Genomic DNA, 56,898 nt, shown 5'->3' with positions numbered 1-56,898 from the left:
GTCTCCCGTGGCGAGCCCCCGACGCTGCTCGGCGAGCACACCCGTCCTTCCCGGCGAGCCCACCCGTCCTTCCCGGCGAACTGTCTCGTCGAGTGCCCCGGCGAGCGCTCCCGCGGAGTGCCCCGGCGAACGCGCTCGCGGAGTGTCCCGGCGCGCCCTCCCGCGGAGTGTCCGGCGAGCGTTCTCGCAGAGTGTCCGGCGAGCGCTCTCGTCGAGGCGCTGCGAGGGTAGGCTAACCTAACCGAGTGTTGGTCGACAGTCCCCCAGAACCCCGCGCGGAGACCGCTCCCGCGCCGCCCGGACGCCGCGCGATACGCTCCGCGGGGCTGCTCGCGGCGGTCGCCGTGCTCGTGCTCGTCTTCGTCGCGAGCATCGCGGTCGGCGCCAAATCGATGCCCATGGAGCAGGTCTGGCACGGCCTCTTCCACGACACGGGGACCTACGGCGACGTCGTGGTCGGTGAGCGGCTCTCGCGCAGCGTGCTCGGGCTCCTCGCGGGCATCGCGCTCGGTCTCTCGGGCGCCGTCCTGCAGGCGCTCACCCGCAACCCGCTCGCCGACCCCGGACTGCTCGGCATCAACCTGGGCGCGTCGGCGGCGGTCGTCACCGCGATCAGCTTCTTCGGCGTCACCTCGCTGAGCGGCTACGTGTGGTTCGCCTTCACGGGGGCGGCGCTCGTCGGCGTCCTGCTCTACGCCCTCGGCGGCGCGCGCGGCGCGACGCCCGTCCGGCTGGCGCTGGCGGGCACCGCGATCAGCGCGGCGCTCTACGGCTATCTGCAGGCCGTCATGATCATGGACGGCGCGGCGCTCAACAAGATGCGCTTCTGGACGGTCGGCTCGCTCGCCTCCGCCAACATGCACACCATCCAGCAGGTCCTGCCGTTCCTCGCGGTCGGCACGGTGCTCGCGCTCGGCCTCGCGCGGCCCCTGAACGCCCTGGCCATGGGCGACGACACCGCCCGCGCGCTCGGCGCCCGCCTGACCCGCACCCGCGCCCTGTCCATGGCGGCGGCGACCCTGCTGTGCGGGGCGGCGACCGCGGCCTGCGGGCCGATCGTGTTCGTCGGCCTGATGGTGCCGCACATCGTGCGCTCCTTCACCGGACCCGACATGCGCTGGATCCTGCCGTACGCGGCGGTCCTCTCGCCCGTGCTGCTGCTCGGCGCCGACGTCGTCGGCCGGGTCGTGGCCCGTCCCGCGGAGCTCCAGGTCGGCATCGTGACGGCGGTCATCGGCGCGCCCGTCTTCGTCCTCCTCGTGCGCCGGCGGAAGGTGGCCCAGCTGTGAGGGCGCTGCGTACCAAGGGCGGCTTCTCGGTCAGGCTCGACGTCCGCACCGCGGTGGTCGTGGTCCTGCTCGTGCTGGCCGCGCTCACCGCGGGTGTCGTCCTGATCGGCACCGGCGACTTCGCGATCCCGGCCGGCGACGTCGTCCGTACGCTGCTCGGCCAAGGCGACGCCGGGCAGGAGTTCATCGTCAACGAGCTGCGGCTGCCGCGCGTCCTCGTCGGGCTCCTGGTGGGCGCGGCGCTCGGCCTCGGCGGCGCCCTCTTCCAGTCCATCGCGCGCAACCCGCTGGGCAGCCCCGACGTGCTCGGCCTCGGGCAGGGCGCGACGGCCGGGGCGCTCTCCATGATCGTCCTGTTCAAGGGCAGCGCGGTCGAGGTCGCGGGCGGCGCGCTCGCCGGCGGTCTCGTGACCGGCCTCGCCATCTACCTGCTCGCGTGGAAGCGCGGCGTGCACGGCTACCGGCTCGTCCTCGTCGGCATCGGCGTCTCCGCCTTCCTCACGGCGGTCAACGGCTATCTGCTCACCAAGGCGGACTTCGTCGACGCCGCGCGGTCCGTGGTCTGGATGACCGGCTCCCTCGACGGCCGCGACTGGGACCAGGTGTGGCCGCTGCTGGTGCTCGTCGCGGTCCTGGTGCCGGTCGTCCTCGTGTACGGGCGTCCGCTGCGGATGCTGGAGATGGGCGACGACACCGCCCACTCGCTCGGCGTGCCGGTCGAACGCACCCGGTTCGCCCTGCTGACCGCCTCCGTGCTGCTCACCGCGGCGGCCACGGCCGCCGCGGGCCCCGTCAGCTTCGTCGCGCTCACCGCGCCCCAGCTCGCCCGCCGCCTGACCCGCTCGCCGGGGCCGAACCTCATGCCGTCGATGTTCATGGGCGCCGCCCTCCTCATCGTCGCCGACTGGGGCTCGCAGCGGGCCTTCGGCGCGGACCAGCTCCCCGTGGGCGTCGTCACCGGCGTACTCGGCGGCGTCTATCTGCTGTGGCTCCTGCTCACCCAGCGCAGGGCGGGACGCGTATGAGGCGGCGCGAGGCCGCCGGGCCACCCGTCATGACGCCACCCGTCATGACGCCACCCGTCATGACCAAGAACGACCCTTCGGACCAGGAGCGTGCTGCTGTGAACCGGCTCATCGCCGACGACGTCACCCTCGGCTACGACCAGCGCGTCATCGCGGAGAAGCTGTCCGTCGAGATCCCCGACAACTCCTTCACCGTGATCGTGGGCCCCAACGCCTGCGGGAAGTCCACGCTGCTGCGCGCCCTGTCCCGGATGCTCAAGCCGTCCGCGGGCCGCGTCCTGCTCGACGGCGGCGTCATCCAGTCGATGCCGGCGAAGAAGGTCGCCAAGACGCTCGGCCTGCTGCCGCAGTCGTCGATCGCGCCCGACGGCATCACCGTCGGCGACCTCGTGGCGCGCGGCCGCTACCCCCACCAGGGGCTCCTGCGGCAGTGGTCGGCGGAGGACGAGCGGATCGTGGACGAGTCCATGGAGTCGACGGGCGTACGCGAACTCGCCGACCGCTACGTCGACGAACTCTCCGGTGGCCAGCGCCAGCGCGTGTGGATCGCCATGGCCCTCGCCCAGCAGACCCCGCTGCTGCTCCTCGACGAGCCGACGACGTTCCTCGACATCCAGCACCAGCTCGACGTCCTCGACCTGTGCGCACGGCTCCACGAGGAGCAGGGCCGCACCCTCGTCGCCGTCCTGCACGACCTGAACCACGCGGCGCGCTACGCCACGCACCTCATCGCCCTGCGCGACGGCGCGGTCGTCGCCGAGGGCGCGCCCGCGGACGTCGTCACGGCGGAGCTGGTGGAGCGGACGTTCGGCATCCGGTGCCAGGTCATCGACGACCCCGAGACGGGGACGCCGCTGGTGGTGCCCGCCGCCCGGGCGGGACGCCGGGCCGTGGCTACAGCAGCGACCTGAGCCTGAGCAGGTCCCGGAAGCCCGCCTCCAGCCTGACCCGGCCCGCGGCCCACGCCTTGGCGAACCTCAGCTCGCCGCCGACCATCGCCACCAGGTCGTCGCCGGTCATCGCCAGGCGGATCTCCGCCTTCTCGCGGGGCGGCCCCTGGTGGCTGTCGAGCACCATGATCCGGCCGTTTTCGAGGCGCCCGGTGAAGGTGGCGTCGAGGTCGGTGATGTGGCAGCTCAGCGAGCGGTTCAGGGCAGCCGCGGCCCGCACGTCGCCGTCGGCGGACGCGAGGTTGCCGGAGAGTTCGTCGAGTGCGGTACGGCACTCCGCCATGGTCGCCATCGTGATCGACGGTACCGCAGGGCTTCGCGGTAGCGTCGTGCCATGAGCGACACACAGGCGGGCCAGGAGGCGGCGGCGGAGGCCGCGCCGTCACAGGTTCCGGACGAGCCGTCGTACGACCCCGCGGGTCCGGCCCCCCTCGGGGTCGGGCGCGCGCCCACCGGCGACGCGGACGTGGACGCCCACCTCGCCCGGCTCGGCGACGCCGACCACCTCGCCACGGACGGCCACATCGAGGTGTACGAGGATGTACACCAGGGCCTGCGCTCCGCGCTCACCGCGCTCGACGCGCGCCCCGGCCCTCCGGCGCCCACCGGGGCGCCCACCCCCTCGTACGACAGGAGCTGAACCGAACGTGGCAGGAGTGGCACGACGCCGCCTCGACGCCGAGCTGGTCCGCAGGAAGCTGGCGCGCTCGCGCGAGCACGCGAGCCAGCTGATCGCCGCGGGCCGGGTCTCGGTCGGCAAGGCCGTCGCGACCAAGGCCGCGACCCAGGTCGAGACGGCCGCCGCGATCGTGGTCTCGCAGGACGACAGCGACCCGGACTACGTATCGCGCGGCGGGCACAAGCTCGCGGGCGCCCTCGCCGCCTTCGTGCCCGGGGGGCTGGTGGTCGAGGGGCGGCGCGCGCTCGACGCCGGCGCGTCCACCGGCGGCTTCACGGACGTGCTGCTGCGGGCCGGCGCGGCGCACGTCGTCGCCGTCGACGTGGGGTACGGCCAGCTCGCCTGGTCGCTGCAGAGCGACGGCCGGGTCACCGTGAAGGACCGGACGAACGTACGCGAGCTGACGCTCGAAGCCATCGACGGCGTCCCCGTCGACCTGGTCGTCGGCGACCTCTCCTTCATCCCCCTCGGCCTGGTGCTGCCCGCCCTCAAGCGGTGCGCGGCCCCCGACGCGGACCTCGTCCTCATGGTCAAGCCGCAGTTCGAGGTCGGCAAGGAGCGCCTCGGCAGCGGCGGCGTCGTGCGCAGCGCCGAGCTGCGGGCCGAGGCCGTGCGCGGCGTGGCGCGGCAGGCGTGGGAGCTGGGCCTCGGCGTGCGTGGCGTGACCGCGAGCCCGCTGCCGGGGCCCTCCGGCAATGTCGAGTACTTTCTGTGGCTGTGCGCGGGGGCCGATGAACTCGACCCGGCGGACGTTGACCGTGCCGTGGCGGAGGGGCCCCGTTGACCCAGACCCGAGTGACCCAGACCCGAGCTCGTACCGTTTTCCTGCTCGCCCATACCGGACGGCCCGCGGCCATCCGCAGCGCCGAACTGGTCGTCCAGGGGCTGCTGCGCCACGGCATCGGCGTACGGGTGCTCAAGGCGGAGGCGGCGGATCTGCCGCTGCCCTCCGAGGTCGAGTCGGTCCAGGAGGCGACGGCCGACTGCATCGACGACTGCGAGCTGATCGTCGTCCTCGGCGGCGACGGGACGCTGCTGCGGGGCGCGGACTTCGCGCGCGCCTCGGGGGTGCCCATGCTCGGCGTCAACCTCGGGCGCGTGGGCTTCCTCGCGGAGGCCGAGCGCGACGACCTCGACAAGGTCGTCGACCGTGTGGTCAGCAGGAACTACGAGGTCGAGGAGCGCATGACGATCGACGTCGTCGTGCACAGCAACGGCGACGTCGTGCACCGCGACTGGGCGATGAACGAGGCGGCCGTGCAGAAGGTGTCGCCCGAGCGGATGCTCGAAGTGGTCCTGGAGATCGACGGGCGGCCCGTCACCGGCTTCGGCTGCGACGGCATCGTCTGCGCCACGCCGACGGGATCGACGGCGTACGCGTTCTCGGCGGGCGGGCCCGTGGTGTGGCCGGAGGTCGAGGCGCTGCTCATGGTGCCGATCAGCGCCCACGCCCTGTTCGCCAAGCCGCTGGTGACCTCGCCGGACTCGGTGCTCGCCGTGGAGGTCCAGCCGCACACCCCGCACGGCGTGCTCTGGTGCGACGGGCGGCGGACCGTGGAACTGCCCTCGGGGGCGCGGGTGGAGGTGCGCCGCGGGGCGGTGCCGGTGCGGCTCGCGCGGCTGCACCACGCCTCGTTCACCGACCGGCTCGTCGCGAAGTTCGCCCTGCCGGTGCAGGGGTGGCGCGGGGCGCCGCAGTAGCCGTACTACGTGGCGGCGAGCACCCGGACGGCGCGGCGGCGCAGCACCGCGCGCACCGGCAGGCCGGTGGCGAGCAGGGTGAGCAGCAGGGTGCCCGCCGCGATGCCCGTCGGCACGGCCCAGGGGAGGTACGGGACGGCGGTGCCGAACGCCGTGCGGAGGATCGGCGCCAGGGTGCCGAGCGCGATGACACCGCCGAGCAGCAGCGCGGTGCCCGCCACGACGACGGCCTCCCAGGCGGCCATGGCGCCGACCTGGCCGCGCTTGCCGCCGACGACGCGCAGGAGGGCGACGTCGCGGCGGCGCTCGAAGGAGATCATGGCGAGGGTGTTCGCCGCGGCGATGGCGGCGAAGCCCGCGTACAGGCCGGTGCCCACGTAGTCGAGCCAGACCTCGCCCGCGGTGCCCGACGAACCGGTGTGGTGCCGTGCCGTCGTCCGTATGCCGATCTTGGTGAGGCCGAAGCCGACGACGAGGACGAGCGGGACGACCGCGGCGGAGAAGCGGCGGGGCTGGGAGCGGACGTTGCGCATCGCCAGGCGCGCGCTCGGGCCGAACCGGCCGACCAGCGCCGAGACCAGCACGGCCGCGGGGCCGATGAGGCGCGGGCCGAGGAGCCCGGCGCCGGCGCAGAAGAGGATGAGGACGAGGAAGGCGCCCTGGCCCGCCTCGTCGGCGGGCTGCCGGGACAGGAGCACCGAGACGGCGCACGCCCCCGCCACAGCGAGCACGCCGAGGGGTGCCCGCAGCGGGCCGAGCCCGCGCCGCCCCGTGGCCGCCTCGGCGAGGGCGCGGGCGGGCCGCAGCAGCGAGAAGCGCACCGCGGCGAGCAGGGCGGCGAGCGTCGTCGTCAATACGGCCACGCCGACGCACACCGGCAGGGCGAGCCAGCCGAACCGGAAGACGGCCTCGGCGGGCAGCAGTCCGTGGGAGACCATGCCCGCGTGCCACCACCGGGCGACGAGGCCGCCGAGGGCGAAGCCGGCGAGGGCGGCGGGGACCGACGCCGCGAGGGCCTGGACGGCCACCGCGCGGCGGACCTGGCGGGGCCTCGCGCCGATGGCGCGCACGAGGGCGATCTCGCGGTGCTGCTGGGCGACGGCGGTGCCCATGGTCGACGCGACGACGAATATCGACATGTAGATGGAGCCGATCAGCAGGACGACGGCCATGTCGCCGACGCCGTTCTCCGCGATCCGCCGGCGGGCGGCGGGGGAGAGCCCGTCGACGCCGCCGCCGCTCGTCGAGCCGAGCATCATCGTCGACGCGCTCACCACCGTCGCCGCGAAGAGCGCGGCCACCGCGGTGCCCACGAACGCCGGGCGGTGCGCGCGCAGCGCCGCCTGTGCCAGTCCAGTCGCCATGTCGATCATGGTCGTGGCCGGGCGGGTACGAGGGCCATGGGGCGGGCAGGTGGATCGTCCTGGGGGTAGCCCCACCCCTTCGCGCCCTCGTGCGGAGGGCGGGCGCCGCGGCCACTCCGGCGGGTGACAGCGGCCCCGGCGGCCCCGCCGCCACCTGCGCCTTCGCCGGAGGAGCGCGGGGGCCGTCGCACACCGGGCCCGTGACCTCGTAAGGTCGTGTCCGTGTTGGAGGAGATGCGGATACGGTCGCTCGGAGTCATCGACGACGCTGTCGTCGAGCTCTCGCCAGGATTCACCGCCGTGACGGGTGAGACCGGCGCGGGCAAGACGATGGTGGTCACGAGCCTTGGCCTGTTGCTCGGCGGGCGCGCGGACGCCGCCCTGGTGCGGATCGGCGCGAAGTCGGCGGTCGTCGAAGGGCGCATCGCCGTGCCCGCGGGCTCCCCCGCGGTCGTGCGGGCCGAGGAGGCAGGGGCCGAACTGGACGACGGGGCGCTGCTCGTCAGCAGAACCGTCTCGGCGGAGGGACGCTCCAGAGCCCACCTCGGCGGGCGCTCGGTGCCGGTCGGACTCCTCTCCGAACTCGCCGACGACCTCGTCGCCGTGCACGGCCAGACCGACCAGCAGGGCCTGCTGAAGCCGGCCAGGCAGCGCGGCGCCCTCGACCGGTACGCGGGCGACGCCGTCGCCGTGCCGCTGGCCAAGTACACCTCCGCCTACCGCAGGCTGCGGGCCGTCACCGCCGAGGTCGACGAGATCACCACGCGCGCGCGGGAGCGCGCCCAGGAGGCGGACCTGCTCCGCTTCGGCCTGGAGGAGATCGCCGCCGTCGAGCCGAGGGCGGGCGAGGACACCGAACTCGCCGCGGAGGCCGAGCGGCTCGGGCACGCCGAGGCGCTCGCGTCCGCCGCCACGTCCGCGCACGCCGCGCTCGCGGGCAACCCCGAGGACCCCGAGGGCGTCGACGCCTCGACGCTGGTCGCCGGCGCCTCGCGGGCCCTGGAGGCCGTACGGTCGCACGATCCCGCCCTGTCCGCCCTCGCCGACCGGCTGGGCGAGATCGGCATCCTGCTCGGCGACGTGGCGGGCGAACTGGCCGGGTACGCCGACGACCTGGACGCCGACCCGCTGCGGCTCGCCGCGGTCGAGGAGCGGCGGGCCGCGCTGACCCAGCTCACCCGGAAGTACGGCGCCGACATCGACGCCGTCCTCGCCTGGGCCGAGGAGGGCGCGGCGCGCCTCACCGAACTGGAGGGCGACGACGACCGCCTCGGCGAGCTGGTCGCCGAGCGGGACGCCCTGCGCGGCGAGCTGGCCGGACTCGCGCAGGCGCTGACCGACGCCCGGCAGGAGGCGGCGTCGCGGTTCGCGGCGGCCGTCACCGAGGAGCTGGCCTCGCTCGCCATGCCCCACGCGCGCGTGTCGATCGCCATCAGCTCCACGGAGGTCCCCGAGGGGGCGGACGGAGTGGTGGTCGACGGCCGCACGGTCGCGTACGGCCCCGCGGGCGTCGACGAGGTGGAACTCCTCCTCGCCCCGCACCCGGGCGCACCGGCGAGGCCCATCGCCAAGGGTGCATCGGGCGGTGAGCTGTCGCGCGTGATGCTCGCCGTCGAGGTGGTCTTCGCCGGGACCGACCCCGTGCCGACCTACCTCTTCGACGAGGTCGACGCCGGTGTCGGCGGCAAGGCCGCCGTCGAGATCGGGCGGCGCCTGGCGCGGCTCGCCAGGTCGGCGCAGGTCGTGGTCGTCACGCATCTGCCGCAGGTCGCGGCGTTCGCCGACCGGCAGCTGCTGGTCGAGAAGACCAACGACGGCATGGTCACCCGCTCCGGGGTGCAGGTCCTGGAGGGCGAGGCACGGGTCCGCGAACTGTCGCGGATGCTGGCGGGCCAGGAGGACAGCGAGACGGCGCGGGCGCATGCGGAGGAACTGCTGGCTGCCGCCAGGGGGGACGGCTAGCCCCCCGGGCGCGGCAGCCGCGTCCGCGCGGTGCTCGGGTGCGGGCCGGTCTGCGCTGAGCGCGGTCCCGCGCGCCTGGGGGAGCCTCGCGCGCCGTGGCTTCCGGGGGCGCTGTCAGTGGTGGCTCGTAGGGTGAGCCCCATGGTCGATTCGATGCGTCGCCGGGGTGCCGCCCTGCTCGTCGCCGCTGCCCTCACGCGCGTGGAGGCCGCCGCGCTGCGGGACCGCGCGCCCGGTGGGGCCGCCCGGTGGGAGCGGAGCAACTACGCGGGGCGGCGCGTGGAGCTGTACGCGGGCCCGGCCGCCGCCCTCGGGGCCGCGGGCGGCATGACCCTGCTGCCCGCGCGGCAGCGGGCCGCCGCGGGGATTGCCGTGCTCGCGGCCGGGGCCTGCGGGGTCTACGACGACCTGGCGGGCGCGAAGGACACGCGGCGCGGGTTCCGCGCTCACCTCGGGGCGCTGCGCGGCGGGGAGGTGACCAGCGGGGCCGTCAAGCTCGTCGGCGTCTCGGCGGCCGGGCTGGCCGCGGGGGCGCTGCTCAAGGAGCGGCCCGTGGACAAGGTCCTCGCCGGAGTCGTGATCGCCGGCAGCGCGCACCTGGTGAACCTCGTCGACGTACGCCCGGCGCGGGCCGCGGCGACCGTGCTGGCCATGGGGTCCGTGGGGCTGTTCCGCTCGGGGCCGGGCGGGATCGTCGCCGCCGCCTCCATGGGCGCCGCCGCGGCGGTGCTGCCGGACGACCTCGGCGAGCGGGCCATGATCGGGGACGCGGGCGCGCACGCCCTGGGCGCCGCCATCGGCACGGCCGTCGCCGCAGGCAACGGCCGCGCGGGCCTCGTCGCCCACGCGGTGGCGCTGGTGGCCGCGGCGGCCCGGGGGGACAGGATCAGCCGGGCGGTGGCAGGGGATTGAAAGGTGATTCCGGGGGCACCTGATAGCGCGGTCGCCGGCCGCGGAGAGGGGGTCCGATGGGAACGTACGAGCCCCGTCGATGTCACCCATGTGGGTGATACGCGGCTGTGAGTTGCCCGGCCGCACGCGGAAGTGACCTTTCAGCAGTGCCGGAACGCCCGTGCGGACTGGCATCCTTGGCGCACCATCTCGAACCCGTCCCCTGCCCGACGTCAGCCAGGAGCCTTCGCCACGTGAGCCACGTGAGCAGCCACTCGCCGCACGGACAGACGCCGCTGCACACCGTGCAAGTCCTCGGCGGTGGCAGCGTGGGCAGCGGTGTGCACGTCAGATCGCTGGCCGCCGGCCTGGTCGCCAGGGGCGTGCGGGTCAGCGTGTGCGCCCCCGAAGAGGCCGACCGCGCCTACGGCTTCGCGGACGCCGGAGCCCGGCACGTCCCCGTGCCCCGCAGCGGCGACCCGGTCTCGGTGGCCGCCCTGCGCACCGCCTGCGCCGACGCCGACCTCGTGCACGCGCACGGGCTGCACGCGGCCCTGCGCGCCGCCCTCGCCCTCACCGGGCGCGCTGTCCCGCTCGTCGTCACGTGGCACGACCACGCGCACGCGGAGGGCGCCCGCGCACGGCTGGTCGGGCTCCTGGAGCGGCGGGTCGCGCGGGCCGCCACCGTGGTGCTCGGCACCTCCTCCGGCCTCGTCGACCGGGCGCGCCGCAGCGGCGCGCGGGACGCCAGGCTCGCCGCGGTCGCCCTGCCGGGACTCCGCCGCGCCGGCGCCCCCGCGGCGGAGGACGAACCCGACCGCCTGCTGCACAAGTCCCGTGCCGAACTCGGCGCCGTGGACCGCCCGTTGGTCATGGCCGTCGGCGCACTCGAACCGGGCAGGGGCCACACCCTCCTCCTGGACGCCGCCCGCGCCTGGCGGCACCTGGACCCGCTGCCGCTCCTCGTCGTGGCGGGGGAGGGGCCCGAGCGCCCGGCCCTGCTCCGCCGCATCGAGGCCGAGCGGCTGCCGGTCCGCCTGATCGGGCGGCGCGACGACGTCCCCGACCTCCTCGCGGCGGCCGACATCGCGGTACTGCCCGGCGGCCGTGAGACCCGCCCCGTCCTCGCGCAGGAGGCGCTGCACGCGCGCGTGCCGCTCGTCGCCGCCGCGACGAGCGGCCTCGTCGAACTGGTCGGCGACGCCGCCGAACTCGTGCCGCCCGGCGATGCCGAGGCGCTCGGCACCGCCGTGGCGCGGCTCCTCGCCGACCCGGCCCGCCGCGCCCGGCTCAGGGACAAGGGCGCGGCCCAGGCGGCGGCCTGGCCGACCGAGGACGAGACGGTCACGCAAGTGCTGAGCGTCTACGACGAGTTGACCCGGCCGCTGCCGTTCACCTGACGTCCGCCGTGCCCGCCGCTACGCCACATGCCTGCGGGCCCGGAGCGCGAGGCTCAGCGCGAGCACCGTCTGCGGGTCGTCGAGGTCGGTGCCGAGCAGCTCGCTGATGCGGGCGAGGCGGTTGTAGAGCGTCTGCCGGTTCAGATGCAGCTCGCGGGCGGTCTCCGCCTTGCGGCCCGCGTGCGCCAGATAGGTCTGGAGCGTGGGCAGGAGCGGCGGCTTCGCACGCCGGTCGTGGGCGCGCAGCGGGCCGATCGCGCGATCCACGAACGCCGCGAGGTCGGGATGGTCGCGCAGCCGCCAGAGCAGCAGGTCGATGTCGAGCCGCCGCGCGTCGTACCAGGGGCGGTCGACGAGGCCCCGCGCGGCCGTCGCCGTCTCCGCCGCGTGCCGCAGCCCCGCCGACGCCGCCGCCCAGCCGCCGGCCACGCCGACGACCACGACGGGCGGCTGCGCGCCGGGCCGCCGCATCCCGGCGCGCTCCACGCCCGCCCGCAGCGCGGCGGCGACCCGGTCGGCCACCGCCGGCCGTTCGGACTCCGTACGCAGCCCGATGAGCAGCGGCACACGGCCCTCGACGGGACGCACGCCGAGCAGCACCGGCACGCCCACCGACGCCAGCTCCTCCGCGACGGCCCGCGCGAGGACCGCCCAGCCGCCGCCGGCCGGCAGCCCGTCCGCGAGCCGCATCACCACCGGCAGGAGCGGGCTCCCCGCCGCCACCGGCCGGAAGCCGAGCACGCGCGCCTGGGCGGGGGCGTCATCGGCGTCGATCCGCCCCTCCGCGAGGTCGGTGAGGAAGTCGCCGCGGCCCCGCGCGGCGAGCTCCTCCTCCTGGCGGGCCTGCATCAGCACCACCGCGAGGCTGCCCGCCGCCCGCTCCGCCGCGATGCGGTGCACCGGCAGCGGAGCGGACTCCACGGCGAGCAGCACGAGCCTGGCCCGCACGGAACCGGCGCCGGGACCGCCGCCCGGCACGTCGACGAGGATCGCGGAGGCCGGCGGCCCCTCACCGTCACCGGCGCGGCCCCGCAGCCCCTCCCACACCTGGAGCGGGTCCGCGCACTCGGTGCCCGCGCCCGCGGCGTACAGGAGCTGCCCGTCCGCGGTCTCCAGGAACACCGGGTTGCCGCTGAACTCGGCGAGGATGGCGAGGACCTGCGGCACCCCGCCCCCGCCGAGCAGCGCCTCCGTGCACCGCCTGTGCACCTCGTCGGCCCGCTGGAGCAGCGCGTAGTGGCCGTTGACGATCTCGGTGTGCACCTCTTCGGTGACCGTCACGAACGGCACCTCGCGGTGGAGCTGCACCAGCGGGAGCCCGGCCGACCGCGCCGTCTCCACGATCGCCGCGGGGAGCCGGGCGAAGCGCGGCCCCAGCTCGACGACCAGGGCGGCGATGCCGCGCTCGGCCAGCTTGCGCACGAAGGCCCGCTGGTCGGCGGGGCGGGCGCCGAGGCCGAGCCCCGTGGTGAGCAGCAGCTCGCCGCCCTTGAGCAGCGAGGCGATGTTGGGCACCTCGCCCGCGTGCACCCAGCGCACCGTCCGCTGCAGCCGCTCGGCGCCCGCGACGACCTCGGGGAGCCCGCCGCGCAGTCCCGGGAGTTCCAGCGCGCGCTGCACGGTGATGCCGCCCCGGGGGCCCTGACTTTCCATGGCGCGGACGCTACCGGGGCGCGGGGGGAGACGGCATCCCGGTCCCCCCGCGCCGGCCGGCCTCAGCCGCCGTACGCCCCCGAGGCCGTCAGCCTGAGGGCCGTGTCGATCAGCGGGACGTGGCTGAAGGCCTGCGGGAAGTTGCCGACCTGCCGCTGGTTGGCGGAGTCCCACTCCTCGGCGAGGAGCCCCAGGTCGTTGCGGAGCGCCAGGAGCTTCTCGAAGAGCTTGCGGGCCTCGTCGACGCGGCCGATCATCGCGAGGTCGTCGGCCATCCAGAACGAGCAGGCGAGGAACGCGCCCTCGTCGCCCTCCAGGCCGTCCAGGTTCTCCTCGTCGTCGGCCGTGGGGTAGCGCAGGATGAACCCGTCCGGGGTGGACAGCTCCCGCTGGATCGCCTCGATGGTGCCGATGACGCGCTTGTCGTCGGGCGGCAGGAAGCCCATCTGCGGGATGAGGAGCAGCGAGGCGTCCAGCTCCTTGGAGCCGTAGGACTGCGTGAAGGTGTTCCGCTCGGCGTCGTAGCCCTTCTCGCACACGTCCCGGTGGATGTCGTCGCGCAGCTCGCGCCACTTCTCCAGCGGGCCGTCCGCGTCGCCGGACTCCAGGAGCTTGATGGTGCGGTCGACGGCGACCCAGGCCATCACCTTGGAGTGCACGAAGTGGCGGCGCGGTCCCCGCACCTCCCAGATGCCCTCGTCCGGCTCGTCCCAGTGGTCCTCCAGGTAGCGGATCAGCTTGAGCTGGAGCAGCGAGGCGTAGTCGTTGCGGGCCAGGCCCGTCATGTGGGCCAGGTGCAGGGCCTCGGTGACCTCGCCGTACACGTCCAGCTGGAGCTGGTGCGCCGCGCCGTTGCCCGCCCGGACGGGGGTGGAGCCCTCGTACCCCGGCAGCCAGTCCAGCTCGGTCTCGCCCAGCTCGCGCTCGCCCGCGATGCCGTACATGATCTGCAGGTTCTCCGGGTCGCCCGCCACCGCGCGGAGCAGCCACTCACGCCAGGCGCGGGCCTCCTCGCGGTAGCCCGTGCGCAGCAGCGACGACAGCGTGATCGCGGCGTCGCGCAGCCACGTGAAGCGGTAGTCCCAGTTGCGGGAGCCGCCGATGTCCTCGGGCAGTGAGGTGGTGGGCGCGGCGACGATGCCGCCCGTCGGCGCGTAGGTGAGCGCCTTCAGGGTGATCAGCGAGCGGACCACGGCCTCCCGGTAGGGCCCGTGGTACGTACAGTGCTCGACCCACTCGCGCCAGAACTCCTCCGTCGCCTCCAGGGCGTTCTCGGGCTCCGGCAGCGCGGGCTGGTCCTTGTGCGAGGGCTGCCACGAGATGGTGAACGCGATGCGCTCACCCGGCGAGACGGTGAAGTCGGAGTAGGTGGTCAGGTCCTTGCCGAAGGTCTCGGCCTCGGTGTCGAGCCAGACCGAGTCGGGGCCCGCGACGGCCACCGTGCGGTTGTCGACCTTGTGCACCCAGGGCACCACGCGGCCGTAGCTGAAACGCATCCGCAGGGCCGAGCGCATCGGCACCCGGCCGCTGACGCCCTCGACGATCCGCACGAGCTGCGGGGAGTCGGTGTCGCGCGGCGGCATGAAATCGATCACGCGGACCGTGCCGCGTGGTGTGTCCCACTCCGACTCAAGGACGAGGGAGTCGCCGCGGTAGCGGCGGCGCGCGGCCGTGGGCGGCTGCGCCTGTGGGTCATAGGCCGGCCCGAGGCGCCAGAAGCCGTGCTCCTCGGTGCCCAAAAGGCCGGCGAAAATGGCGTGAGAGTCGAAGCGGGGCAGGCACAGCCAGTCGACTGTCCCGTCCCGGCAGACCAGGGCTGCGGTCTGCATGTCTCCGATGAGTGCGTAGTCCTCGATGCGCCCGGCCACGTGCATCTCCAGTCGAACGGCCACGTTCGCCCCGCGGGGCGCTTACTTACAGGTCAGCGGTCAAGTGATCGTTGACGAGCGCTTGTTCCGGGTGCAAGGCGTGAGTGGTGCCGTGTGCCGGATGGGGGCTCGGCAGCGAGTGTCCGAGCAGGATACGACGCCCTTTGATGATCTGCGCGCCCCTCCCGGCAACGAGCTGCGGCCGAACGGGTGAGCGGCAGGTGAGAGGCCCTGTACCTGCGTGTTCTCCAGGCGTGCCTCTCTTGTGACGATGCTGTGCCCGGCCGATGGCCGAGCGCGCCCGGAAGCGTCCCCCTCAGGTCGCTGATACCCTGGTAGCCCGTGAGCCGGTGGTCATAGAACCCCCGAACCGCAGCGACGGCGCCTCCCCCGAAACCCTGGTGAGGGCCGGTACGCACCTCCAGACCGCGACCACGGGAGCCCCCTCTTGGCCATGCAGCCCAAATCCAGGACGACCAAGCACATCTTCGTCACCGGGGGTGTCGCCTCTTCCCTCGGCAAGGGTCTGACTGCCTCCAGCCTGGGTGCGCTCCTCAAGGCACGTGGCCTGCGTGTCACGATGCAGAAGCTCGACCCGTACCTGAACGTCGACCCCGGCACGATGAACCCCTTCCAGCACGGTGAGGTCTTCGTCACGAACGACGGCGCGGAGACCGACCTGGACATCGGCCACTACGAGCGCTTCCTCGACGTCGACCTCGACGGCTCGGCGAACGTCACCACCGGCCAGGTCTACTCCCAGGTGATCGCCAAGGAGCGGCGCGGCGAGTACCTCGGCGACACCGTGCAGGTCATCCCGCACATCACCAACGAGATCAAGCACCGCATCCGCCGCATGGCGACGGACGACGTCGACGTCGTCATCACCGAGGTCGGCGGCACGGTCGGCGACATCGAGTCCCTGCCGTTCCTGGAGACCGTCCGCCAGGTCCGCCACGAGGTCGGCCGCGACAACGTCTTCGTCGTGCACATCTCGCTGCTGCCCTACATCGGCCCCTCCGGCGAGCTCAAGACCAAGCCGACCCAGCACTCGGTGGCCGCCCTGCGCAACATCGGCATCCAGCCCGACGCCATCGTGCTGCGCGCCGACCGCGACGTGCCGACCGCGATCAAGCGCAAGATCTCGCTGATGTGCGACGTCGACGAGGCCGCCGTGGTCGCCGCCATCGACGCCAAGTCGATCTACGACATCCCGAAGGTGCTGCACACCGAGGGCCTGGACGCCTACGTCGTGCGCAAGCTCGACCTGCCCTTCCGCGACGTCGACTGGACCCAGTGGGACGACCTGCTCGACCGCGTGCACAACCCGCGGCACGAGGTCACGGTCGCGCTGGTCGGCAAGTACATCGACCTGCCCGACGCCTACCTGTCGGTGACCGAGGCCATGCGCGCCGGCGGCTTCGCGAACAAGGCCCGCGTCAAGGTCAAGTGGGTCACCTCCGACGACTGCAAGACCCCGGCGGGCGCCGAGAAGCAGCTCGGCGACGTCGACGCGATCCTGATCCCCGGCGGCTTCGGCGAGCGCGGTGTCGACGGCAAGGTCGGCGCGATCCAGTACGCCCGCGAGAACAAGGTGCCGCTGCTCGGCATCTGCCTCGGCCTGCAGTGCATCGTCGTCGAGGCGGCCCGCAACCTCGCCGACATCCCGGACGCGAACTCCACGGAGTTCGACGCGGCCACCGCCCACCCGGTGATCTCCACCATGGCGGAGCAGCTCGACATCGTCGCCGGCGAGGGCGACATGGGCGGAACGATGCGCCTGGGCATGTACCCGGCCAAGCTCGCCGAGGGCTCCATCGTGCGCGAGGTGTACGAGGGCAAGGAGTACGTCGAGGAGCGCCACCGCCACCGCTACGAGGTGAACAACTCCTACCGCGCCGACCTGGAGAAGAAGGCGGGCATCCTGTTCTCCGGCACCTCCCCGGACGGCAAGCTCGTCGAGTACGTCGAGTACCCCCGCGAGGTCCACCCCTACCTCGTCGCCACCCAGGCGCACCCGGAGCTGCGCTCGCGCCCGACGCGTCCGCACCCGCTGTTCGCCGGGCTCGTGAAGGCCGCCGTCGAGCGCAGGACGGGCGCCAAGCCCGCCAAGTGACGACAGGCGTTACGGTTGCCGGGGTACGTGCCTCCTGGGGCGCGTGCCCCGGTTTCTGTTTGCGCGTGTGGGAGGACAGGGCGACATGACGATCAAGGACACCGCCGAGGAGTGGCAGGTCAAGGCGAGCCGTACGCCGTTCGTCGGGAACAAGACCTCCGTGCGCACCGACGACGTGGTCATGCCCGACGGGACCGTCGTCCACCGCGACTACCAGGTCCACCCCGGCTCGGTCGCCGTCCTCGCGCTCGACGGGGAGGGCCGTGTCCTGGTCATCCGCCAGTACCGCCACCCGGTGCGCCACAAGCTCTGGGAGATCCCCGCGGGCCTCCTCGACGTCCCCGGCGAGAACCCCCTGCACGCCGCGCAGCGCGAGCTGTACGAGGAGGCGCACGTCAAGGCGGGGGACTGGCGCGTCCTCACCGACGTCTACACCACCCCCGGCGGCTGCGACGAGGCCGTGCGGATCTTCCTCGCCCGTGACCTCGCCGAGGCCGAGGGCGAGCGCTTCGAGGTCTCCGAGGAGGAGTCCGACATGGAGCTGGACCGCCTCCCGCTGGAGGACCTCGTACGCGGGGTGCTCGCCGGGGAGCTGCACAACAACTGCCTCGTCGTCGGTGTCCTCTCGCTGCACGCGGCCCTGAACGGCGCCGGACTCGACGCCCTCCGCCCGGCCGAGGCTCCTTGGCCGGCCCGGCCCTTCGAGTCCTGAGGACCGGTTTGTACGGTTTCCCGTACCGGTATGACGATCTACTGATCCGATCGGGGGACTTGTGCGCGGCGCGCGGCCGGGAGGGCCGCAGGGCCTGAACTAGGCTCTGAAAGCGTCCCGCTCGGAGTCCCGGGCGGGCTCGTGCGCAGGCGGACGGGAGCGTGGCCCGTGACGGATCAGGCGGTCGACACCGACGGTGCGGCGGCGGGCGGCGCCGTGCCGGAGCCCGCCGGTGCCGTGCGGGAGCCCGCCGCGGCCGCCTTCGTCGGCCGGCGCCGGGAGCTGAGGGAGCTCAGGGCCGACATCGACCGCGCCGGACTCGACACCCTCTCGGGCCGCAAGGCACCCCGCGCACGCGTCCTGCTGGTGGCGGGCCGCCCCGGCTCGGGCCGCACCTCGCTCGCCGAGGCACTGGTGCGCGAGACCGCCGACGAGTACCCCGACGGAGTGCTCCGCGCCCGCCTCACCGATCCCGACGGCACCCGCGTCCCCGCCGAACGCACCGCCCGTACGCTCCTCGACACCCTCGGCGTCCCCGCACCGCCCGGGGCGCACGAGGACGAGCTGGCCGAGATCCTCAGGGACGCGCTCGCCGAACGCAGGGCGCTGCTCCTCCTCGACGACGCGGCCGACGCCGAGCAGGTCGAACCGCTGCTCCCCGACACGCCCGACTGCCTGGTCGTCGCCGTCTCCAAGGGCCCGCTCACCGGCATCCCCGACGTACGGCCCTGCACCCTCGGCGGCCTCGACAAGGAGGCCGCGGTGAAGCTGCTCGCGCGCGCCGCGGGCCCCGTGCGCATCACCGTGGACCCGCGCTCCGCGGAAGCCCTGGTCGAGCACTGCCAGGGCCACCCCGCGGCCCTCGTCCTGGCCGGCGGCTGGCTCGCGGTGCGGCCCAAGGCCGCCGTCGCCGATCTGGCCAAACGGCTGCACGACCTGCCCGGTGACGAGCCCGTCCTGGCCCGCGTCTTCCGGCACACCTACGCCACGCTGGCCGGCACGCCAGCCCGGATGCTGCGCCTGCTCTCCCTGGCCCCGGCCGCGCACATCGACCCGCACACCGCCTCCGCGCTGGCCGGCTGCTCGGTCCCCGCGGCCCACGACACCCTGGACGACTTCGTTGCCCTCGGCCTCGTACGGCCCGTGGAGTCACCCCTTCCGCAGTACGAGGTGCCGGGCTGCCTCGTGCCCCTGCTGCGGCGGCTCACCGAGACCGAGGACCGCCCCGCCGAGCTCCAGCTCGCCCGCGCCCGCATGCTGGAGCGGACCGTGCGGCTGCTTCAGTCCTGCCGCGCGGTGACCGAACCCGACAGCCCGGCAGCCCGGAAACTGCTGGCCGGGCTGCCGGGCGCCCTGCGCTTCCCCGACCCCGCGGCCGCCGCCGAGTGGCTGCGCATCCGGCAGCCCGCGCTGCTCGCCGCCGCCCGCCTCGCGGTGGCCGACGGGGAGCTGGACACCCTCGCGCGGCGCCTGATGGCGGCCCTGACCCGGGCCCTCGTCGCCCACCGCGGCCAGCAGGCCGCGGCCCCCGAGCTGTACTCCGTCCACCAGCTCGTCCTCGGCGTGGCCGAGCGGCGCAGGCTGCCGCGCGAGGAGGCCGCGGCGCTCCTCAACCTCGCCGACCTCGACGCGCGGACCGGTCGTACGCGGGACGCGCTGGCCCGCTACCGGGCCGCGCTCGCCGCGGGACGGCTGGCCGACGACCCGTACGCCGTCGGGCGCGCGATGGAATCCGTGGCCGGCGCGTACCAGGAGCTGGAGGACTGGTCGCGGGCCTCCGACTGGTACGGCAGGGCGCTCGCCCACCGCCTGGCCCGTGACGAGCGCCTCGACGCGGCCCGCCTCCACGGCCGGCTCGCCACCGTGCACACCTACGCGGGCCGCTACGGCGAGGCGCTGCGCAACTGGAGCTCGGCGGTCACGGGCCACCGCAGGAACGGCGACGTGGCCGGGCACGCGCGGGCGCTGAGCGAGCTGGCGCGCGTGCAGGAGTACGCCGGGCGGCCCGAGGAGTCGCTGCGCACCTGCCAGGAGGCGGTGGAGCTGGCACGGCACGCCGACGACGTACGGCTGCAGGCCGCGCTCCAGCTCCGCCTCGCCGACACCCTGGACCGGCTCGGCGATCCCACGGCCGCCCGGCTGCACAGGAACGCGGCCGAGCGCATGCTGAAAGCGGGGCCGCAGGAGACCGCCGGTCTTGAAACGAACGGTGGAGCAGGGTCCTCCGCCTACGAAATCCGCAGCACATCCTCAGAAGATTGAAGTATTGGAAGGCTAGACAGCGAGAAATCCTTCATTAGACTGGCTCCGCCGCATGCATCTGTGGCGTCTCCCGTTGCGCCCTCCAGCGCACCGGTCTGTACTGCATTGCCCGAGATTTCCCCTGAGCCAAGGACCGTGATCGACGATGAAGGTCGGCATCCCCCGCGAGGTCAAGAACAACGAGTTCCGGGTGGCCATCACCCCGGCCGGCGTGCACGAGCTGGTGCGCCACGGCCACCAGGTCGTCATCGAGCGGAACGCCGGCGTCGGCTCCTCGATCACGGACGCCGAGTACGTCTCGGCCGGTGCGACGATCCTGGACACCGCGGACGAGGTCTGGGCCGCCGCGGACCTGCTCCTGAAGGTCAAGGAGCCCATCGCGGAGGAGTACCACCGCCTCCGCAAGGACCAGACCCTCTTCACCTACCTCCACCTGGCCGCGTCCAAGGAGTGCACGGACGCGCTCCTGGAGTCGGGCACGACCGCCATCGCGTACGAGACCGTCGAGACCGCGGGCCGCGCGCTGCCGCTGCTCGCCCCGATGTCCGAGGTCGCGGGCCGCCTCGCCCCGCAGGTCGGCGCCTACCACCTGATGGCCGCCAACGGCGGCCGCGGCGTCCTGCCGGGCGGTGTCCCCGGTGTGGCCGCGGGCAAGGCCGTCGTCATCGGCGGCGGCGTCTCCGGCTGGAACGCCGCGCAGATCGCCATCGGCATGGGCTTCCACGTGACCCTGCTCGACAAGGACATCAACAAGCTCAAGGAAGCCGACAAGATCTTCGGTACGAAGATCCAGACGGTCGTCTCCAACGCCTTCGAGCTGGAGAAGGCCTGCCTGGAGGCCGACCTCGTCATCGGCGCCGTCCTCATCCCGGGCGCCAAGGCCCCGAAGCTCGTCACCAACGAGCTGGTCTCCCGCATGAAGCCGGGAAGTGTTCTTGTCGACATCGCGATCGACCAGGGCGGCTGCTTCGAGGACTCGCACGCCACCACGCACGCGGAGCCGACCTTCCCGGTCCACGGCTCGGTCTTCTACTGCGTCGCCAACATGCCCGGCGCGGTCCCCAACACCTCCACCTACGCGCTGACCAACGCGACGATGCCGTACATCGTCGAGCTGGCGAACCGCGGCTGGGCCGAGGCCCTGCGCCGCGACCCGGCGCTCGCCCTGGGTCTCAACACCCATGACGGCAAGGTCGTTTACAAGGAGGTCGCCGAGGCCCACGGCTACGAGCACGTGGAGCTGGAGACGCTCCTCGGCTGACCCCCGCGGCCGACTGCGGTCGGCCACCGGCGACTTCGGTGCCGCCGTCAACGAAAGTCGTCAATCTCACGCCCGCGGCCGGACCTTGAGAGGGGTCCGGCCGTATGCGTATCAGTGCGGACACGCTCAACTCGCCTTGAACGTAAGCCTTTGGCCGTTTCGCCCACCCCGGAAACGTGCCACCGGCATGCCGGACGCCCTTGACATCGCCGTGTCCCTTTGCCGACACATCGGGCCCGGTCCGGCGGATTGTGTTGCTGTGGACCGGTGACACGCCATAGAGTCGCCAACCGTCGGCATGGTGCCACGCTGACCTATCGAGAAGTTCCCTGGTCACCAAGGAGGTAAGACGACTTGTGAATGAGTCGACATTTGCTCCCGGGGGTGGTCAACCAGGAACGTCTGAGCGGGGCCAAGGACCCGTGGGACTCGAGGCTGTCGGCTCCGTCGCTGTCCGAACCTTCGAAGCCCGGCAGAGCCCCCAGCCGACACAGCCAGCACCCCAGAGCATGGATGGCCATCACGTGAACGCCATGGCCGGCGACCGGAGTGGCGATAACACCCACACCCACCTCGCCGACTACGAGGAACTGCCCAAGGGGCACTTCTACGACCCCGACGCCGAGTACGAGCCCGATCCGGAGTACGCGGCCACGCTCGCGCCCGACGCGGCCCGCCAGCGCCGCGAGCGCGTCGGCCCCACGGGACGCCCGCTGCCGTACTTCCCGATCCCCGGCCCGCTGACCGACCACGGGCCCGCCAAGATCATCGCGATGTGCAACCAGAAGGGCGGCGTCGGCAAGACGACGTCGACCATCAACCTGGGCGCCGCCCTCGCGGAGTACGGCCGCCGCGTCCTGCTCGTCGACTTCGACCCCCAGGGCGCCCTCTCGGTCGGCCTCGGTGTGAACCCGATGGAGCTCGACCTCACGGTCTACAACCTCCTCATGGAGCGCGGCATGTCCGCGGACGAGGTGCTCCTGAAGACGGCGGTCCCCAACATGGACCTGCTGCCGAGCAACATCGACCTCTCCGCCGCCGAGGTGCAGCTGGTGAGCGAGGTCGCGCGCGAGTCCACGCTCCAGCGGGCGCTCAAGCCGCTGATGCAGGACTACGACTACATCGTCATCGACTGCCAGCCCTCGCTCGGCCTGCTCACGGTGAACGCGCTCACCGCTGCCCACAAGGTGATAGTGCCGCTTGAGTGCGAGTTCTTCGCCCTCCGCGGCGTCGCACTCCTGACGGAGACCATCGAGAAGGTCCAGGAGCGGCTCAACCCCGAGCTGGAGCTGGACGGCATCCTCGCGACCATGTACGACTCCCGCACCGTGCACAGCCGCGAGGTGCTCGCGCGCGTGGTCGAGGCCTTCGACGACCACGTCTACCACACGGTCATCGGGCGCACGGTCCGCTTCCCCGAGACCACGGTCGCCGGCGAGCCGATCACGACGTACGCCTCCAACTCGGTCGGCGCGGCCGCCTATCGCCAGCTCGCCAGGGAGGTGCTCGCCCGGTGTCACGCCGAGTGAGTCTGCCGGGGGCCGACGAGCTGTTCCGCACGACCGGGGGCATGGCCCTGCAGTCGTCGTCGCCGCGACGCCCGGCCAACGGTGAGGCGAGGGTGCCCGCTCCCGCGGGCGAGAGCGACGAGACCGCGGCGGCCGACGAGGCCGCGCAGGGCGAGGGCGGTGACCCCGCCGAACACGCGGCCACCGACGCCGAGTCGGGCGCGGAGTCGCGCAGCAGGGCGGCGTCCGCCGACGCCGACAAGGGCGCGGGGCGCAGGGCCGCGGGCCAGGCGCAGGAAGGCGCCGCCCCGCAGGGCGGCGGCAAGAACGGCTCCACCACCGCCCAGGCGCGGCGCCGGGCGCGGGCGGCCAGCCGGCGGCCCAGCGGGCGCGAGCGGCACGACGAGAAGATCACTGTGTACGTCTCCGCCGAGGAGCTGATGGACCTGGAGCACGCGCGGCTCGTGCTCCGCGGCGAGCACGGGCTCGCGGTGGACCGCGGACGGATCGTGCGGGAGGCCGTCGCGGTCGTCCTCGCGGATCTGGAGTCGCGGGGGGACGCGAGCATCCTCGTACGACGGCTGCGCGGGCGGTAGGGGTAGCGTTTCCGGCCTGATGGCCTTGAACAGTGAATCCGTACCGCCTGCCGCCGGTCGGCGCCGCGCCCTGGGGCGGGGCCCCGGCGCGGCTCTCGCGGAGCCCGAGCCGGAGCCGGTGGCCCCACAGGCGGTGGCCCCAGAGCCGGTGGCACCGGAGGCCCCCGAGTCCGACGGGCCCGGTGACGGGCGGTTCACCGTGCGGCTCGCGAACTTCGAGGGCCCCTTCGACCTGCTGCTCCAGCTCATCGCCAAGCACAAGATGGACGTCACCGAGGTCGCGCTCTCCAAGGTGACCGACGAGTTCATGGCGCACATCCGGGCGATGGGGCCCGAGTGGGACCTGGACCAGACCACCGAGTTCCTCGTCGTCGCCGCCACGCTGCTCGACCTCAAGGCGGCCCGCCTGCTGCCCGCCGCCGAGGTCGAGGACGAGGCCGACCTCGCGCTGCTCGAAGCGCGGGACCTGCTGTTCGCGCGGCTGCTGCAGTACCGCGCGTACAAGCAGGTCGCGGACATCTTCGCGGGGCGGCTCGAAGCGGAGGCGCGGCGCTACCCCCGCACCGTCGGCCTGGAGCCGCACCACGCCGAGCTGCTGCCCGAGGTCGTCATCAGCATCGGCGCCGAGGGGTTCGCCGGGCTCGCCGTGAAGGCCATGCAGCCGCGTGCGAAGCCCCAGGTGTACGTGGAGCACATCCACGCCCCGCTGGTGTCCGTGCGGGAGCAGGCCGGGCTCGTCGTCGCCCTGCTGCGGGAGCGCGGCGAGGCGGAGTTCTCGGAGCTGGTGGCGGACGCGGGGGACACCCTGACCGTCGTGGCCCGCTTCCTCGCCCTGCTGGAGCTGTACCGCGAGAAGGCCGTCGCCCTGGACCAGGACGACCCGCTGGGGGCGCTGCTGGTGCGGTGGACCGGCGGGGACGGCGCCGACGGGCCGACCGTGACCGACGAGTTCGACCGGGCACCCGAGCCGATGGAGGAGAAGGCGTGAGCGAGTACCCCGCGGGGGCGGCCACCGTCGCGGACCTGGAGCTGCGGCCCGCTCTTGAGGCCGTCCTGATGGTCGTCGACGAGCCGGCCACCGAGGAGCACCTCGCGAAGATCCTCCAGCGGCCCAGGCGCGCGGTCGCCGACGCGCTGCGCGCGCTCGCCGACGAGTACACCGTGCAGAGGCGCGGCTTCGAGCTGCGCCTCGTGGCGGGCGGCTGGCGGTTCTACACGCGGCCCGAGTACGCCGCCGCCGTGGAGGGCTTCGTGCTCGACGGGCAGCAGGCGCGGCTCACCCAGGCGGCCCTGGAGACCCTCGCCGTCGTCGCGTACCGGCAGCCGGTGAGCCGTTCGCGGGTCTCCGCGGTGCGCGGGGTGAACTGTGACGGCGTGATGCGCACGCTCCTCCAGAGGGGTCTGGTGGAGGAGGCGGGCGCGGAACCCGAAACAGGTGCGATCCTGTACAGGACGACGAACTACTTCCTGGAGCGGATGGGCCTGCGCGGCCTGGACGAGCTGCCGGAGCTCGCGCCCTTCCTCCCCGAGGCGGACGCGATCGAGGCCGAGACGCGGGAAGGGGTTCCGTCGTTCGACCCGGACGCACCCGATGCGCCGGGTGACGAGGACGCAGCCGACTAAGACGGAACTTTTGATGCGAAGCAGCAGCGGCAGGAACAGCAGCGGAAACAACGGCGGGAGCCGTGGTGGCAACAGCGGCGGCCGCGGCAGCAGCGGTGGCCGCGGCGGCAGCGGTGGCCGCGGCAACTACCGGGGTGCCGGTAACGGCCGCGACGACCGGCGGGACGACCGGCGGGACGACAAGCCGAAGAGGCCCAGCAAGCCGCGCCCCGAGGAGCGCCGCTACGACGTGGGCGCCGGCGGCACCCAGAGCGGCCCGAAGTCCGGTCGCGGCGCCTCCGCGCGCGGCGGCGCCAAGGGCGGCCCCAAGCAGGGGCAGCAGCGCGGCGCCCGGTCGGCCCCCTCCCGCTCCCGTGAGTACGAGACCCGGGCGGAGGAGCGCAACCGCGAGCGGTACGCGGGCAAGCCGAAGGTGAACCTTCCCAAGACCTTCCCCGGCGCCGAGCAGGAGGGCGAGCGGCTCCAGAAGATCCTGGCCCGCGCGGGCTACGGCTCGCGCCGCGCCTGCGAGGAGCTGGTCGACGAGGCCCGCGTCGAGGTCAACGGCGAGATCGTGCTTGAGCAGGGGCTGCGCGTCGACCCCGAGAAGGACGAGATCAAGGTGGACGGCCTCACGGTCGCCACGCAGTCGTACCAGTTCTTCTCGCTCAACAAGCCCGCCGGTGTCGTCTCCACCATGGAGGACACCGAGGGCCGCCAGTGCCTGGGCGACTACGTGACCAACCGCGAGACGCGGCTGTTCCACGTGGGGCGGCTCGACACCGAGACCGAGGGCGTCATCCTGCTCACCAACCACGGTGAGCTGGCCCACCGCCTGACCCACCCGAAGTACGGCGTGAAGAAGGTCTACCTCGCGCACATCGTGGGCCCGATCCCGCGCGACCTGGGCAAGCAGCTCAAGGACGGCATCCAGCTGGAGGACGGCTACGCCCGCGCGGACCACTTCCGCGTCGTGGAGCAGACCGGCAAGAACTACCTCGTCGAGGTCACCCTGCACGAGGGCCGCAAGCACATCGTGCGCCGCATGCTGGCCGAGGCGGGCTTCCCCGTCGACAAGCTGGTGCGGGTGGCCTTCGGGCCGATCACCCTGGGCGACCAGAAGTCCGGCTGGCTGCGGCGGCTCTCCAACACGGAGGTCGGCATGCTCATGAAGGAAGTCGACCTGTAGGAATCCCTTGCGTGCACCACCCCCCTCTCTTTATAGTCAACGGGACCATAAAGAGAGGGGGGTGGTCGCGCATGCGGGAACCACAGGAGTACGACAAGTACGCCCACGAACCGTTCGCCGTCACCGTGGACCTGGCGGTGTTCACCATCCGCGAAGGCGCACTGCACGTGCTGCTCGTGGAGCGGGGCCAGGAGCCGTACGCGGGTCAGTGGGCGCTGCCCGGCGGATTCGTGCTGCCGGACGAGTCCGCGGAGGGCGCCGCGCAGCGCGAGCTGGCCGAGGAGACGGGGCTCGCGGACGTCAGCGGGCTCCACCTGGAGCAGGTGCGCACCTACAGCGACCCCGGCCGCGACCCGCGGATGCGGGTCGTCTCCGTCGCGTTCGCGGCGCTCGTGCCCGACCTGCCGGAGGCGCGCGCGGGCGGCGACGCGGCCGGCGCGGCCTGGCTGCCGTACGGCCCCGCGGCGTACCGGCCGCTCGCCTTCGACCACGACCGCATCCTCTCCGACGCCTACGACCGGGTCGGCGCCAAGCTGGAGTACACCGGGCTCGCCACCGCCTTCTGCCCGCCCGAGTTCACGCTCGGCGAGCTGCGCCAGGTCTACGAGGCCGTGTGGGGCGCGGAGCTGGACCCCGCCAACTTCCGGCGCAAGGTCGTCGGCACCGCCGGGCTCGTCGAGGCGATCCCCGGCGCGGCCCGCCTCACCGGCGGCCGGGGCAAGCCCGCCGCCCTCTTCCGGGCGGGCACGGCCACCGCCCTGCACCCGCCCCTGCTCCGGCCCACCCCGGAAGGACCGTCCTCATGAAGCGCCCGGCCACCGGCTCCCTCATGGGGCTCGCCATCGGGGACGCGCTCGGCTTCCCGACCGAGTTCGACGACGTTCCCTCGATTCTCGCCGCATGCGGCCCGTGGCGTGCGATGGAACTGCCCCGGCCCGCGATCGTGACCGACGACACCCAGATGACGCTCGCCCTGGCCAGGGGCCTGCGGACCGCCATGGACGAGGGACCGCTCGGGCCGAAGGGGCTGACGCGGCCCCTGAGCGAGGAGTTCGTGGACTGGTACCGCTCGCCGGAGAACAACCGCGCGCCCGGCAACACCTGCCTGACGGCCTGCTCCCTCCTCCAGGGCGGCAGGCCGTGGGAGCAGGCGAGCCAGCCGCACTCCAAGGGCTGCGGCGCCAACATGCGGGTCGCGCCCCTCGGCCTCGTCCCCGGCCTGAGCGACGAGCAGCGCGCGGGCGCCGCCCAGCTCCAGTCCGCGCTCACCCACGGCCACCCGACCGCGCTCGCCGCCTCCGACCTCACCGCGCACGCCGTACGCCTGCTCGCCGCGGGCGCCGAACCGACCGGCCTGGTCGGCCTCCTGCGCTCCTACGCGTACGACAACCGCGAGACCTACCACGAGCGCTGGCTCGGCGAGCTGTGGCGGCGGGGCGAGGCACCGACGCCGAAGGAGTTCATCGCCCACGGCTGGGACGAGTGCCTGGCGGTCCTCGAACGCCTGGAGGCCGCGCTGAAGCGGGCCAATCCGGAGACCGACCCCTGCCTGGCCACGGGCCAGGGCTGGATCGCCGAAGAGGCGCTGGCCACCGCCCTGCTCTGCTTCCTGCAGTTCGTCGACGAGCCGGTCACCGCGCTGCGCCGCGCGGCCTGCACCTCGGGCGACTCCGACTCCCTCGCCTGCCTCGCGGGAGCCTTCGCGGGCGCCCACACCGGCGCGGACGCCTGGCCCGCCGAGTGGACGGACCGGATCGAGTACCGGGAGGAACTGGTGGCGTTCGGGGCGCTCTGGGACGCCTGAGCGGTGACCCTCAGCGCAGCGCCGACGCCCGGCGGGCGCGGACGAGGAAGTCCTCGACGCGGCGCCGGTCGGGCCCGGCGGGCAGCGGGCTGCGGGCCACCGCCTCCTCGGCCTCGGCCGCGAGGCGGTCCATCCAGGACTCGACCTCCGGCCAGCTGCGCTCGCCGCGCCTGACCGCGAGCAGTGGTTCGCGGGCGTCGCCCACGCCGGTCACCAGCTCGCCGGAGCGCAGCAGGTCGCGGCAGGACGTCAGCAGCCGCAGCAGGTGCATCGCGTGCTTCCAGCGCGGGGCGCCCTGGGTGCGGACGTCCGCCTCCAGCTTCCTGCGCTGCCCGAGCGCGTAGCGGACGAAGGTCTCGTGGGCCCGGCGGGAGAGGAACGCCCCGCGCAGCGAGAGCAGCTCGCGGCCGGTCTCCGTGACGTGCTCGACCAGCGGGGAGTGGAGACACTCCAGGACGTTCGGGTTGGCCCGCAGCGCCAGCTCGCAGAAGCGTTCGAGCTCCCAGCTGAACTGCTCCTCCGCGGGGCCGTCCAGGTGCGTCGGCGGCTTCTCGAAGCGCCAGAACAGCGGGGTCGGCGCCTGGAAGACGCCCCGCCGGTCGGTGTCACTGCCCTCCGTGGCCAGACCGAAGGCGCGCGAGCCCATCACACAGGCGTAGACGGTGTGGTCGCGTACGAGGGCCAGGTCCTGGGGGCGCATACGGTGAGCGTACGGGTCCGCGGAACGCGTCTCGGCAGGCGGGCGCCGCGCCCCCGTGCGCACGGCGCTGACTACCCTTGACGGTATGGCACGCGGGGACACGCGAGACATGCAAGACATGTGAGAGAAGGAGCGGTGACGTGGCGGTACGAGCGGTCCGGGGCGCCGTCCAGCTGGACGAGGACGAGGCCGGGCACATGGGGGAGCGGGTCGGCGCGCTGCTCACCGCCGTGCTCGAACGCAACGGACTGACCGCCGAGGACCTGATCAGCGTCTGGTTCACGGCCACGCCCGACCTGCACAGCGACTTCCCCGCCGCCGCGGCCCGCGCCATCGGCCTCGTCGACGTCCCCCTGATCTGCGCGCGGGAGCTGGAGGTCGACGGCGCCATGCCCCGTGTCGTCAGGCTCCTCGCCCACATAGAGACCGACCGCCCCCGCTCAGAGATCGCGCACGTCTACCTCGGCGCCGCGGCCGCACTCCGCAAGGACATCGCCCAGTGAGAACCGCCCTCGTCATCGGCACCGGCCTGATCGGCACCTCCGCCGCCCTGGCCCTCGCCTCCCGCGGCGTCACCGTCCACCTCGACGACCACGACCCGGCGCAGGCCCGCACCGCCGCCGCGCTCGGCGCGGGCACCGACGAGGCCCCCGATGGCCCCGTCGACCTCTGCGTCGTCTCCGTGCCGCCCGCCCACGTCGCCGCCACCCTGGCCGGCGTCATGCGGCGCGGTGCCGCGCGCGCCTACCTCGACGTCGCCAGCGTCAAGGGCGGCCCCCGGCGCGACCTGGAGGCGCTCGGCCTCGACCTCACCGCGTACATCGGCACGCACCCCATGTCGGGGCGGGAGCGCAGCGGCCCCCTCGCCGCCACCGCCGACCTCTTCGAGGGGCGGCCGTGGGTGCTCACCCCGACCCGCGACACCGACACCGAGGCGCTCAACCTCGCCCTCGAACTCGTCGCGCTCTGCCGTGCCGTGCCCGTCGTCATGGACGCCGACGCCCACGACCGCGCGGTCGCCCTCGTCTCGCACATGCCGCACCTGGTCTCCAGCATGGTCGCCGCCCGCCTGGAGAACGCCGACGAGTCGGCCGTACGCCTCTGCGGCCAGGGCATCCGCGACGTCACCCGCATCGCCGCCTCCGACCCCCGGATGTGGATCGACATCCTCTCCGCCAACCCCGGGCCCGTCGCCGACCTCCTCGCCGACGTCGCCGCCGACCTGGACGAGACCGTCACGGCCCTGCGGGCCCTGCAGTCCGCCGACGAGGCGAAGCGGACCGAGGGCGCTACGGGCGTCGAGACCATGCTGCGGCGCGGCAACGCGGGCCAGACCCGGGTCCCGGGCAAGCACGGCTCGGCCCCGGCCGCCTACGAGGTCGTCGCGGTTCTGATCAACGACCAGCCGGGACAGCTCGCCCGGATCTTCGCCGACGCGGACCGGGCGGGGGTCAACATCGAGGACGTGCGCATCGAGCACGCGACCGGCCGGCAGGCGGGCCTCGTGCAGCTCATGGTGGAGCCGAAGGCCGCCCCCGTGCTCAGTGCCGCGCTGCGCGAGCGCGGCTGGTCGATCCGGCAGTAGACGGCGGGCGGCAGGGGCTGTCGGGACCGGGCGCGCGAGCCAGTAACCTTGTGCGGGGCGTGCCCGCGCCCCGCCTCCCCGCCCCGAGTACCGCGAAAGGTGCCCGCAGCCCCGTGGAAACCGCAGAAAACGCCGCCCCGGCAGCCGTGATCGTCGCCATCGACGGCCCCTCAGGCACGGGCAAGTCGAGCACCTCCAAGGCCGTCGCCGCCCAGCTCGGGCTCAGCTACCTGGACACCGGCGCCCAGTACCGGGCGATCACCTGGTGGATGGTGAACAACGGCATCGACCTCACCGACCCCGCTGCGATCGCCGACGTCGCGGGCAAGCCCGGCATCGTCTCCGGCACCGACCCGCTGGCCCCGACCATCACGGTCGACGGCACCGACGTCTCGGGCCCCATCCGCACCACCGAGGTCACCTCCCGGGTCAGCGCGGTCAGCGCCGTCCCCGAGGTCCGCACCCGCATCACCGAGCTGCAGCGCTGGATCGCGGAGTCGGCCGAGAAGGGCATCGTCGTGGAGGGCCGTGACATCGGCACCACCGTGCTGCCCGACGCCGACCTGAAGATCTTCCTCACCGCCTCGCCCGAGGCGCGCGCCGCCCGCCGCTCCGGCGAGCTGAAGGGCGCGGACGTCAAGGCCACCCAGGAAGCCCTGATCAAGCGGGACGCGGCCGACTCCAGCCGCAAGACGTCCCCGCTGGCCAAGGCCGACGACGCGGTCGAGGTCGACACCACCGAGCTCACGCTCCAGCAGGTCATCGAGTGCGTGGTCACCCTCGTCGAGGAGAAGCGGGCCGAGAAGTGAGCGAGGCGGGCGCCTCCGAGCGGGGGGCCGAGGTCGGCCGCCGGATCGGCGTCGGCCTCATGTACGGCCTGTTCAGGCCGCGGGTGCTCGGCTCCTGGCGGGTGCCGGTGAGCGGCCCCGTGATCCTGGCCGTCAACCACGCGCACAACGTCGACGGCCCGATGGTCATGGGCGTCGCGCCCCGGCCCACGCACTTCCTCATCAAGAAGGAGGCGTTCGTCGGACCGCTCGGGCCCTTCCTCGACGCCATCGGACAGGTGAAGGTGGACCGCTCGGGCGCCGACCGCACGGCGATCACCCGCGCCCTCGGCGTCCTCGGCCAGGGCGGCGTCCTCGGCATCTTCCCCGAGGGCACCCGGGGCGAGGGCGACTTCGCCTCGCTGCGCGCCGGGCTCGCGTACTTCGCGGTGCGCTCCGGGGCCCCGATCGTCCCGGTCGCGGTTCTGGGAAGCACCGAGCGGAACGGACGGTTGATAAAGCAGCTGCCCCCGCTGCGCAGCCGGGTCGACGTCGTCTTCGGAGACCCCTTCGAGGCGGGCGACGGCCAGGGCCGCCGGACGCGCAAGGCGCTGGACGAGGCGACCGTGCGCATCCAGGAGCGGCTCTCCCGCCACCTGGAAAACGCCAGGCGCCTGACCGGGCACTGAGCGAGACTTATCAAGTAGTGCGCCGACCCGACACGCGGACCCGCGCACCGATCACCACGATGAACGACGAGGTACGGACTTCATGAGCGACCAGATCCAGCCCGAGGGCGACGGCTTCGCCGAGCACGACCACGGGGCGCTCGGCGACGCCGAGTACGCGCAGTTCATGGAGCTCGCCGCCGAGGAGGGCTTCGACGTCGAGGACGTCGAGGGCGCCATCGAGGAGGCGGGCCACGGCCCGCTGCCCGTGCTCGCCGTCATCGGCCGCCCCAATGTCGGCAAGTCGACCCTGGTGAACCGCATCATCGGCCGCCGCGAGGCCGTCGTGGAGGACCGCCCCGGCGTCACCCGCGACCGCGTCACCTACGAGGCCGAGTGGGCGGGCCGCCGCTTCAAGCTCGTCGACACCGGCGGCTGGGAGCAGGACGTGCTCGGCATCGACGCGTCCGTCGCCGTCCAGGCGGAGTACGCGATCGAGGCCGCGGACGCCGTGGTCTTCGTCGTCGACGCCACGGTCGGCGCCACCGACACCGACGAGGCGGTCGTCCGCCTCCTGCGCAAGGCCGGCAAGCCCGTCGTGCTCTGCGCCAACAAGGTCGACGGCCCCTCCGGCGAGGCCGACGCCACCGCCCTGTGGTCCCTCGGCCTCGGCGAGCCCCACCCCATCTCCGCGCTGCACGGCCGCGGTACCGGCGACATGCTGGACGCCGTCCTCGATGCGCTGCCCGAGGCGCCCGAGCAGACCTTCGGCACGGCCATCGGCGGCCCCCGCCGCATCGCGCTCATCGGCCGCCCGAACGTCGGCAAGTCCTCGCTGCTCAACAAGGTGGCGAACGAAGAGCGCGTGGTCGTCAACGAGCTGGCGGGCACCACCCGCGACCCGGTCGACGAGCTCATCGAGCTGGGCGGCGTCACCTGGAAGTTCGTCGACACGGCGGGCATCCGCAAGCGCGTCCACCTCCAGCAGGGCGCCGACTACTACGCCTCGCTGCGCACCGCCGCGGCCGTCGAGAAGGCGGAGGTCGCGGTGATCCTCATCGACGCCTCCGAGTCCATCTCCGTGCAGGACCAGCGCATCGTGACGATGGCCGTCGAGGCGGGCCGCGCGATCGTGGTGGCGTACAACAAGTGGGACACCCTCGACGAGGAGCGCCGCTACTACCTGGAGCGGGAGATCGAGACCGAGCTGGCCCAGGTCGCCTGGGCGCCCCGCGTCAACGTCTCCGCGGCCACCGGACGCCACATGGAGAAGCTCGTCCCCGCGATCGAGACGGCCCTCGCGGGCTGGGAGACGCGCGTGCCGACCGGCCGGCTGAACGCCTTCCTCGGTGAGATCGTCGCCTCCCACCCGCACCCGGTCCGCGGCGGCAAGCAGCCGCGCATCCTCTTCGGCACGCAGGCGGGCACGAAGCCGCCGCGCTTCGTCTTCTTCGCCTCGGGCTTCATCGAGGCCGGCTACCGCCGCTTCCTGGAGCGCCGGCTGCGCGAGGAGTTCGGCTTCGAGGGCACGCCGATCCACGTCTCGGTGCGGGTGCGCGAGAAGCGCGGCCGCAAGAAGTAGGACGTGACCCGTCCTCCGGCGCGTACGCGAGATGCCCGGCCCCGTTCCTCGGGGCCGGGCATCCCGCTTGCTCAGCGGTCGCGGCGCGGGGCCGCGGGCAGGGCCGCGGGGATCGGGTGGAGGCCCGTCGCGTAGTGGTCCTGCCGGCCGTAGCGGCCGATGTGGAAGTGCCCGTAGGTGTGCGGGCGCGTGTCCTGCCGTCCGTCGCGCTGTCCGCCGTACGGCCCGGTGCCGAAGGCGGTGAAGCCGAGCTCCTCCTCGCCGCTCCGGTCGCCGGGCAGTGCCCGGAAGGCCCTGCGGTACTCCGAGTAGAGCGTGTCGTAGATCGGTGTGGCGGAGTACGCGCCCGTCGTGTCCGGCGCGGTGCGCATGGACGGGATCGGGGTCTGGTACGCCGGCCTGTAGCGGGAGGGGTCGTATGTGTGCACGTCTGTGCCAACGAAACGAGCGCCCGACGGATGCGGGGGCCGCGCCCGCGGCCCCGCGGCCATTCGGGTGATCAGGTCCCGGCGAGCGGCATGGCCCCGGCGGCGAGCAGGCCGCGGGCGGCCGCACCGTCCAGGGCGTCCCTGAGCAGGTCCTCGCGCGGCTGGCGGCCGATGGAGCCCGCGGGCCCCGCGAAGAGCAGCACGGTCCGGGTCTTGTTGACCGCTGTCCGCCACTCGTCGGTGACCTGGAGCGGCTGGTGCGCCTGCCACCAGGCGACGGGGGCGCTGCCGTGGGGGCCGGGCTGGAAGACGGCGTGCAGCTGCCCCATGGCGAGCAGGACGGACCAGCCGTGCAGGACGGGCGGCACGGTGTCGAGCGAGGCCACCGGCAGGAAGCCCTGCTCGATCAGGAGCGGAAGGAAGTCGTCGCCACCGCCGGGCGCGGCGCCGGGGCGGGCGATGGGGCCGGTGGGCTCGACGACGAGCGCGGGGTGCAGCTCCCCCTCGATCAGGACCAGGCCGCTGGTCACACCGAGCACGGCCTGGCTCGGCGTGGCCTCGGTGGGCACCGTGCCGTCCTCGCGGGTGATCGAGCGCACGGCGCCCTGGAGCTGCTCCTCGGAGACCGTCACGATCTGGGAGGGCAGGCAGGAGGCGTGCGCGAAGGCGAGGACGGCGGTCTCCTCGCCGACGAACAGGACCGTGCTGGTGCGTTCCTGCCCGGAGTCGCCCGGGGTGCGGCACGAGGTGCAGTCGTAACTGCCCGGAGTGTTCTCTCCGGCGAGCAGCCGGTCGGCTTCTTCGTCGCCGATCTCGGCGCGAACGTCGTCGCTGACGTCGAGCATGCGCGGCACGGGTGACTCCTCGGGATTGTCACGTGGGGTGATGGGTGCGGGTGTGATGAGCCGGGCGGCGCCCGGCTCATAGGAAGACAACGGCGGATCAGTGGCGCAAGTCACGCAAGACGGCGAACGGAATCGAACCGTCCGCAGCACAGGGTGAGATGCGTGCCGGAATGTGTCACTCCGCGCCAACAGGCGTGCACCGCAGGGGAGTTGAATGGGTGAGGTGAGTCACAGATCATTGGATCAACGGGCGTATAAATCCCGATATCGGGCAATGAAGTGGGTGGCCGGAATTCGCTGCTACCACGAGTAACGTCGAACTGGCCTGTGGGGACGGAGATCCGGTTGCTGCCGGGGCGAGCGGGCTCCTAGATTCCACCGCCGTGTGCAGCGAGCACCGCTCGGGTACGTCCGCCGACCGCCCCGGCTCGACGGGGCCCGGTCGCCCCGGTTCGACGGGGCGCCGGCACGGCGGGCGGGACCGGACGGGCCCCGGGCGCCGGATGCGCGAGGGGGCCGTACGGCCAGGGGGAGCCCGGGTCGTCCGAGAGGGATACACATGTCCGCACCTCCCAGGCGCATACGCAGGACGGCAGTGATCGGAGGGGCCGCGCTCATCGCCCCGCTGGGACTGCTCGCCGCGACCGGCCAGGCCGACGCGGCGGACGGCGGAGTGTGGGATCGCATCGCACGGTGCGAGAGCGGCGGAAACTGGCACATCAACACGGGCAACGGCTACTACGGAGGACTCCAGTTCTCCGCGGGGACGTGGCGCGCGTACGGCGGAGGGGCCTACGCGGCCACCGCCGACAAGGCATCGAAGGCGCAGCAGATCGCTGTCGCCGCCAAGGTCCAGCGGGCCCAGGGCTGGGGCGCGTGGCCCACCTGCGCCGCCCGCGCGGGTGCGTACGGGCAGGCGCCGTCCGCGGCGGCGCCCGTGCCGAAGGCCGCGAAGCCGGCGCCGAAGGCGCTCAAGGCACCCCGGGCCGCGGCCTCCGCGCCGCGCTCCGGACACGCCGACCGCGGGGCGCGGCGCGCCGCGGGCGACTACACCGTCCGCAGCGGTGACACGCTCAGCGCCATCGCGGCCGGGCATGGAACGAGCTGGCAGCGGCTGTACGCCGTCAACCGCGCCGTCATCGGCGGGAACCCGGACGCCATCGTGCCGGGGCAGCGGCTCCGGGTCTGAGCCGGCCGCCGTTCGGGTGGGGTCGCGGGGCCCGCGGCGCGGGACGCCGGGGCAGTGGCGTTCATATGCCTAATGTGACCCGATGCATCCGACGCAATCGACGCAGTTGACGCATTCGACGCAGTTGGCGCATCCGACGTCCGTGCGGCGTCCGCCCCGGCGTCCCCGGCCGCTGGCCGTGGCCGTGGGCGCGGTCCTGGCCGTGGTGGCACTGCCGCCCGCCGCCGCGTCCGCGGCCACCGCGTCAGGGGCTCCGCCGACCCGGCCCACGGGGTACGCGAACAGCGCGTGCTCCTCCGACAAGGGGGCCTGGAGCTGTCTGGCCCAGTGCGAGAGCAACGGGCGGTGGAACGCGAACACCGGCAACGGCTACTACGGCGGTCTCCAGTTCTGGCAGCCCACCTGGGAGGCGTACGGCGGCCTGAAGTACGCGCCGCGCGCCGACCTCGCGACCCGGTCGGAGCAGATCAAGGTCGCGGAGAAGCTGCGGCTCAGCCAGGGGTGGAAGGCCTGGCCCTCCTGCTCCAGGAAGCTGCGGATCGAGCGGTTCGACCGGCCGCAGCGGCCGGAGCGGCCCGAGCGGCCGGCGCGGACCAGCCGGGGGGAGCGGCGTCAGCACGTCGTCGCCGGCGGGGAGACCCTCAGCTCCATCGCCCGGCGGTACAAGGTCGAAGGGGGCTGGAAGTCCCTCTACGCGGCCAACCGGGCGGCGGTCGGGAGCCGGCCGGACCTGGTCTCCGTCGGGGCGAGGCTCGTCATCCCGAAGGGCTGAGCCCCGCGGCCTCGCCGCTGAACACCACCGTTCCCCGGCGCAGTTCGTGCACCACCACCGCCGTCCGCCCCGCGCTCTCGCGCAGGGCGGGCGGCAGGCGCTGTTCGGCCAGGACCACGCAGGCGGGCACGCCGGCCGGCAGGCCGGCGAGCAGGGCGTAGGTGCGGGCAGCGACCGGAGGGGACATGCCCTGGGCCGGCTCGTCGATCAGGACCACGGAGGTGCTGTGCCGCGGGTGCGTGCGGGGTGCGCGCAGGGCCCGGGACACGGCCAGCATGCGTTGTTCGCCGCCGGAGAGGGTGCCCGCCGGGCGGGGCAGCAGGGGGCGTAGTTCGGGGTAGGCGTCCAGCGCCCGCTCCGTGTCCGCCTCGGTGCCCGACAGCTCCAGGTTCTCCGCGACCGTGAGCGCGGGGAACACCGCGCGGCGGTCCGGTACGAAGGCCACTCCGCGGGCCGCGCGCGCGTGGGCCGGCCGGCGGGTGATGTCCTCGCCGTCCCTGAGCACCGCGCCGGCGGTGAGCGGCAGCGTGCCGGCCAGGGCGCGCAGGGCCGTGGTGCGGCCCGAGCCGTTGGTGCCGAGGAGGACGGTCACGGCGCCCGCGGGGGCGGCCAGGGTGACTCCGTGGAGGGCCTCCAGGGGGCCGTAGCGCACGCGGGCCCCGCGCAGTTCGATGCCTCTCACCGTGCTGTCCCGTCGTGGGGCCGCCGTGGCTCCCGGGCGTTCAGGAGCGTGCCGGCGGGGCCCGATGCCACGACGCGGCCCGCCCGCATCACGTGCACCGTGTCGGCGAGGCCCGCCAGCCAGGCCAGGTCGTGCTCCACGACCAGCACGGCCATGCCGTCGGCCGCGAGCGTGCGCAGGAGGGTGGCCAGGGCGGCGACTTCCGCGGTGTCGAGGCCCGCCGCCGGTTCGTCGAGGAGGAGGGTGTGGGGGGTGCTCGCCAGGGCCCTGGCCAGTTCGGTGCGGCGGAGGACGCCGGTGGGGAGGTCTGCCGCGGGGCTCGTGCGGTGCCTGGTCAGGTCCAGGAGGCGCAGGGCCTGGTGCGTGGTCCCGTGGGTGCCGCGCGGGGAGTGGTCCGCGGCCACCTGGATGTTCTCCGTGATCGTCAGGGAGGAGAAGACCGCGGGCTGCTGGAACGTGCGGGCCGTGCCCGCCCGGGTGCGGGCGTGGGCCGGGAGCCCCGTGATGTCCCTGCCGTGCAGGGTGACGCGGCCCTCGTCGGGGCGGAGGGTGCCGGCGAGGCAGTGGAAGAGGGTGCTCTTGCCCGCGCCGTTCTCGCCCGTCAGCGCGGTGATCCGGCCCGGGGGGACCGTCAGCGTCACGTCGTCCAGGGCCGTGTGGTCGCCGTAGGCGAGCGTGATGTGGTGGGCCGTCAGGGCTCCGTCGCCCCCGGTGCGGGCGCCGTCTCCCCGTCGTGGGGGCGGGACCGCGGGGATGTCCGCGTGCTCGCCGTCCCGGTGCGGGCGCGCCGCTGCTTCGGCTCCGCCAGATGGCTTTCTGCGCTGTGCTCCGGGACGCCCCCGCGTCCCCTCCGGTCGGAGCTGCGGCCGTCGGCCGGCGGGGGGTGTCCGCCTCGCGGGGCGCAGTGCCTCGTGTGCCGCCTCGCCCCTGGGCGTCAGTCGGGGGCCGCCGTCGCGGTGGAGGCGGTCGGCGGCCTTGCGCAGGGCCTCGAACGGGCCGCCGGGGAAGCGGCCGATCAGGACCGCGAGGACGCCGATCACCGCGGCGGCCATGCCGCCCCTCGTGCCCGCGTCGAGGCCGACCAGGAGGGCCGCCGCGGCCAGGGCGCCGAGGAGGCTGTCCGAGCCGAGGACCAGCACCGCGGCGAACCAGAGGAGGCCGCGTACGGGATCGAAGGCGGCGGGGTCGAAGGCCTGCCGGCCCATCGCGAGCATCCCGCCGCCCAGCGCCGCCAGCGCCGCCCCGGTGACGAAAGCCGTCAGCTTGAGGGTGCCCACGGCCGCGCCCGCCGCCGCCGCTCCCGCCTCGTGGTCCCGCAGCGCCGCGAGCGCGCGGCCGGTCCTGCCCCGGCGCAGGGCGGTGACCAGCAGGAGTGCTCCCGCGAGGAGGGCAAGCTCCAGCGTGTAGTACGCCCTGTCGCTCACGAAGCCGGCGGGGCGGTCCAGGGTCAGGCCCGCCGTCGCGTAGGGCTGGGCGAAGACGAAGCGGCTGACGCCCACGCCGAAGGCGAAGGTCACCAGGGCCAGGGCGAGGCCGTGGCGGCTGATCGCCGGTCTGCCCGTGAGGAGGCCGAGGGGGGCCACCAGGAGGACCGCGACGGCCAGGGCGGGCAGGTGCGGGAGTTCGGGGAGGCCGGGGAAGCGGCCGGCGGTGAGGAGGGCGGTGAACAGGGCGCCCAGGCCCGCGTACGCCGCCTGGCCCAGGGAGATCTGGCCGCCTCTGCCCGTGACGACCACCAGGGAGAGGAGGATCACCGCCAGCGCGGGGACCTGCACCGATGTCGTGAGGTCCCGGCCCGCGAAGCCCAGGGGGATCAGGAAGAGGAGCGCTGCCACGGTCCACGCGCCCGGCGGGGCCGGGACGCGGGCCGACGCCGTGCGGGGCAGCGCGTCCTTCGAGCCGATGCCCGGCAGGACCAGTGCCGCCGCCAGGAGCGCGATCACGAAGAGGTTCGCCCCGGCCGTCTGGATCAGCTGCTCCCGCGGGCCCGAGGGGTGCAGACGGGTCAGCTGGCTCTGTGCGACCCCCAGGACCAGGGCGACCGCCACCGCTGTGGGCAGGCTGCGCATGCGCGCCGCCACGGCCACCGCCATCACCTCCATCACCAGCAGCGGCATGCCGTACGGGTCCAGCCGTACGGAGGGGGCGAGGAGCACGCCGGTCAGGCCCGCCGTGAAGGAGCCGAAGGCCCAGCCCGCCGCGGCCACCCTGCCCGCGTCGATGCCGAAGAGCACGGCCAGGGACCGGTCGTCGACCACCGCTCTCAGCTCGCGGCCGAAGCGGGTCCAGCGGGTCACCGCCCCCACCGCAGCCGCCAGTGCCACCGCCGCCCCCAACGGGGCCCAGGGGTCGGCGGAGAGCAGGGTGGGGGCGTCGTCGCGGGCGCCGGGGCCCCAGACGAGGGCCGCGCCGCCGGCCAGGAGCACGAAGACGCCGATCGAGGCCACCAGGGTCTGCGCCGGGTCGCCGCCCAGGACGGCCAAGGGGCGGAAGACCGCACGGTCGAGGAGCAGGCCGATGCCGGGGGCCACCAGGAGCAGCGTGACGGCGGCCGCCGGTGCGAGGGGCCAGTGCCAGTCGACCGTCAGCTGGCGCAGGACGTAGGCGCAGACCATGGCTGTCGCGCCGTGCGCGAAGTTGAGGACGCCGGTCGCGCGGTACGTGACGATCAGGCCGATGCCGGTGAGCGCCGCCGCGCCGCCGACCGAGAGCCCGGCCAGCGTGAGGTCGTAGCTCAGGGATGACACCGCGTCAGCCCTCCGGGCCGGGGGGAGCGGGCGGCGGTTCGCAGATCGGGCAGGGGGCGGTCACCGCCGCGGGGTCCGGTTCGGTCGCCTCCGGTCTGGCCGCCACCACAGGGCAGTCGGCCCGGTGGCGCAGCGTGCCGCCGGGGACCATCAGGAGGTCGTCGCTCTCGGCCGTGGGCGGCTGGTCCTCGCTGGGGGGCTGTTCCGTCGTCACCAGGAGGGTGTACAGCTCCTCCACCCGCGATGCCGCCAGCGCGCTTCTGCCGTGGGTGTACAGGACCGCTCCCGCGATGAGCAGCGCCGCGCCCGGCACCGTGCACGAGGCCAGGTAGGGGAGCTGCCGTTCGGCGAAGCGCTCGCCGGAGACGCCGTACCAGCCGAGGACGCACAGCACCGCGCCCGCGGCCAGGGTCGCGCGGGCCGCCCACAGGGCGGGGTGTCCGGGGCGCGGCGCGCCGCCCCTCCGTGCCTGCCTGGCTGTCCGCGCCGCGCGCATCTGGGCCCCCCGGAAACGCCTGGTCGGTCACGTCGGCAACGCCGGTCCCGTCGGCGCTCTGTCCATGTCGGCCGATGGATTGCACTATGCCCTCTACGAGCTGACGCTGAAAGCTCCGGACCGTCACGGCCCGGACCGACACCCGGTGGTGAGCCAGATGGTTCTCGGGAGCAGCCGCCCAGGGCGGGGAGAGTCGCGGCGGGGGCGGCGCGCGGTGCTCGCGGTGGCCGCCCTGCTGCTGGTCGTGCCGGCCGCCGCGGCCTGCGGTGACGACAGCGGGGGCGGTGACGGCGATCCGCCGCCGGAGCCGCCGGCGAAGACGTCGGCCGGGCCGACGGGGGACGGTGCCGCGGCGCCCGCCGACCCGGCGGCGGCCGAGAGCGAGGTCACGGAGAACTGGGAGAAGTTCTTCGACCCCGAGGTCCCGCTCAAGGAGAAGGAGACCGTCCTTGAGGACGGGGCCAGGATGCGGGCCGTCCTGGAGAGCTTCAGCGGGGACGAGCGCGGCGAGCAGGTCGCGGCCGAGGTCGGCGAGGTCGAGTTCACCTCGGCGGAAGAGGCCGACGTGACGTACGCGCTGACACTGAAGGGCGCCACCGCGCTGCCCGACGCCTCGGGGACGGCCGTCGACCAGGACGGCACCTGGAAGGTGTCCGTCAAGACCCTGTGCGCGCTGGTGAAGCTGAGCGGGAATGCGTCGCCGGGTCCCGGCTGTTGAGGCGCTGCTCGCCGTCCTGGTGCTGACGGCACTGAGCGTGGCCTGTGGGAGCAGGCTGCCGGAGAGCGACTTCGAGCGGCGCGGCACCGCGCCGGCGCCCTCGGGCGGGGCGCCGCTGCCGGTCGGGATCATCGCCAGTGCGACCAGCCCGGTGGGCGGTTCCGCGTTCACCGGGCCGCGCGACGGGGCGAAGGCCTACTTCGAGCGACTGAACGCGCGCGGCGGCGTCGACGGGCGCAAGGTCACGGTGCTGACCTGCGACGACGGCGGCAGCGGGGTCGGCAACAGTGACTGTGTGCGCGAGCTCGTCGAGGAGCGGAAGGTCGTGGCGCTCGTCGCCACCGCCTCCCTGGACTACGCGGGCGCCTCGCGGGTCTCCCGGGCGGGCGTGCCCGACATCGGCGGGCAGCCGATCGGGGCCGCCTACGAGACGTACCCCCATCTGTACGGGATCTACGGGAGCCTCGCGCCGCGCGACGGTGAGCCGGGGTGGGACGGCGAGCTGTACGGCGGGACCGAGGTCTACCGGTACTTCAAGCGTGAGCACGGAGCGCGGACCGCCGCGGTGGTCTCCTACAACCAGGCCGCGTCCGCCGCCTACGCGCGGCTCGTCACCCGGGGGCTGCGGGCCGAGGGGTACGAGGTCGTCACCGAACAGCTCGACTTCGCCCTGCCCAACTTCCGCGCGGCCGCCGCCGACCTGAAGGAGCGGGGCGCCGACCTGGTCTTCGACGCGATGGACACGCACGGCAACGCCGAGCTCTGCGAGGCGATGGACGAGGCGGGCGTGGAGGTGACCGCCAAGGTGACCAACGTGCAGAACTGGAACTCGGCCGTCGCCGAGGACTACAAGGACGCGCCCCGCTGCCGCAACGCCCTGTGGGCGACCGGGTCGAGCCGGAACTACGAGGACACCGGCCACCCCGCCGTACGGGATTTCCGCGCGGCCATGAAAGGCAGGGAACTCTCGCAGTGGCAATTGGAGGGGTGGGCCGCCGCCATGTGGTTCACCGACGCGGCACGCGCGTGCGCACGCGCGGACGGCGGTGACGTCACGCGCGCGTGCGTGGACCGATTCATGAACAGGGACCAGCCCTATTCAGCCCGCGGGCTGCTGATTCCGGTCACTTTCGAACGTCTTGGCGAACCGCCCGCGCATCGCAGGACGTGCGTGTCGGTGGCCCGTTGGCGGGACGGCAAGGGCTGGACCACGCGGGGCGGCGAAATGAACGACAACTGCTTCGATGTGCCCCAGCTCCCCTACCAGCCTTGATGCACCGCACGGCCGATGAGTTCCCTCTTCCGGATACCGATCGCATATCTGTTGAAAAACAGGATGGTGTTGGCACCCAACCTTTGGCCAGGAATCCCCGTCTAACCCTGCGGTAGGCGGATGAGGGGGACTGTCCGCAGGGAAACGTGGGATACGGGGACGCATGCACATCTCTTTCCTGATTCACAACGCGTACGGGATCGGAGGGACGATCCGGACGACGTACAACCTGGCGAACACGCTGGCCCAGCAGCACGACGTCGAAGTCGTCTCCGTCTTCCGTCACCGCGACGAGCCGGTGTTCGCGCCTGACCAGCGCGTCCGCCTGAGCCACCTCGTGGATCTGCGCAAGGGCACCCCGGGCTACGAGGGCGACGACCCCGAACATCTGCGGCCCGCGCGGACCTTCCCCGACGCGGAGGGCCGCTACGACCAGTACAGCGCCCTCACCGACCGGCGCATCGCCGACCACCTCGCGCGCCTCGACGCGGACGTCGTCGTCGGCACCCGCCCCGGCCTCAACGTGCACATCGCCCGCCAGACCGCGCGCGGCCCCCTGCGCGTCGGGCAGGAGCACCTCACGCTCGACAGCCACTCCAAGGAGCTGCGCCGCCAGCTCCGGAGCGTCTACCCCCGCCTCGACGTCCTGACCACGACGACCCGGGCCGACGCCCGCGCCTACACCCGCAAGATGCGGCTGCCGGGCGTGCACGTCCAGGCGGTGCCCAACCCCGTGCCCGCCCCCGGCATCGAGCCGGCCGACGGCTCCCACAAGTGGGTCGTCGCGGCCGGCCGGCTCGCCCCCGTCAAGCGGTACGACCTGCTGATCAGGGCCTTCGACAGGGTGCGGCGCGAGCGCCCCGACTGGCGGCTGCGGATATACGGCGGCGGCAAGCAGAAGGACAAGCTGCGCGCGCTGATAGACGAGCTGGGCCTCTACAACCACGTCTTCCTCATGGGCCCCGCCCACCCCATCGAGCCCGAGTGGGCCAAGGGCTCCATCGCCGCCGTCACCTCCAGCCTCGAATCGTTCGGCATGACGATCGTCGAGGCGATGCGCTGCGGCCTCCCCGTGGTCGCCACCGACTGCCCGCACGGCCCCGGCGAGATCATCGACAACGGTGTCGACGGACGGCTCGTCGAGGTCGGCAACCCCGACGCCATCGCCGGCGGGCTCCTCGAACTCATCAACGACGACTCGCTCAGGCACCGCATGGCGGACGCCGCGCTCCAGGACTCCGAGCGCTTCGACCCCGTCCACATCGCCGAGCGCTACGACGCCATGTTCTCCGGGATGCTCACCCGCGGGAACTCGCTGGGGGGCCGGATGCGCGGCTCCCTGCACCGCACCCGCGGCGCCCTGCTCGGCGGCGCCTACGCGGTGCGGGACCTCGGCCGTGTCCAGACGAAGGGAACCACCGCATGACGTCCTTGGCCACCTCGCAGGCGGCGTCGTCCGCAGGGGACGGGGAGGCCGCCGACGCACCGCGCGCCGACTGCGTCGCCGACTCCGCCGGGGGCCTCACCTTCGACGTCACGGAACCGGGCGGCTACGAGCCCGACGACGTGGCCTACCTGCTGCTGCGCCGGCGCGACTCCGACGACGAGGTCCGGCTGCCCCTCACCCCGGCCGCCGACGGACGGCTGCGGGCCGCGCTGCCCAGCAGCGTCGAGCTCGCCGAGGGCCGCTGGAACGCGTACGTGCAGGTGGCGAGCGGTGCGCCACGCCGGCTCATACCGGGCGTCAACGACCTGCGCTCACTGGTCGACCGGGCGCCGAGCGGCAGCCGCGGCCATGTCGCGGTGCGCATCCCGTACGTGACGAAGCAGGGCAACCTCTCCGTGCGGAGCTGGCTGCGGGCGCCGCACGCCGAGGCCGGGGAGATCGAGATAGCGGACGGCGGCATGACCGTGCACGGCCGCCTCTACGGCACCGTCCTGAGCGCCGACGCCTGCGCCGAGGCCGTCCGGCGGGCCGAGCCCGGCCTCGTCCACCGCGCCGACGTCACCGCCGACGGACCCCGGTTCAGCTTCGCGCTGCCGCACGGCGAACTCGCCGAGAGCGGCACGGGCCCCTGGGACCTGTGGCTGCGCCCCGCCGGGGTGAGCGGGCCGCGGGTGCGCCTGGCCCGGCTCCTCGACGACGTCGCGGACAAGAAGGCGATCTTCACGTATCCGGCGCTGTGCCGCGAGACCGCGCACGGCACGCTGGAGGCGGGCCCGTACTACACCAACGACAACGACCTGGCCGTGCGCGTGCGTGCGGCGGCCACCGCCACGGAGGGCACCGGCGACTGACGACGCGGACCGCGGCTGTCCTCGATCCGGGGCACAATCGCGTCCATGTTGGAGACCTCGGCACGACTGCTGCGTCTGCTCTCCCTGCTGCAGGCCCACCGGGAGTGGTCGGGCGCGGACCTCGCCGACCGGCTCGGCGTGACCCCGCGCACCGTCCGCCGCGACGTGGACCGGCTGCGCGGACTCGGCTACCCCGTCGACGCCAGCCCCGGCACCGGCGGCGGCTACCGGCTCGGCGCGGGGGCCGAGCTGCCGCCGCTGCTCCTCGACGACGACGAGGCGGTCGCGGTCGCCGTCGGCCTGCGCACCGCCGCGGGACAGGGCGTCGAGGGCATCGGCGAGACCTCGGTCCGCGCGCTCGGCAAACTGGAGCAGGTCCTGCCGAGCAGGCTGCGCCGCCGGGTGGGCGCGCTGAACGCCTTCACCGTGCCGATGCTGCGCACCCCGCGGGCGCAGGGCGTCGACCCCGCCGTGCTCACCGAACTCGCCGCGGTCTGCCGCGACGCGGAACGGCTCCGCTTCGCGTACCGGGACCACACGGGCAGCGCCACGCGCAGGACCGTCGAACCGCACCGCCTGGTCTGCACCGAACGCCGCTGGTACCTCGTGGCCTGGGACCTGGACCGCGAGGACTGGCGCACCTTCCGCGTGGACCGCGTCGAGCCCCGGCCGCCGCACGGCCCGCGCTTCACGCCGCGCCCCCCGCCGGCCGACGACCTGGCCGCGTACGTCGCCAAGGGCGTCTCCACGGGCGCGTACGCCGAACAGGCCGTCGTCCGCCTCCTCGTGCCGGCGGCCGAGGCGGCGCAGCGGCTCACCCCGTCCGACGGCGTGATCGAGGCCGAGACGGACGGGAGCTGCCTGCTGCGCACGGGCGCGTCGAGCCTGGACGTGATGGTCTTCCACGTCCTGTTCATGGGCATCGAGTTCGAGGTGGTGGAGCCCGTCGAGCTGATCGAGCGGATCAGGACGGCTCGGGACCACCTGAGCCGGGCCCTGGACCGGGGTGTCGCGTCTGCGGGTCCTCCGGCACCCGGCCGGGGTCCTGGCGCGTGAACGCCGCGTACTCCGGGTGGTGCAGGTCGAACGCCGGGGACTCGGAGCGGACGCGCGGCAGCGTGACGAAGTTGTGCCGCGGCGGCGGGCAGGACGTCGCCCACTCCAGGGAGCGGCCGAAGCCCCAGGGGTCGTCGACGTCGACCTTCCGGCCGTACTTCGCGGTCTTCCAGACGTTGTAGAGGAACGGCAGCGTCGACAGGCCGAGCAGGAACGCCCCGATGGTCGAAAGGGTGTTGAGGACGGTGAAGCCGTCCGCCGCCAGGTAGTCGGCGTACCGGCGCGGCATGCCCTCGGCGCCCAGCCAGTGCTGGACGAGGAACGTCGTGTGGAACCCGACGAACAGCGTCCAGAACTGGATCTTGCCGAGCCGCTCGTCGAGCATCTTGCCCGTCAGCTTCGGCCACCAGAAGAAGAACCCGCCGAAGGTCGCGAAGACGACGGTGCCGAAGACGACGTAGTGGAAGTGGGCGACGACGAAGTACGAGTCGGTGACGTGGAAGTCCAGCGGCGGCGAGGCCAGGATGACGCCCGTCAGACCGCCGAAGAGGAAGCTGACCAGGAAGCCGACCGCCCAGAGCATGGGCGTCTCGAAGGACAGGGAGCCCCTGAGCATCGTGCCGGTCCAGTTGAAGAACTTCACGCCCGTCGGGACCGCGATCAGGAAGGACATGAACGAGAAGAAGGGCAGCAGCACCGCGCCCGTCGCGAACATGTGGTGCGCCCACACGACCACGGACAGGCCGGTGATGGCCATCGTCGCGCCGACCAGCGGCAGGTAGCCGAACATCGGCTTCCGGCTGAAGACCGGGATGATCTCGGTGATGATGCCGAAGAACGGCAGCGCGATGATGTAGACCTCGGGATGCCCGAAGAACCAGAAGAGGTGCTGCCACAGCAGCGCGCCCCCGTTCTCCGAGGCGAAGACGAGCGAGTGGAAGCGCCGGTCGGCCTCCAGGACGAGCAGCGCGGCGGCGAGCACGGGGAACGCGATCAGCACCAGGATCGAGGTGAAGAGGACGTTCCAGGTGAAGACGGGCATCCGGAACATCGTCATGCCGGGGGCGCGCATCCCGATGATGGTCGTCAGGAAGTTCACCGCGCCGAGGATCGTGCCGAAGCCGGAGAGCGCGAGCCCCATGATCCACAGGTCGGCGCCGATGCCGGGGGACCGCTCCAGGCTGTTGAGCGGCGCGTACGCGAACCAGCCGAAGGCCGCGGGGCCGCCGGGCACGAGCAGCGAGCCGAGCACCATCAGGCCGCCGAAGAGGAAGAGCCAGTACGAGAGCATGTTCAGCCGCGGGAACGCGACGTCGGGGGAGCCGATCTGGAGCGGCATGATCTCGTTGGCGAAGCCCGCGAACGTCGGCGTCGCGAAGAGCAGCAGCATGATCGTGCCGTGCAGGGTGAAGGCCTGGTTGAACTCCTCGTTGGTCATGAGCTGCAGGCCGGGCCTGGCCAGTTCGGCCCGCATCATCAGCGCCATGAGCCCGGCGGCCAGGAAGAAGACGAACGACGTGACCAGGTACAGGTGACCGATCTTCTTGTGGTCGGTGGTGGTCAGCCAGTCCACGGCCACCCGGCCCCGTCGCGCCTGCCGCACCGGCGGCCCGTCCGCCCGCACCGTCTCGGTCCCCATCGCCCGCCCCTTCGCCATCGCGTCCTGGGCCTGCCCGAAGCTCTGGCCATGATGCGCGCGCCGGCCGGGCTCCGACAGAGGGTGTACGAGCCGCTTCCGGACGGCCGGGGCGCGGGCCTCCCGGCCGGAATGGCGAATTCCCCCACGCCTCCCCAGCGCCCGGTCCAGGGGCGGTAATCGGAATTGGGGGAGGGGGCGCAAAGGGCGCGAACCGCTATTCGGGGCGCCGCTTTCCGGCCCTCTCCGAACCGTCTTCGCGCCCGGGTGAGGGCACTGCCGAATTACGTCGTGACGCGGGCGGAACCGCCCATACGTGTGAGGGAGTTCGACCGAAACGCACGTCGTGATCCTGTGACAGAAGTGTGACCAGAGAGGTATGCGTGACGCTTGGTGCACGCGGCCCCGGCCTTCCCCGACGCCGTCCCGGCGCCTAACGTGGCGGCCATGGCACCTATTCCGACCCCGCCCGCAGAGCCGCAGGACAGCCCGGACCGCTACGTCGGCCTCGCGTCGCAGGACGCCGAACGGGAGGCCCGCGCGTCCGGCTGGACCACCGTCAGGTCGCTGCCCCCGGGGGCGATCATCACCATGGAGTACCTCGCGGGGCGGCTCAACTTCGAGGTCGTGGAGGGCGTCGTGAGGCGCTCCTGGAAGGGCTAGGCCCCGCGCTCGGGGCCCGCGCCTTCGTGCTTCGCGCCCCGGCCATGACGAAGGCCCCGGTTCCTCGACGGAACCGGGGCCTTCGCGGTGCGGGGGATGGGCTGTGCGTACCGCCCCCGCGGGCTTCGCGGCTCAGCCGCCGGCCATCGGGCGGGCCGAGGCGGTGCCGCGCGGAACGCGGTCGGGGTGCGGCGGGCGGCGGCTGCCTGCCGGGGTGACCGGCGTGCGCTCGGAGCGTGCCGTGTGCGGGCCGGGCGCGAGGTAGGCAGGGGGTCTCGCGGTGGGGCGGGCGGCGCCGACCGGCTCCCGGGCGGGGGCGTCGCCGCCGGCGGAGGGGCGCTGCTGCACGATCGCGGGGACCCCCACCGGGGCGGGCACGGGCTCGGGGGCCTGCGCCCCGGCGCCCGCGCGGCGGGCGCGCCAGGTCTCGCGGACGCGGAAGATGACGGCCTCGACGCGGGTGATCAGCGGCTCGAACCAGGGCAGCGCGAGCAGGATGAGCAGCCCCGCGGCCCAGCCGAGGAGGACGTCGCTCAGCCAGTGCGTACCGAGGTAGACGGTGGTGAGGCCGACGCTCAGGGAGACCACGGCGGAGAGGGCCGACAGATAGCGGCGGGTACGCGGGGTGGAGGCCAGATAAGCCAGGATTCCCCAGGTCACGACGGCGTTGGCGGTGTGGCCCGAAGGGAATATATCGCCGTCCTGCCACATCTCGTTCGAGCCGATGACGGTGGCGTAGTGCGGGCCGAGGCGGCCCATGCCGATCTTGGCGGCGCCGACCGTGACGTTGAGCAGGAGCAGGGCGGTGCCGAACATGAGCAGCGGACGCAGCGTGTGCTGCCGCCAGGAGCGCCAGCCGAGCCAGGCCGCGACCATGACGGCGGTCGGGCCGCGCTGGCCGAGGACGACCCAGTAGTCGAGGAAGGCGTGGATCTCCGGCCACTGCTGGTAGGGCCGGAAGAACATGACCTGCCAGTCGAAGCGCACCAGCCACGTGGTGGCGAGCACGGCGACGACGATGGCCAGGTAGAAGGCCAGGGTCGCGCCGAAGAGCACGACCCTGTGCCGGCTCATCCTCGGCTGATCGAGGTGGGCCGGTCGTTCCGGCTCACGGTCAAGACGGGCGAAGACCCGGTCAAGACGGGTGAGGTTTCGTTCGGTACGCACCCAATCGACGTTACAGCGAGTGAGTCTGGCACTAGGCCGAATCAGTGGCTTTGTGATGACGATGTGATGTGGGATTGCTCTCAGGAGCGGGGTTATTCCCTGGGATTCCTTATTGAATCGCCGCGCCCATGCTCAATTCGTAGATCATTTCCGGTGCGATTTTATGTCCCTTATGAATTCGTTCACCGGGGGGCGGCGTGGAATTTCCCGTACGGCCGCCGGCGGGCACCGGAAACGATCATGACCTGATCACGGCGGGCCCGAACCGTGCAGCCAGAACGCCCCGTACACCGCGCTCGCCACCGCCACGCCCCCGAGGACCGGCGCCGACCTGGACGTCCGCAGCCCGGCCAGCGCCACGGCGAGCGGCAGGAGCAGCGGGAAGGCGGGCAGGAGCAGCCGCGGCTTCGAGCCGAAGTAGCCCGCGGCGCAGAGGGCGAGCACGACGACGACGCCGGTGTACAGGAGCAGCGGCAGCGGCTGCTTCTGCCGGACGCCGGTCACGTACAGCCAGATCACCAGGGCGACGCCGACGATCAGGCCGATGCCCGCCAGCGCTCCGGGGACGCCGGTGAACTTCTCCCCGACGAAGCGCGCGAAGGCGTAGCCGAAGTCGAAGCCGTTGCCCCAGCCCGCCTGCACGTCGAGGTAGCCGAGGAGCCCGCCACCGGTGCGGTGGCCGACCCACAGCACGTAGCCCGCCGCGCCGAGCGGGGCGAGGACCACGCCGAGGAGCATGCCCGGCGCGGCCCGCCGCTCGCGGTACACCTGGACGGCCGCGGTCACCCAGATGGCGGCGACCACCGCCGCGCCCACCGGACGGGTCAGCCCCGCCAGGGAGGCGAACGCGCCCGCCCACACCCAGCCGCCCCTGAGCAGCGCGTACAGCGACCAGGCCGCCAGCGCCGTGAACAGGGACTCGCTGTACGCCATCGACTGCACGATGCCGACCGGCAGCGCCGCCCACAGGATGGCGGCGCAGATCCCGGCCCGCCGTCCGTACACGTGGTCGGCCACCGCGAAGATCCCCGCGGCGGCGAAGAGCGAGGCGAGCCAGCTCACCGCCAGCCCGGCATCGGCGTACGAGAGCGGGCTCACCGCCGCGACGAGCCGTTCGAGCCACGGAAGGAGCGGGAAGAACGCCAGGTTGGAGTGGACGCTGCCGTCCGGGAGGCGCACCTCCCAGCCGTAGCCGAACTCGGCGACGCGGGTGTACCAGAGCGAGTCCCAGCGGGCGCTCAGCAGCGTGTGCGGGCTCTTCCCGGCCGCCGCGCCCCAGGCCGCGAGCACGGCGAGGCCGAGCGCGCGCACCCCCGCGTAGGCGAGGAGCGCGGGTGCGGCGCGGCGCAGCGCATGGCCCGCCGGGGACGGCGAGGGGCGATGATCAAGGTCGGTCACGGGGTCGATTATCGGCCGTCGGGGGAGCGGGACGCCCGCCCGGGGCCCCGGCCGGGAGGTGGACGCGTGGTGCACGCCACACGGCATCGGCGCAACCATGAGAGGTCCGCCACGCGCCCCGGAAGCGGACTCGCGTACTCTGGCGGCTCACTCGCCTTGTCCGCGCCGCCGTTTCGTGCCGCAGGAGCTGGGTTTTTCCCGTCCCGCAGGCCGCCGATGCGAGGGACCACTGGGAGGTACGCACATGTCCGGGACGACCACGGCCGCAGCACCGCAGGGCCGTCGGGGATCCGGGGCCCGTGCCGGGGCCAATCGCTGGGTCGTGCTCTTCGTCCTCTGCGTCAGCCTGCTGCTCGTCGCCGTCGACGCCACCGTGCTGCACGTCGCCGTGCCCGCGGTCACCGAGGACCTGCGGCCCGGCGGGATGGAGCTGCTCTGGATCGTCGACGTCTATCCGCTCGTCTGCGCCTCGCTGCTCATCCTCTTCGGCACGCTCGGCGACCGCGTCGGCCGCAGACGCGTGCTCCTGCTCGGCTACGCGCTCTTCGGCGTCGCCTCGGCCGTCGCGGCCCTCGCGGACAACGCCCAGGTCCTGATCGCGGCCAGGGCGCTGCTCGGCGTCGGCGGCGCGATGATCATGCCAGCGACGCTGTCGATCCTGCGCCAGGTCTTCCCCGACCGGCGCGAGCGCGCCGTCGCCATCGGCGTCTGGAGCGCGGTGGCCGCGGTCGGCGCGGCCGCAGGACCGCTGCTCGGCGGGTTCCTCCTCGAACACTTCTGGTGGGGCTCGGTCTTCCTCATCAACATTCCGCTGATGCTGGTCAGCCTGCCCGTCGGCCGCTGGCTCCTGCCGGAGTCGAAGGGCGGCGACGACGGCCCGTGGGACGTGGCGGGCGCCCTGATGGCCGCGGGCGGCCTCTTCGGCGTCGTCTACGGGGTCAAGCGCCTCGGCGGCGGGGACGCGCCGCTGGGTCCGGCGACCCTGGCCGCGCTGGCCGTGGGCGCCGCCCTCCTCGCCGGGTTCGTGCGCAGGCAGCGGCGGCGCGCACGCCCGCTGGTCGATCTGTCGATGTTCGCGCGGCCCGCGTTCAGCACCTCGGTCGGCTGCATCGTGCTCGCCATGCTCGCCCTGGTCGGCCTCGAACTGATCGCCGCGCAGTACCTCCAGCTCGTCCTCGGCCTCTCCCCGCTGGAGACCGGGCTGCGGCTGCTGCCCCTCACCCTCGCCGCGATGGCCGCGGGCCTCGCCGGATCGAAGCTCCTGCACCGCTTCGGGCCGCGCGTCATGGTGTGCTCCGGCTTCTGCCTCACCGCGCTCGCCGTCCTCGTGCTCACCGGCATGGGCGGCGCCGCCAACGACGCGCTGCTGCTCACCGGCTTCGTGCTGCTCGGCCTCGGCCTGGAGACCACGCTCTTCGGCGCGTACGAGTCGATGCTGAGCGAGGCGCCGCCGTCCCAGGCGGGCGGGGCCGCGGCCATCGGCGAGACCTCCTACCAGCTCGGCGCGGGCATCGGTATCGCCCTGCTCGGCAGCGTCATGAACGCGGCGTACGCGCCGGGGCTCTCCTCCGTGCGGGGCGTCCCCGCGGCGGACAGCGCCGCCGCGGGGAACTCGCTCGGCGAGGCGTACGAGATCGCCGCGCGGCTCGGCGGGGCGCCGGGCGAGGCCCTGCGCTCGGCCGCGCGGGAGTCCTTCGTGCACGGGCTGCACGTGACGCTGGTCGTCAGTGCGGGGCTGCTGCTGCTCGGCGCGCTGGCCGCGTTGCGCCTGCCGCGCGGCATGGACTGCACGGGCGGTGGCTCCGCCTCCCCCTCCGGCGATCCGGGGGTGCCCGCGCCCCGGGAGCCCTCCCGGGTCGGGGCCGACTCCTCCGCGCGGTGAGCGGTGAGGGTGCCGGGGGCCGAGCGCTCTGGACGTGCGGCACACTGCGTCGTAACGTCGGCGCGAGTCGTATAACTACCGCTGCTAGTTTTGTGTCGCCGGAGGCCCGCATGTCCGCAAGCGCCCGCACCCCGCTGCCGCCCTTCGACCCCGCCGACCCGCTCGGCATCGACGACCTGCTCGACCCGGAGGACCTGGCGATCCGCGACACCGTCCGCTCCTGGGCGGCCGACCGGGTCCTGCCGCACATCGCCGGCTGGTACGAGAAGGGCGAGCTGCCCGGCATCCGCGAGCTGGCCCGCGAACTCGGCTCCCTCGGGGCGCTCGGCATGTCCCTGGAGGGTTACGGCTGCGCGGGCGCGACCTCCGTGCAGTACGGTCTCGCCTGCCTGGAGCTGGAGGCCGCCGACTCCGGCATCCGCTCCCTGGTCTCCGTGCAGGGCTCCCTCGCGATGTACGCCGTCCACCGCTTCGGCTCCGAGGAGCAGAAGCGGCGGTGGCTGCCGGGGATGGCCGCGGGCGAGATCATCGGCTGCTTCGGCCTGACCGAGCCCGACCACGGCTCCGACCCGGCGTCCATGCGTACCTACGCGAAGAAGGACGGCACCGACTGGGTGCTCAGCGGCCGGAAGATGTGGATCACGAACGGGTCGGTGGCGGGCGTCGCCGTCGTCTGGGCGCAGACCGACGACGGGATCAGGGGCTTCGTCGTACCGACCGACACCCCCGGCTTCTCGGCGCCGGAGATCAAGCGCAAGTGGTCGCTGCGTGCCAGCGTCACCAGTGAGCTGGTGATGGACGAGGTGCGGCTGCCCGCCGACGCGGTCCTGCCGGAGGCCGTCGGCCTGAAGGGCCCGCTGAGCTGTCTCTCCCACGCGCGCTACGGCATCGTCTGGGGAGCGATGGGCGCGGCCCGCTCGTCCTTCGACGCGGCCGTGGAGTACGCGAGGACCCGCGAGCAGTTCGGCCGGCCCATCGGCGGCTTCCAGCTCACCCAGGCCAAGCTCGCCGACATGGCGGTCGAGCTGCACAAGGGCATTCTGCTGGCGCACCACCTCGGGCGCCGCCTCGACGCGGGCAGGCTCCGTCCCGAGCAGGTCAGCTTCGGCAAGCTCAACAACGTACGGGAGGCAATCGAGATCTGCCGGACGTCCAGGACGATCCTGGGCGCCAACGGGATCTCCCTGGAGTACCCCGTCATGCGGCACGCGACCAACCTCGAATCGGTGCTCACCTATGAGGGCACCGTCGAGATGCATCAACTCGTTCTGGGCAAGGCGCTCACCGGTCTTGACGCCTTCCGGTGACCCCTTCCGGGGCCGGACGGGTCCGGTGAGCGGCCTCGCCCCCTAGCTCTGGTTGAAGAATCCGTCCGAGGGGCGACTCGACGCCTCGCCGTTGACGATGTGCGTGTCGGCGGGGGTCAGCAGGAAGACCCGCGTCGCCACGCGCTCGATCGAACCGCGCAGTCCGTAGGTGAGACCGGCCGCGAAATCGACCACGCGCTTGGCGTCGGTGGGGTCCATGGACGTGAGGTTCATGATCACCGGGACGCCGTCCCGGAACATCTCACCGATGCCGCGGGCGTCCCGGAAGCTGTTCGGGGTCACCGTCCCGATGCGGCGCTCCTGCTCCTGCGCCTTCTCGCTCGCCACCCGCACGCGCGGGTCGGTCACCCAGGCCTCCGGCTGGTCGGGCCCCTCGGCCCGGTCGTCTTCGTAGCCGTCGTCGTAGTAACGCTCGTCGTTGTTGTCGTCAACGAGGCCAAGCCAAGCACTCGCCTTGCGCACCGATCCCATGGACGCCTCCTCTCGCAGCGGTTTCCCTGCTTTCCGCGTTCCTATCGTCGTCCATGATGCGGATGCTGCGCCAAGTGGATAGTCGCCGCGCGGGGTTTTCGTGACGGTACTGGTGCAGAGTCAACACGCCGACGCACGTGGTACTCCAAGGGTCACGCTGTGTACGGCTGCTGACAGTGAGTGAAATATGATTTCTCCCGGCGTACGGGTGACGGGGGGTGCGTCCGGGTGAACGCCCCCTCGTTACGATGCCCCGAAATCGTCTGATCATCAGCTCGGGCCACTCGGGGGAGTCGTTTTGTTCGGAATCGTCAGGCCCTGCGGCCATCGCCTCGGGGACGGGCTCAAGACGCAGTGGACGGCCCACCTCTGCGGGCTCTGCCTCGCGCTCCGCGCCGACCACGGGCAGTTCGCCCGGGTCGTCACCAACTACGACGGCCTGATCATCTCCGTCCTGACGGAGGCTCAGGCCGAGCGCGGGGAGGGCGGGCGGCGCACCGCGGGGCCCTGTCCGCTGCGCGGGATGCGGACGGCGTCCGTGGCGCGGGGCGAGGGCGCGCGGCTCGCCGCCGCCGTCTCACTGGTGCTCGCGTCGGCGAAGGTCCGCGACCACGTCGTCGACGGGGACGGGATGCTCGCCCGCCGGCCGGTGGCCGCCGCCGCCCGGCGCGTGGCAAGGAGCTGGGACAGGGCGGGCGCGCGGACCGGGGCCGACGTGGGGTTCGACACGGCCGTCCTGCTCGACGCCGTCGAACGGCAGGCCGGGATCGAGGCCCTGGCGGGCCCCGGCACGTCGCTCCTCGCGGTGACCGAGCCGACCGAGACGGCCACCGCGGCGGCCTTCGCGCACACCGCCCTGCTCGCCGGGCGGCCCGGCAACGTGGAGCCGCTCGCCGAGGCGGGACGGCTCTTCGGCCGCCTCGCGCACCTGCTCGACGCCGTGGAGGACAAGGAGGCGGACGCCGCGGCGGGCGCGTGGAACCCGCTGACCGCGACCGGCACGTCCCTCGCGGAGGCGCGGCGGCTCGCCGACGACGCGCTGCACGGCATCCGCCTCGCGCTGCGCGACGCCGAATTCACCGACGGCAAGCTCGCCCACGTCCTCCTCGCCCACGAGCTGCGCCGCTCGGTCGACCGCGCCTTCGGCACGGAGTCCTGCGGCCACACCCACCAGGTGACGGCACATCAGCAGGGCGCCTTCGGCCCCCCGGCCGGCGGCCCCTACGGTCCGCCGCCGGCCGGGGGGCCGCACGGCGGCCAGAATCCGTACGGGGGCGGCGCCCCGTACGAGGGCGGCCATCCGTACGGGGGCGGTGGGAACCCGTACGGCGGTGACGTGCCCGGTGGCCCCGGTGGCCCCGGTGGCTCTGGTGGCTCCGGTGGCGGCGGGCACTGGTTCGGGCCGCAGCCGCCCGAGCCGCCCAAGCCGGGCAAGCGGGGCTTCTGGGCCGGGTGCGCCGTGGCCGTCGGACTCTGCTGCACCTGCAAGATGTGCTGCGCCGACACCTACGAGGGCCCGTGGTCCCGCAAGAAGCGCGAGGGCTGCTGCAACAAGTGCGACTGCGGTGACTGCGGCTGCTGCGAGTGCTGCGGCTGCTGCGACTGCGGCCTCTGACCTCCGCGCCCACGGCCCGCACGGGCGCGCCGCGTTATCCGGATGGTTCAATTCCGGACATTCCCGGGGCGTGGCGCGTGAACGGTGACTCCGTCGTCGTGAGCGCCACCGCCGGGCACGGGCCCGGCCTCGGCGGCGGGCCCCTGACCGGCGCGGTTCGGCCGAGCGCCGGTCACGGGACCTTCGCCGCCGACGGCGTGGCACACGGCGGGCGCCGCCTCGCCGCCGGCCGCCGCGAAGGGCCCCGGGCGGTGTGCGACACCGGTCCTGACTCCGCCGCGCGCCACGCCCCGCGCCCCGCCCCCGGCGGCGGCGGGGCGCGGCACCCCGCACGGCGAGGAGCGCACCGCCGTGGCCGGTGACGCCGACGGCGGGGGCGGGGCCCGGGGGCGACGGTGAGTCCGTTCCCCGGCTCGGGGGCACCGGCCACGCGCCGCAGGTGGGCATGGTGGACGGCGGCTCGCTCCCGGCCGCCGTCGCGGACACCGCGGGCGGCACGTCCGGTCACCGTTCCCCGCTTCCGGCGGGCTGCCGTGCCGCGGCCCCCGCGGGCGCGCCCGCGTCGGCCCCGACCGGTCGCCGCCGCTGCCGCGCGCCCCGCCGGGCACGCCGTCCGACCCCTGCCGCGGCCCGGCGGCACCCCTACGGGAGCGGCCCGTACACCCGGCCGGCACACTCCGGGGCGACGGCCGAAAGGCGCCCTTGTGCGGCCGGACACCGCCCACCAATACTCCCGAGCAGCGCTTGCCAGGAGCACGGCGTACGTGTGCACCCCGAGCCCCGCTCCTCGGCTGCGCCTCACGGGCCCTCAACCCACAAGGGCCCACTGACTTCCCTCGGGAGGAACAAACGTGAGGATCAAGCGCACCACCTCCGGCATAGCGAGACACACCCGTCTGCTCGCCGTGGCCACCGGCCTCGTCGCCGCGGGAGCCCTCGCCGTACCCGCGGCCAGCGCCCACGACGGCACGACGACCTTCAGCGCCTCACAGCTGGAGCAGGCGAGCGACGCGGTGCTCGACGCCGACGTCGCGGGCACCGCCTGGGGCGTCGACCCGAAGACCAAGCAGGTCGTCGTCACCGCCGACAGCACCGTCTCC

The 56,898-nt window shown here is 73.6% G+C and carries 51 protein-coding genes (1 of these 51 cut by a window edge); 37 read left to right on the top strand and 14 right to left on the bottom strand.

From position 1 onward, the window contains the following. Positions 1-245 precede the first annotated feature (245 nt). The 3 genes from AB0I16_RS15360 to AB0I16_RS15350 are packed head-to-tail and all read left to right on the top strand — an operon-like array spanning position 246 to position 3,225. Positions 246-1,289, top strand: a complete 1,044-nt coding sequence (locus tag AB0I16_RS15360; protein WP_363249864.1) for an iron chelate uptake ABC transporter family permease subunit — start codon at positions 246-248, stop codon at positions 1,287-1,289. Next, positions 1,286-2,314, top strand: coding sequence for an iron chelate uptake ABC transporter family permease subunit (locus AB0I16_RS15355; protein ID WP_363249863.1), 1,029 nt, complete (start codon positions 1,286-1,288; stop codon positions 2,312-2,314). The genes AB0I16_RS15360 and AB0I16_RS15355 overlap by 4 nt, the downstream gene beginning before the upstream one ends. 59 nt (positions 2,315-2,373) lie before the next feature. Next, entirely contained in the window at positions 2,374-3,225 is an 852-nt protein-coding gene (locus AB0I16_RS15350; protein WP_363249862.1) for an ABC transporter ATP-binding protein, read from the top strand. On the opposite strand, the gene AB0I16_RS15345 is transcribed toward AB0I16_RS15350, so the two are convergent. Beyond that, entirely contained in the window at positions 3,209-3,556 is a 348-nt protein-coding gene (locus tag AB0I16_RS15345) for an alkyl sulfatase C-terminal domain-containing protein (protein ID WP_363249861.1), read from the bottom strand. The two genes, AB0I16_RS15350 and AB0I16_RS15345, sit on opposite strands and share 17 nt — an antisense overlap. Before the next feature lie 42 nt (positions 3,557-3,598). Between AB0I16_RS15345 and AB0I16_RS15340 the strand changes: the two genes are divergently transcribed. From AB0I16_RS15340 to AB0I16_RS15330, 3 genes are read left to right on the top strand one after another with little or no spacing between them, the layout of a single operon-like run. Continuing rightward, positions 3,599-3,904: a hypothetical protein gene (locus AB0I16_RS15340; protein ID WP_363249860.1), complete on the top strand. Its 306-nt coding sequence runs from the start codon at positions 3,599-3,601 to the stop codon at positions 3,902-3,904. A 7-nt stretch (positions 3,905-3,911) separates the two neighbouring features. Then, entirely contained in the window at positions 3,912-4,727 is an 816-nt protein-coding gene (locus AB0I16_RS15335) for a TlyA family RNA methyltransferase (protein WP_363249859.1), read from the top strand. An 11-nt stretch (positions 4,728-4,738) separates the two neighbouring features. After that, complete coding sequence (locus AB0I16_RS15330) at positions 4,739-5,644, top strand: NAD kinase (protein ID WP_363249875.1); 906 nt, start codon at positions 4,739-4,741, stop codon at positions 5,642-5,644. Positions 5,645-5,649: 5 nt separating this feature from the next. On the opposite strand, the gene AB0I16_RS15325 is transcribed toward AB0I16_RS15330, so the two are convergent. Beyond that, the gene (locus AB0I16_RS15325) at positions 5,650-7,008 is read right to left on the bottom strand and encodes an FtsX-like permease family protein (protein ID WP_363249858.1); all 1,359 of its coding nucleotides are present in this window, start codon (positions 7,006-7,008) and stop codon (positions 5,650-5,652) included. Between the two features lie 234 nt (positions 7,009-7,242). Here AB0I16_RS15325 and recN point away from each other — a divergent pair, with 234 nt between their 5' ends. From recN to AB0I16_RS15310, 3 genes are all read left to right on the top strand, one after another. After that, a complete protein-coding gene (recN, locus tag AB0I16_RS15320) occupies positions 7,243-8,970 on the top strand; it encodes a DNA repair protein RecN (RefSeq protein WP_363249874.1) in 1,728 nt (575 codons plus the stop codon). Positions 8,971-9,111: 141 nt separating this feature from the next. Further along, positions 9,112-9,882: a hypothetical protein gene (locus AB0I16_RS15315; protein ID WP_363249857.1), complete on the top strand. Its 771-nt coding sequence runs from the start codon at positions 9,112-9,114 to the stop codon at positions 9,880-9,882. 233 nt (positions 9,883-10,115) lie between these two features. Next, positions 10,116-11,261 carry a glycosyltransferase family 4 protein gene (locus tag AB0I16_RS15310; protein ID WP_363249856.1) on the top strand — a complete coding sequence of 382 codons (1,146 nt, stop codon included), beginning with the start codon at positions 10,116-10,118 and terminating at the stop codon, positions 11,259-11,261. Between the two features lie 18 nt (positions 11,262-11,279). Here the strand turns inward: AB0I16_RS15310 and AB0I16_RS15305 are convergent, their stop codons facing one another. Together AB0I16_RS15305 and AB0I16_RS15300 are read right to left on the bottom strand one after the other, a co-directional pair. Continuing rightward, positions 11,280-12,914, bottom strand: a complete 1,635-nt coding sequence (locus AB0I16_RS15305) for a PucR family transcriptional regulator (protein ID WP_363249855.1) — start codon at positions 12,912-12,914, stop codon at positions 11,280-11,282. Between the two features lie 62 nt (positions 12,915-12,976). Then, complete coding sequence (locus tag AB0I16_RS15300; protein ID WP_363249854.1) at positions 12,977-14,806, bottom strand: glycoside hydrolase family 15 protein; 1,830 nt, start codon at positions 14,804-14,806, stop codon at positions 12,977-12,979. 430 nt (positions 14,807-15,236) lie between these two features. Here AB0I16_RS15300 and AB0I16_RS15295 point away from each other — a divergent pair, with 430 nt between their 5' ends. The 11 genes from AB0I16_RS15295 (at position 15,237) to AB0I16_RS15245 (ending at position 27,832) form a co-directional block, all read left to right on the top strand. Further along, positions 15,237-16,898, top strand: a complete 1,662-nt coding sequence (locus AB0I16_RS15295) for a CTP synthase (protein ID WP_363249853.1) — start codon at positions 15,237-15,239, stop codon at positions 16,896-16,898. Between the two features lie 85 nt (positions 16,899-16,983). Next, positions 16,984-17,610 (top strand): NUDIX hydrolase, encoded by a 627-nt coding sequence (locus AB0I16_RS15290; protein ID WP_363249852.1) that lies wholly within the window; start codon positions 16,984-16,986, stop codon positions 17,608-17,610. A 237-nt stretch (positions 17,611-17,847) separates the two neighbouring features. Then, the gene (locus AB0I16_RS15285; RefSeq protein ID WP_363249873.1) at positions 17,848-19,872 is read left to right on the top strand and encodes a tetratricopeptide repeat protein; all 2,025 of its coding nucleotides are present in this window, start codon (positions 17,848-17,850) and stop codon (positions 19,870-19,872) included. A 145-nt stretch (positions 19,873-20,017) separates the two neighbouring features. Beyond that, a complete protein-coding gene (ald, locus tag AB0I16_RS15280; RefSeq protein ID WP_363249851.1) occupies positions 20,018-21,133 on the top strand; it encodes an alanine dehydrogenase in 1,116 nt (371 codons plus the stop codon). A gap of 356 nt (positions 21,134-21,489) precedes the next feature. After that, positions 21,490-22,662: a ParA family protein gene (locus AB0I16_RS15275; RefSeq protein WP_363249850.1), complete on the top strand. Its 1,173-nt coding sequence runs from the start codon at positions 21,490-21,492 to the stop codon at positions 22,660-22,662. Next, a complete protein-coding gene (locus tag AB0I16_RS15270) occupies positions 22,647-23,237 on the top strand; it encodes a hypothetical protein (protein ID WP_363249849.1) in 591 nt (196 codons plus the stop codon). The genes AB0I16_RS15275 and AB0I16_RS15270 overlap by 16 nt, the downstream gene beginning before the upstream one ends. 19 nt (positions 23,238-23,256) lie before the next feature. Next, positions 23,257-24,225, top strand: a complete 969-nt coding sequence (locus tag AB0I16_RS15265; RefSeq protein WP_363249848.1) for a segregation/condensation protein A — start codon at positions 23,257-23,259, stop codon at positions 24,223-24,225. Beyond that, the gene (gene scpB / locus AB0I16_RS15260; protein ID WP_363249847.1) at positions 24,222-24,860 is read left to right on the top strand and encodes an SMC-Scp complex subunit ScpB; all 639 of its coding nucleotides are present in this window, start codon (positions 24,222-24,224) and stop codon (positions 24,858-24,860) included. The genes AB0I16_RS15265 and scpB overlap by 4 nt, the downstream gene beginning before the upstream one ends. A gap of 13 nt (positions 24,861-24,873) precedes the next feature. Continuing rightward, positions 24,874-26,028, top strand: coding sequence for a pseudouridine synthase (locus AB0I16_RS15255; RefSeq protein ID WP_363249846.1), 1,155 nt, complete (start codon positions 24,874-24,876; stop codon positions 26,026-26,028). Positions 26,029-26,099: 71 nt separating this feature from the next. Continuing rightward, entirely contained in the window at positions 26,100-26,834 is a 735-nt protein-coding gene (locus AB0I16_RS15250; RefSeq protein ID WP_363249845.1) for an NUDIX domain-containing protein, read from the top strand. Continuing rightward, complete coding sequence (locus tag AB0I16_RS15245) at positions 26,831-27,832, top strand: ADP-ribosylglycohydrolase family protein (RefSeq protein WP_363249844.1); 1,002 nt, start codon at positions 26,831-26,833, stop codon at positions 27,830-27,832. The genes AB0I16_RS15250 and AB0I16_RS15245 overlap by 4 nt, the downstream gene beginning before the upstream one ends. 10 nt (positions 27,833-27,842) lie before the next feature. Here the strand turns inward: AB0I16_RS15245 and AB0I16_RS15240 are convergent, their stop codons facing one another. Then, a complete protein-coding gene (locus tag AB0I16_RS15240) occupies positions 27,843-28,532 on the bottom strand; it encodes a nucleotidyltransferase domain-containing protein (protein ID WP_363249843.1) in 690 nt (229 codons plus the stop codon). 140 nt (positions 28,533-28,672) lie between these two features. Here AB0I16_RS15240 and aroH point away from each other — a divergent pair, with 140 nt between their 5' ends. The 5 genes from aroH to der all read left to right on the top strand — a co-directional run bounded on the left by aroH (position 28,673) and on the right by der (position 33,134). Continuing rightward, entirely contained in the window at positions 28,673-29,035 is a 363-nt protein-coding gene (aroH, locus tag AB0I16_RS15235) for a chorismate mutase (RefSeq protein ID WP_363249842.1), read from the top strand. Further along, entirely contained in the window at positions 29,032-30,117 is a 1,086-nt protein-coding gene (locus AB0I16_RS15230) for a prephenate dehydrogenase (protein WP_363249841.1), read from the top strand. Before aroH ends, AB0I16_RS15230 begins: the two co-directional genes overlap by 4 nt. 113 nt (positions 30,118-30,230) lie before the next feature. Beyond that, positions 30,231-30,926 carry a (d)CMP kinase gene (cmk, locus tag AB0I16_RS15225; RefSeq protein ID WP_363249839.1) on the top strand — a complete coding sequence of 232 codons (696 nt, stop codon included), beginning with the start codon at positions 30,231-30,233 and terminating at the stop codon, positions 30,924-30,926. Then, positions 30,884-31,573, top strand: coding sequence for a lysophospholipid acyltransferase family protein (locus AB0I16_RS15220; RefSeq protein WP_363249838.1), 690 nt, complete (start codon positions 30,884-30,886; stop codon positions 31,571-31,573). The genes cmk and AB0I16_RS15220 overlap by 43 nt, the downstream gene beginning before the upstream one ends. Before the next feature lie 82 nt (positions 31,574-31,655). Then, complete coding sequence (gene der, locus AB0I16_RS15215) at positions 31,656-33,134, top strand: ribosome biogenesis GTPase Der (RefSeq protein ID WP_363249837.1); 1,479 nt, start codon at positions 31,656-31,658, stop codon at positions 33,132-33,134. Between the two features lie 71 nt (positions 33,135-33,205). Here the strand turns inward: der and AB0I16_RS15210 are convergent, their stop codons facing one another. Together AB0I16_RS15210 and AB0I16_RS15205 are read right to left on the bottom strand one after the other, a co-directional pair. Beyond that, positions 33,206-33,505 carry a hypothetical protein gene (locus tag AB0I16_RS15210; RefSeq protein WP_363249836.1) on the bottom strand — a complete coding sequence of 100 codons (300 nt, stop codon included), beginning with the start codon at positions 33,503-33,505 and terminating at the stop codon, positions 33,206-33,208. 128 nt (positions 33,506-33,633) lie between these two features. Beyond that, a complete protein-coding gene (locus AB0I16_RS15205; RefSeq protein WP_363249835.1) occupies positions 33,634-34,416 on the bottom strand; it encodes a hypothetical protein in 783 nt (260 codons plus the stop codon). A gap of 550 nt (positions 34,417-34,966) precedes the next feature. Between AB0I16_RS15205 and AB0I16_RS15200 the strand changes: the two genes are divergently transcribed. Continuing rightward, positions 34,967-35,596, top strand: a complete 630-nt coding sequence (locus AB0I16_RS15200) for a transglycosylase family protein (protein WP_363249834.1) — start codon at positions 34,967-34,969, stop codon at positions 35,594-35,596. Between the two features lie 82 nt (positions 35,597-35,678). After that, positions 35,679-36,368 (top strand): transglycosylase family protein, encoded by a 690-nt coding sequence (locus AB0I16_RS15195; RefSeq protein ID WP_363249833.1) that lies wholly within the window; start codon positions 35,679-35,681, stop codon positions 36,366-36,368. On the opposite strand, the gene AB0I16_RS15190 is transcribed toward AB0I16_RS15195, so the two are convergent. Genes AB0I16_RS15190 through AB0I16_RS15180 form a run of 3 tightly spaced genes read right to left on the bottom strand, consistent with a single transcriptional unit; the run spans position 36,352 to position 40,293 of the window. Continuing rightward, positions 36,352-37,050 (bottom strand): ATP-binding cassette domain-containing protein, encoded by a 699-nt coding sequence (locus AB0I16_RS15190; protein WP_363249832.1) that lies wholly within the window; start codon positions 37,048-37,050, stop codon positions 36,352-36,354. The genes AB0I16_RS15195 and AB0I16_RS15190 overlap by 17 nt on opposite strands. Then, on the bottom strand, positions 37,047-39,797 hold the full coding sequence (locus AB0I16_RS15185; protein WP_363249831.1) for an ATP-binding cassette domain-containing protein: 2,751 nt from the start codon (positions 39,795-39,797) through the stop codon (positions 37,047-37,049). The genes AB0I16_RS15190 and AB0I16_RS15185 overlap by 4 nt, the downstream gene beginning before the upstream one ends. Before the next feature lie 4 nt (positions 39,798-39,801). Beyond that, on the bottom strand, positions 39,802-40,293 hold the full coding sequence (locus AB0I16_RS15180) for a hypothetical protein (protein WP_363249830.1): 492 nt from the start codon (positions 40,291-40,293) through the stop codon (positions 39,802-39,804). A 157-nt stretch (positions 40,294-40,450) separates the two neighbouring features. Between AB0I16_RS15180 and AB0I16_RS15175 the strand changes: the two genes are divergently transcribed. The 5 genes from AB0I16_RS15175 (at position 40,451) to AB0I16_RS15155 (ending at position 45,638) form a co-directional block, all read left to right on the top strand. Beyond that, complete coding sequence (locus tag AB0I16_RS15175; RefSeq protein ID WP_363249829.1) at positions 40,451-41,011, top strand: hypothetical protein; 561 nt, start codon at positions 40,451-40,453, stop codon at positions 41,009-41,011. Beyond that, positions 40,986-42,284 carry an ABC transporter substrate-binding protein gene (locus AB0I16_RS15170; protein WP_363249828.1) on the top strand — a complete coding sequence of 433 codons (1,299 nt, stop codon included), beginning with the start codon at positions 40,986-40,988 and terminating at the stop codon, positions 42,282-42,284. The genes AB0I16_RS15175 and AB0I16_RS15170 overlap by 26 nt, the downstream gene beginning before the upstream one ends. A gap of 163 nt (positions 42,285-42,447) precedes the next feature. Next, positions 42,448-43,710, top strand: a complete 1,263-nt coding sequence (locus AB0I16_RS15165) for a glycosyltransferase family 4 protein (RefSeq protein ID WP_363249827.1) — start codon at positions 42,448-42,450, stop codon at positions 43,708-43,710. Then, positions 43,707-44,582, top strand: a complete 876-nt coding sequence (locus tag AB0I16_RS15160) for a hypothetical protein (protein WP_363249826.1) — start codon at positions 43,707-43,709, stop codon at positions 44,580-44,582. The genes AB0I16_RS15165 and AB0I16_RS15160 overlap by 4 nt, the downstream gene beginning before the upstream one ends. Before the next feature lie 45 nt (positions 44,583-44,627). Then, positions 44,628-45,638, top strand: a complete 1,011-nt coding sequence (locus AB0I16_RS15155) for a YafY family protein (RefSeq protein ID WP_363249825.1) — start codon at positions 44,628-44,630, stop codon at positions 45,636-45,638. Here AB0I16_RS15155 and ctaD read toward each other — a convergent pair. Further along, the gene (ctaD, locus tag AB0I16_RS15150; RefSeq protein WP_363249824.1) at positions 45,547-47,277 is read right to left on the bottom strand and encodes a cytochrome c oxidase subunit I; all 1,731 of its coding nucleotides are present in this window, start codon (positions 47,275-47,277) and stop codon (positions 45,547-45,549) included. The two genes, AB0I16_RS15155 and ctaD, sit on opposite strands and share 92 nt — an antisense overlap. 444 nt (positions 47,278-47,721) lie before the next feature. Between ctaD and AB0I16_RS15145 the strand changes: the two genes are divergently transcribed. Continuing rightward, complete coding sequence (locus tag AB0I16_RS15145; protein ID WP_363249823.1) at positions 47,722-47,937, top strand: I78 family peptidase inhibitor; 216 nt, start codon at positions 47,722-47,724, stop codon at positions 47,935-47,937. Between the two features lie 132 nt (positions 47,938-48,069). Here AB0I16_RS15145 and AB0I16_RS15140 read toward each other — a convergent pair whose 3' ends face one another. Next, positions 48,070-49,104: a phosphatase PAP2 family protein gene (locus AB0I16_RS15140; RefSeq protein WP_363249822.1), complete on the bottom strand. Its 1,035-nt coding sequence runs from the start codon at positions 49,102-49,104 to the stop codon at positions 48,070-48,072. Between the two features lie 249 nt (positions 49,105-49,353). Then, positions 49,354-50,502: a mannosyltransferase family protein gene (locus AB0I16_RS15135; protein WP_363249821.1), complete on the bottom strand. Its 1,149-nt coding sequence runs from the start codon at positions 50,500-50,502 to the stop codon at positions 49,354-49,356. A gap of 244 nt (positions 50,503-50,746) precedes the next feature. Here AB0I16_RS15135 and AB0I16_RS15130 point away from each other — a divergent pair, with 244 nt between their 5' ends. Next, positions 50,747-52,384 carry an MFS transporter gene (locus AB0I16_RS15130; protein WP_363249820.1) on the top strand — a complete coding sequence of 546 codons (1,638 nt, stop codon included), beginning with the start codon at positions 50,747-50,749 and terminating at the stop codon, positions 52,382-52,384. A gap of 110 nt (positions 52,385-52,494) precedes the next feature. Then, entirely contained in the window at positions 52,495-53,691 is a 1,197-nt protein-coding gene (locus tag AB0I16_RS15125) for an acyl-CoA dehydrogenase family protein (RefSeq protein ID WP_363249819.1), read from the top strand. Between the two features lie 42 nt (positions 53,692-53,733). Here the strand turns inward: AB0I16_RS15125 and AB0I16_RS15120 are convergent, their stop codons facing one another. Then, positions 53,734-54,183 (bottom strand): cell division protein SepF, encoded by a 450-nt coding sequence (locus AB0I16_RS15120; protein ID WP_062772071.1) that lies wholly within the window; start codon positions 54,181-54,183, stop codon positions 53,734-53,736. A gap of 298 nt (positions 54,184-54,481) precedes the next feature. On the opposite strand from AB0I16_RS15120, the gene AB0I16_RS15115 reads away from it, so the two are divergent. Both AB0I16_RS15115 and AB0I16_RS15110 read left to right on the top strand, forming a co-directional pair. After that, complete coding sequence (locus AB0I16_RS15115) at positions 54,482-55,798, top strand: DUF5685 family protein (protein ID WP_363249818.1); 1,317 nt, start codon at positions 54,482-54,484, stop codon at positions 55,796-55,798. Positions 55,799-56,649: 851 nt separating this feature from the next. Beyond that, positions 56,650-56,898, top strand: the 5' portion of a protein-coding gene (locus AB0I16_RS15110) for a S1 family peptidase (RefSeq protein ID WP_363249817.1). Its footprint extends 648 nt past the window's final position; 249 of the gene's 897 nt are visible here — the first part of the coding sequence; the start codon lies at positions 56,650-56,652; its stop codon lies off the right edge, out of view.

This window comes from Streptomyces sp. NPDC050703, from assembly GCF_040654435.1.
Classification (GTDB): Bacteria; Actinomycetota; Actinomycetes; order Streptomycetales; family Streptomycetaceae; genus Streptomyces.
This window is presented reverse-complemented; position numbering and strand designations above follow the sequence as displayed.

Bases quoted from the DNA above. Each gene is read 5' to 3' on its own strand.
- AB0I16_RS15350 (WP_363249862.1), top strand. From the start codon at position 2,374: ATGACCAAGAACGACCCTTCGGACCAGGAGCGTGCTGCTGTGAACCGG.
- AB0I16_RS15345 (WP_363249861.1), bottom strand. From the start codon at position 3,556: ATGGCGACCATGGCGGAGTGCCGTACCGCACTCGACGAACTCTCCGGC.
- AB0I16_RS15340 (WP_363249860.1), top strand. From the start codon at position 3,599: ATGAGCGACACACAGGCGGGCCAGGAGGCGGCGGCGGAGGCCGCGCCG.
- AB0I16_RS15325 (WP_363249858.1), bottom strand. From the start codon at position 7,008: ATGGCGACTGGACTGGCACAGGCGGCGCTGCGCGCGCACCGCCCGGCG.
- recN (WP_363249874.1), top strand. From the start codon at position 7,243: ATGCGGATACGGTCGCTCGGAGTCATCGACGACGCTGTCGTCGAGCTC.
- AB0I16_RS15315 (WP_363249857.1), top strand. From the start codon at position 9,112: ATGGTCGATTCGATGCGTCGCCGGGGTGCCGCCCTGCTCGTCGCCGCT.
- AB0I16_RS15305 (WP_363249855.1), bottom strand. From the start codon at position 12,914: ATGGAAAGTCAGGGCCCCCGGGGCGGCATCACCGTGCAGCGCGCGCTG.
- AB0I16_RS15295 (WP_363249853.1), top strand. From the start codon at position 15,237: ATGCAGCCCAAATCCAGGACGACCAAGCACATCTTCGTCACCGGGGGT.
- AB0I16_RS15290 (WP_363249852.1), top strand. From the start codon at position 16,984: ATGACGATCAAGGACACCGCCGAGGAGTGGCAGGTCAAGGCGAGCCGT.
- ald (WP_363249851.1), top strand. From the start codon at position 20,018: ATGAAGGTCGGCATCCCCCGCGAGGTCAAGAACAACGAGTTCCGGGTG.
- AB0I16_RS15265 (WP_363249848.1), top strand. From the start codon at position 23,257: ATGGCCTTGAACAGTGAATCCGTACCGCCTGCCGCCGGTCGGCGCCGC.
- AB0I16_RS15255 (WP_363249846.1), top strand. From the start codon at position 24,874: ATGCGAAGCAGCAGCGGCAGGAACAGCAGCGGAAACAACGGCGGGAGC.
- AB0I16_RS15250 (WP_363249845.1), top strand. From the start codon at position 26,100: ATGCGGGAACCACAGGAGTACGACAAGTACGCCCACGAACCGTTCGCC.
- AB0I16_RS15245 (WP_363249844.1), top strand. From the start codon at position 26,831: ATGAAGCGCCCGGCCACCGGCTCCCTCATGGGGCTCGCCATCGGGGAC.
- AB0I16_RS15240 (WP_363249843.1), bottom strand. From the start codon at position 28,532: ATGCGCCCCCAGGACCTGGCCCTCGTACGCGACCACACCGTCTACGCC.
- der (WP_363249837.1), top strand. From the start codon at position 31,656: ATGAGCGACCAGATCCAGCCCGAGGGCGACGGCTTCGCCGAGCACGAC.
- AB0I16_RS15210 (WP_363249836.1), bottom strand. From the start codon at position 33,505: ATGCGCACCGCGCCGGACACGACGGGCGCGTACTCCGCCACACCGATC.
- AB0I16_RS15200 (WP_363249834.1), top strand. From the start codon at position 34,967: ATGTCCGCACCTCCCAGGCGCATACGCAGGACGGCAGTGATCGGAGGG.
- AB0I16_RS15195 (WP_363249833.1), top strand. From the start codon at position 35,679: ATGCATCCGACGCAATCGACGCAGTTGACGCATTCGACGCAGTTGGCG.
- AB0I16_RS15180 (WP_363249830.1), bottom strand. From the start codon at position 40,293: ATGCGCGCGGCGCGGACAGCCAGGCAGGCACGGAGGGGCGGCGCGCCG.
- AB0I16_RS15175 (WP_363249829.1), top strand. From the start codon at position 40,451: ATGGTTCTCGGGAGCAGCCGCCCAGGGCGGGGAGAGTCGCGGCGGGGG.
- AB0I16_RS15170 (WP_363249828.1), top strand. From the start codon at position 40,986: ATGCGTCGCCGGGTCCCGGCTGTTGAGGCGCTGCTCGCCGTCCTGGTG.
- AB0I16_RS15165 (WP_363249827.1), top strand. From the start codon at position 42,448: ATGCACATCTCTTTCCTGATTCACAACGCGTACGGGATCGGAGGGACG.
- AB0I16_RS15160 (WP_363249826.1), top strand. From the start codon at position 43,707: ATGACGTCCTTGGCCACCTCGCAGGCGGCGTCGTCCGCAGGGGACGGG.
- AB0I16_RS15155 (WP_363249825.1), top strand. From the start codon at position 44,628: ATGTTGGAGACCTCGGCACGACTGCTGCGTCTGCTCTCCCTGCTGCAG.
- ctaD (WP_363249824.1), bottom strand. From the start codon at position 47,277: ATGGGGACCGAGACGGTGCGGGCGGACGGGCCGCCGGTGCGGCAGGCG.
- AB0I16_RS15145 (WP_363249823.1), top strand. From the start codon at position 47,722: ATGGCACCTATTCCGACCCCGCCCGCAGAGCCGCAGGACAGCCCGGAC.
- AB0I16_RS15130 (WP_363249820.1), top strand. From the start codon at position 50,747: ATGTCCGGGACGACCACGGCCGCAGCACCGCAGGGCCGTCGGGGATCC.
- AB0I16_RS15125 (WP_363249819.1), top strand. From the start codon at position 52,495: ATGTCCGCAAGCGCCCGCACCCCGCTGCCGCCCTTCGACCCCGCCGAC.
- AB0I16_RS15120 (WP_062772071.1), bottom strand. From the start codon at position 54,183: ATGGGATCGGTGCGCAAGGCGAGTGCTTGGCTTGGCCTCGTTGACGAC.